47 protein-coding genes, 1 tRNA gene and 4 pseudogenes (2 of these 52 only partly in view) are annotated in these 57671 nt (G+C 68.2%); 32 read left to right on the top strand and 20 right to left on the bottom strand.

Going from position 1 to position 57671, the window contains the following annotated elements; all coding sequences use genetic code 11:
• Positions 1-2482 carry the 5' portion of a BTAD domain-containing putative transcriptional regulator gene (locus AB0F52_RS26165; RefSeq protein WP_360176187.1) on the bottom strand. 263 nt of this gene lie to the left of the window's left edge, so 2482 of the gene's 2745 nt are visible here — the first part of the coding sequence; it begins with the start codon at positions 2480-2482; its stop codon lies off the left edge, out of view.
• Between the two features lie 233 nt (positions 2483-2715).
• Between AB0F52_RS26165 and AB0F52_RS26160 the strand changes: the two genes are divergently transcribed.
• On the top strand, positions 2716-3138 hold the full coding sequence (locus AB0F52_RS26160) for a DUF2690 domain-containing protein (protein WP_360176184.1): 423 nt from the start codon (positions 2716-2718) through the stop codon (positions 3136-3138).
• A 17-nt stretch (positions 3139-3155) separates the two neighbouring features.
• Positions 3156-3593 carry a hypothetical protein gene (locus AB0F52_RS26155; RefSeq protein WP_360176181.1) on the top strand — a complete coding sequence of 146 codons (438 nt, stop codon included), beginning with the start codon at positions 3156-3158 and terminating at the stop codon, positions 3591-3593.
• On the opposite strand, the gene AB0F52_RS26150 is transcribed toward AB0F52_RS26155, so the two are convergent.
• Together AB0F52_RS26150 and AB0F52_RS26145 are read right to left on the bottom strand one after the other, a co-directional pair.
• The gene (locus AB0F52_RS26150) at positions 3590-4711 is read right to left on the bottom strand and encodes a hypothetical protein (protein WP_360176178.1); all 1122 of its coding nucleotides are present in this window, start codon (positions 4709-4711) and stop codon (positions 3590-3592) included. The genes AB0F52_RS26155 and AB0F52_RS26150 overlap by 4 nt on opposite strands.
• 207 nt (positions 4712-4918) lie before the next feature.
• A complete protein-coding gene (locus AB0F52_RS26145) occupies positions 4919-5278 on the bottom strand; it encodes a hypothetical protein (protein WP_360176176.1) in 360 nt (119 codons plus the stop codon).
• 443 nt (positions 5279-5721) lie between these two features.
• Here AB0F52_RS26145 and AB0F52_RS26140 point away from each other — a divergent pair, with 443 nt between their 5' ends.
• From AB0F52_RS26140 to AB0F52_RS26120, 5 genes are read left to right on the top strand one after another with little or no spacing between them, the layout of a single operon-like run.
• A complete protein-coding gene (locus AB0F52_RS26140) occupies positions 5722-7089 on the top strand; it encodes an ATP-binding protein (RefSeq protein WP_360176173.1) in 1368 nt (455 codons plus the stop codon).
• Complete coding sequence (locus AB0F52_RS26135) at positions 7086-7508, top strand: roadblock/LC7 domain-containing protein (RefSeq protein WP_360176170.1); 423 nt, start codon at positions 7086-7088, stop codon at positions 7506-7508. Before AB0F52_RS26140 ends, AB0F52_RS26135 begins: the two co-directional genes overlap by 4 nt.
• A gap of 1 nt (position 7509) precedes the next feature.
• On the top strand, positions 7510-7869 hold the full coding sequence (locus AB0F52_RS26130; RefSeq protein ID WP_360176167.1) for a DUF742 domain-containing protein: 360 nt from the start codon (positions 7510-7512) through the stop codon (positions 7867-7869).
• Between the two features lie 52 nt (positions 7870-7921).
• Positions 7922-8455, top strand: a complete 534-nt coding sequence (locus AB0F52_RS26125; protein WP_360176716.1) for an ATP/GTP-binding protein — start codon at positions 7922-7924, stop codon at positions 8453-8455.
• Positions 8452-9660 (top strand): cytochrome P450, encoded by a 1209-nt coding sequence (locus AB0F52_RS26120; RefSeq protein ID WP_360176164.1) that lies wholly within the window; start codon positions 8452-8454, stop codon positions 9658-9660. Before AB0F52_RS26125 ends, AB0F52_RS26120 begins: the two co-directional genes overlap by 4 nt.
• 53 nt (positions 9661-9713) lie before the next feature.
• Here the strand turns inward: AB0F52_RS26120 and AB0F52_RS26115 are convergent, their stop codons facing one another.
• Positions 9714-10307, bottom strand: a complete 594-nt coding sequence (locus AB0F52_RS26115; RefSeq protein WP_360176161.1) for a septum formation family protein — start codon at positions 10305-10307, stop codon at positions 9714-9716.
• Between the two features lie 101 nt (positions 10308-10408).
• Positions 10409-11011 (bottom strand): TetR family transcriptional regulator, encoded by a 603-nt coding sequence (locus AB0F52_RS26110; RefSeq protein ID WP_360176158.1) that lies wholly within the window; start codon positions 11009-11011, stop codon positions 10409-10411.
• Between the two features lie 100 nt (positions 11012-11111).
• Here AB0F52_RS26110 and AB0F52_RS26105 point away from each other — a divergent pair, with 100 nt between their 5' ends.
• Both AB0F52_RS26105 and AB0F52_RS26100 read left to right on the top strand, forming a co-directional pair.
• Positions 11112-12245 (top strand): NAD(P)/FAD-dependent oxidoreductase, encoded by a 1134-nt coding sequence (locus tag AB0F52_RS26105; RefSeq protein WP_360176155.1) that lies wholly within the window; start codon positions 11112-11114, stop codon positions 12243-12245.
• Positions 12242-12925, top strand: coding sequence for a DUF3159 domain-containing protein (locus AB0F52_RS26100; protein ID WP_360176152.1), 684 nt, complete (start codon positions 12242-12244; stop codon positions 12923-12925). The genes AB0F52_RS26105 and AB0F52_RS26100 overlap by 4 nt, the downstream gene beginning before the upstream one ends.
• On the opposite strand, the pseudogene AB0F52_RS26095 reads toward AB0F52_RS26100, so the two are convergent.
• From AB0F52_RS26095 to AB0F52_RS26080, 4 genes and pseudogenes are all read right to left on the bottom strand, one after another.
• Positions 12890-13153, bottom strand: a pseudogene (locus tag AB0F52_RS26095) (dehydrogenase); the annotation flags it as partial. The gene AB0F52_RS26100 and the pseudogene AB0F52_RS26095 overlap by 36 nt on opposite strands.
• A 186-nt stretch (positions 13154-13339) precedes the next feature.
• Positions 13340-14233 (bottom strand): glycosyltransferase family 2 protein, encoded by an 894-nt coding sequence (locus AB0F52_RS26090; protein WP_360176149.1) that lies wholly within the window; start codon positions 14231-14233, stop codon positions 13340-13342.
• Between the two features lie 489 nt (positions 14234-14722).
• Positions 14723-15022 (bottom strand): hypothetical protein, encoded by a 300-nt coding sequence (locus AB0F52_RS26085; RefSeq protein WP_360176146.1) that lies wholly within the window; start codon positions 15020-15022, stop codon positions 14723-14725.
• 394 nt (positions 15023-15416) lie between these two features.
• The gene (locus AB0F52_RS26080) at positions 15417-15995 is read right to left on the bottom strand and encodes a helix-turn-helix domain-containing protein (RefSeq protein WP_360176143.1); all 579 of its coding nucleotides are present in this window, start codon (positions 15993-15995) and stop codon (positions 15417-15419) included.
• Between the two features lie 70 nt (positions 15996-16065).
• Here AB0F52_RS26080 and AB0F52_RS26075 point away from each other — a divergent pair, with 70 nt between their 5' ends.
• From AB0F52_RS26075 to AB0F52_RS26065, 3 genes are all read left to right on the top strand, one after another.
• Positions 16066-17610 (top strand): FAD-dependent monooxygenase, encoded by a 1545-nt coding sequence (locus tag AB0F52_RS26075; RefSeq protein ID WP_360176140.1) that lies wholly within the window; start codon positions 16066-16068, stop codon positions 17608-17610.
• 299 nt (positions 17611-17909) lie between these two features.
• The gene (locus AB0F52_RS26070) at positions 17910-18182 is read left to right on the top strand and encodes a hypothetical protein (protein ID WP_360176137.1); all 273 of its coding nucleotides are present in this window, start codon (positions 17910-17912) and stop codon (positions 18180-18182) included.
• Between the two features lie 397 nt (positions 18183-18579).
• Positions 18580-20697, top strand: a complete 2118-nt coding sequence (locus tag AB0F52_RS26065; RefSeq protein WP_360176134.1) for an acyltransferase family protein — start codon at positions 18580-18582, stop codon at positions 20695-20697.
• Between the two features lie 1081 nt (positions 20698-21778).
• On the opposite strand, the gene AB0F52_RS26060 is transcribed toward AB0F52_RS26065, so the two are convergent.
• The 3 genes and pseudogenes from AB0F52_RS26060 to AB0F52_RS26050 form a co-directional block, all read right to left on the bottom strand.
• Complete coding sequence (locus AB0F52_RS26060) at positions 21779-22963, bottom strand: GDSL-type esterase/lipase family protein (RefSeq protein ID WP_360176131.1); 1185 nt, start codon at positions 22961-22963, stop codon at positions 21779-21781.
• Positions 22964-23956: 993 nt separating this feature from the next.
• Positions 23957-24835, bottom strand: coding sequence for a hypothetical protein (locus tag AB0F52_RS26055; RefSeq protein WP_360176760.1), 879 nt, complete (start codon positions 24833-24835; stop codon positions 23957-23959).
• Positions 24836-25174: pseudogene (locus AB0F52_RS26050) on the bottom strand (trypsin-like serine protease); the annotation flags it as partial. It abuts the gene before it with no gap.
• 15 nt (positions 25175-25189) lie between these two features.
• Here AB0F52_RS26050 and AB0F52_RS26045 point away from each other — a divergent pair.
• Positions 25190-26758 (top strand): RHS repeat-associated core domain-containing protein, encoded by a 1569-nt coding sequence (locus tag AB0F52_RS26045; protein ID WP_360176129.1) that lies wholly within the window; start codon positions 25190-25192, stop codon positions 26756-26758.
• Positions 26759-27389: 631 nt separating this feature from the next.
• Positions 27390-27758, top strand: coding sequence for a hypothetical protein (locus AB0F52_RS26040; protein ID WP_360176126.1), 369 nt, complete (start codon positions 27390-27392; stop codon positions 27756-27758).
• Positions 27759-29227: 1469 nt separating this feature from the next.
• On the opposite strand, the gene AB0F52_RS26035 is transcribed toward AB0F52_RS26040, so the two are convergent.
• Positions 29228-29563 (bottom strand): hypothetical protein, encoded by a 336-nt coding sequence (locus AB0F52_RS26035; RefSeq protein ID WP_360176123.1) that lies wholly within the window; start codon positions 29561-29563, stop codon positions 29228-29230.
• A gap of 247 nt (positions 29564-29810) precedes the next feature.
• On the opposite strand from AB0F52_RS26035, the gene AB0F52_RS26030 reads away from it, so the two are divergent.
• Complete coding sequence (locus AB0F52_RS26030; RefSeq protein WP_360176120.1) at positions 29811-31079, top strand: site-specific integrase; 1269 nt, start codon at positions 29811-29813, stop codon at positions 31077-31079.
• 259 nt (positions 31080-31338) lie between these two features.
• Here the strand turns inward: AB0F52_RS26030 and AB0F52_RS26025 are convergent, their stop codons facing one another.
• Positions 31339-32022 carry a TetR/AcrR family transcriptional regulator gene (locus tag AB0F52_RS26025; protein WP_360176117.1) on the bottom strand — a complete coding sequence of 228 codons (684 nt, stop codon included), beginning with the start codon at positions 32020-32022 and terminating at the stop codon, positions 31339-31341.
• Between the two features lie 158 nt (positions 32023-32180).
• On the opposite strand from AB0F52_RS26025, the gene AB0F52_RS26020 reads away from it, so the two are divergent.
• The 3 genes from AB0F52_RS26020 to AB0F52_RS26010 all read left to right on the top strand — a co-directional run bounded on the left by AB0F52_RS26020 (position 32181) and on the right by AB0F52_RS26010 (position 35685).
• Entirely contained in the window at positions 32181-33353 is a 1173-nt protein-coding gene (locus AB0F52_RS26020) for an NAD(P)/FAD-dependent oxidoreductase (RefSeq protein ID WP_360176114.1), read from the top strand.
• Positions 33350-34231 (top strand): VOC family protein, encoded by an 882-nt coding sequence (locus AB0F52_RS26015; protein ID WP_360176111.1) that lies wholly within the window; start codon positions 33350-33352, stop codon positions 34229-34231. The genes AB0F52_RS26020 and AB0F52_RS26015 overlap by 4 nt, the downstream gene beginning before the upstream one ends.
• A 323-nt stretch (positions 34232-34554) precedes the next feature.
• Positions 34555-35685: a tyrosine-type recombinase/integrase gene (locus tag AB0F52_RS26010; protein WP_360176108.1), complete on the top strand. Its 1131-nt coding sequence runs from the start codon at positions 34555-34557 to the stop codon at positions 35683-35685.
• Between the two features lie 1209 nt (positions 35686-36894).
• Here the strand turns inward: AB0F52_RS26010 and AB0F52_RS26005 are convergent.
• Positions 36895-40572, bottom strand: a complete 3678-nt coding sequence (locus tag AB0F52_RS26005) for a CHAT domain-containing protein (protein ID WP_360176105.1) — start codon at positions 40570-40572, stop codon at positions 36895-36897.
• 88 nt (positions 40573-40660) lie between these two features.
• Between AB0F52_RS26005 and AB0F52_RS26000 the strand changes: the two genes are divergently transcribed.
• The 4 genes and pseudogenes from AB0F52_RS26000 to AB0F52_RS25985 all read left to right on the top strand — a co-directional run bounded on the left by AB0F52_RS26000 (position 40661) and on the right by AB0F52_RS25985 (position 43491).
• Complete coding sequence (locus AB0F52_RS26000; protein ID WP_360176102.1) at positions 40661-41002, top strand: hypothetical protein; 342 nt, start codon at positions 40661-40663, stop codon at positions 41000-41002.
• Positions 41003-41027: 25 nt separating this feature from the next.
• Positions 41028-41900 carry a hypothetical protein gene (locus AB0F52_RS25995; protein WP_360176099.1) on the top strand — a complete coding sequence of 291 codons (873 nt, stop codon included), beginning with the start codon at positions 41028-41030 and terminating at the stop codon, positions 41898-41900.
• Between the two features lie 276 nt (positions 41901-42176).
• A pseudogene (locus AB0F52_RS25990) lies at positions 42177-42995 on the top strand (IS481 family transposase); the annotation flags it as partial.
• Between the two features lie 202 nt (positions 42996-43197).
• Positions 43198-43491 (top strand): hypothetical protein, encoded by a 294-nt coding sequence (locus tag AB0F52_RS25985; RefSeq protein ID WP_360176096.1) that lies wholly within the window; start codon positions 43198-43200, stop codon positions 43489-43491.
• A gap of 625 nt (positions 43492-44116) precedes the next feature.
• On the opposite strand, the gene AB0F52_RS25980 is transcribed toward AB0F52_RS25985, so the two are convergent.
• Entirely contained in the window at positions 44117-44596 is a 480-nt protein-coding gene (locus tag AB0F52_RS25980; RefSeq protein WP_360176093.1) for a hypothetical protein, read from the bottom strand.
• Positions 44597-45498: 902 nt separating this feature from the next.
• On the opposite strand from AB0F52_RS25980, the gene AB0F52_RS25975 reads away from it, so the two are divergent.
• Positions 45499-46956 carry a pentapeptide repeat-containing protein gene (locus tag AB0F52_RS25975; protein WP_360176090.1) on the top strand — a complete coding sequence of 486 codons (1458 nt, stop codon included), beginning with the start codon at positions 45499-45501 and terminating at the stop codon, positions 46954-46956.
• 42 nt (positions 46957-46998) lie between these two features.
• The gene (locus tag AB0F52_RS25970) at positions 46999-47127 is read left to right on the top strand and encodes a hypothetical protein (protein WP_360176087.1); all 129 of its coding nucleotides are present in this window, start codon (positions 46999-47001) and stop codon (positions 47125-47127) included.
• A 946-nt stretch (positions 47128-48073) separates the two neighbouring features.
• Here AB0F52_RS25970 and AB0F52_RS25965 read toward each other — a convergent pair.
• Entirely contained in the window at positions 48074-48817 is a 744-nt protein-coding gene (locus AB0F52_RS25965; RefSeq protein WP_360176084.1) for a response regulator transcription factor, read from the bottom strand.
• A 56-nt stretch (positions 48818-48873) separates the two neighbouring features.
• Complete coding sequence (locus AB0F52_RS25960) at positions 48874-50103, bottom strand: ATP-binding protein (RefSeq protein ID WP_360176081.1); 1230 nt, start codon at positions 50101-50103, stop codon at positions 48874-48876.
• 108 nt (positions 50104-50211) lie between these two features.
• Between AB0F52_RS25960 and AB0F52_RS25955 the strand changes: the two genes are divergently transcribed.
• From AB0F52_RS25955 to AB0F52_RS25945, 3 genes are all read left to right on the top strand, one after another.
• Complete coding sequence (locus tag AB0F52_RS25955; RefSeq protein WP_360176078.1) at positions 50212-50529, top strand: hypothetical protein; 318 nt, start codon at positions 50212-50214, stop codon at positions 50527-50529.
• 133 nt (positions 50530-50662) lie between these two features.
• Positions 50663-51067, top strand: a complete 405-nt coding sequence (locus AB0F52_RS25950; protein WP_360176075.1) for a hypothetical protein — start codon at positions 50663-50665, stop codon at positions 51065-51067.
• A gap of 516 nt (positions 51068-51583) precedes the next feature.
• Complete coding sequence (locus AB0F52_RS25945; protein WP_360176072.1) at positions 51584-51691, top strand: hypothetical protein; 108 nt, start codon at positions 51584-51586, stop codon at positions 51689-51691.
• Here the strand turns inward: AB0F52_RS25945 and AB0F52_RS25940 are convergent.
• The gene (locus tag AB0F52_RS25940; RefSeq protein ID WP_360176757.1) at positions 51675-51950 is read right to left on the bottom strand and encodes a hypothetical protein; all 276 of its coding nucleotides are present in this window, start codon (positions 51948-51950) and stop codon (positions 51675-51677) included. The two genes, AB0F52_RS25945 and AB0F52_RS25940, sit on opposite strands and share 17 nt — an antisense overlap.
• Here AB0F52_RS25940 and AB0F52_RS25935 point away from each other — a divergent pair.
• Positions 51856-52386, top strand: a pseudogene (locus AB0F52_RS25935) (tyrosine-type recombinase/integrase); the annotation flags it as partial. The gene AB0F52_RS25940 and the pseudogene AB0F52_RS25935 sit on opposite strands and share 95 nt — an antisense overlap.
• A 389-nt stretch (positions 52387-52775) precedes the next feature.
• Here the strand turns inward: AB0F52_RS25935 and AB0F52_RS25930 are convergent.
• Positions 52776-52848, bottom strand: a tRNA-Ala gene (locus AB0F52_RS25930).
• Positions 52849-53117: 269 nt separating this feature from the next.
• Between AB0F52_RS25930 and AB0F52_RS25925 the strand changes: the two genes are divergently transcribed.
• From AB0F52_RS25925 to AB0F52_RS25910, 4 genes are all read left to right on the top strand, one after another.
• Entirely contained in the window at positions 53118-55286 is a 2169-nt protein-coding gene (locus AB0F52_RS25925; RefSeq protein WP_360176069.1) for an RICIN domain-containing protein, read from the top strand.
• Between the two features lie 133 nt (positions 55287-55419).
• Complete coding sequence (locus tag AB0F52_RS25920) at positions 55420-55992, top strand: HdeD family acid-resistance protein (protein WP_360176066.1); 573 nt, start codon at positions 55420-55422, stop codon at positions 55990-55992.
• 9 nt (positions 55993-56001) lie between these two features.
• Positions 56002-56916: a ribonuclease Z gene (locus AB0F52_RS25915; protein WP_360176063.1), complete on the top strand. Its 915-nt coding sequence runs from the start codon at positions 56002-56004 to the stop codon at positions 56914-56916.
• 22 nt (positions 56917-56938) lie between these two features.
• Positions 56939-57671: the start of an FAD-dependent oxidoreductase gene (locus tag AB0F52_RS25910; RefSeq protein ID WP_360176060.1), read on the top strand. Its footprint extends 920 nt past the window's final position; 733 of the gene's 1653 nt are visible here — the first part of the coding sequence; its start codon is at positions 56939-56941; its stop codon lies beyond the right edge, outside the window.

Genomic DNA, 57671 nt, shown 5'->3' with positions numbered 1-57671 from the left:
ACTCGCCGCAGCGGGTCAGCACGGCGGCCGTGCGGTGGTCGTCGCCCAGTGTCATGGCTCGTTCCAACGCTTCTTCCAGCAGCGTCCAGGCCCGCCCGGGCCTGCCCTCGGCCAGGTGCAGCGCCGCCGCGCCCGCGCGGAGCTGGATTTCGAGGTGGCGGGCGCCGGTTTCGGCCGCCAGCACGGTCGCGCGCGCGTTGAACTCCAGCGCCTCATCGGCTTGGCCCGTCACGCGGTAGGTGGTGGCCAGGCCGCCGAGCGCACGCGCGATCCCCGGCACGTCGCCGATCTCTTCGCTGATCGCCAACGACTCCCGCAGCGCGGCGAACGCCTCCGGGAACCGGTCCCAGTAGATGTGCAGCTGCCCGAGCCCGAGCAGCAGCGCGGCCCGGCCGCGGCCGCCGGGCACTCCGGTGAGCGCTTCGGTGGTGAACTGGAACCACACCTCGTTGCGGCCGCTGTGGTCGAAGTACTGCTGGCACATGATGGCCAGTTCCCAGCTGTGGTCGGTCATCCCCTCGGCCACGGCGATCTTGATGGCCGCGTGCAGCGCGGGCAGCTCGGCCTCGAACCACTCCGTGGCGTCGGTGATCGGCTCGCTGTCGGCCGGCCACCGGCTCGCGTCGCCGGGCAGCGCGGTCAGCACGCTGCGCGGCAGCCGGGCCGCCGCCTGCTCGCTGAGGTAGAGCCATCCGCCGAGGGCCCTGGTGATGGTCTGCCGGCGTTCGGGCTCCGGTTCCTCCTCGGCCTTCTCGGCCGCGAAGCACCGCAACAGGTCGTGCAGCCGGTAGCGGGCCGCGCCCGCCGCCCGGCCGGCGGGCTCCACGAGGTGGCAGCCGACGAGGTCCTCCAGCATCCGCTCGGCCGCGCGCGCATCGATCCCCAGCACGGCGGCGGCCAGCCACGCGCCGAAGGTCGGCACGGACAGCGAGCCCAGCCTGCGGAACAGGGTCTGGTGCGTGGCGGGCAGCTGGCGGTAGCTGATCGCGAAGCTGGCGCGGACGGCGAGGTCGCCGACCGCCAGCCAGTCCAGCCGGGTCCGCTCGGCCGTCAACCGGTCGGCCAGGTCCGCGGTGTTCCAATGGGGGCGCTCGGCGAGCAGGGCGCCCGCGACCCGCAGGGCCAGCGGCAGGCCGCCGCAGTGCGCCAGCAGCGCCTCGTCGGGCCCGTGCCGCACGCCGGTGATGGTGCTGAGCAGACTGGCCGCGTCCGCATCGCTGAGCAGGTCGAGCCGGACCCGCCTGCCGTGCTCCAGCCCGCTGAGCGTTTGCCTGCTGGTGACGAGCACCGCGCAGCCGGGCGCGGCGGGCAGCAAGGGCCGGACCTGGCTTTCGTGCTGGACGTTGTCCAGCACGATCAGCACCTTGCTGTCGACGAGCAGGTCACGCAGCAGCGCGGAGCATTCGTCCTGGTCGGAGGGCACCATGTCGACCGCGACGCCCAGCGCGCGCAGGAACCGGGGGAGCACCGTGTCGGCACCGGAGTCCCCCAGCGTCGCGAAGAGCTGGCCGTCCGGATACGCGTCGCGGACTTCGTGCGCCAGCCGCACCGCGAACGTCGTCTTGCCCAGCCCGCCGACACCGGAGATGGTCAGCACCAGCGGCTCGCGCCGGTCCGGCGTGCGCAGGTCGGCCGCCAGCTCGGCCAGCAGGCCGGCCCGGCCGGTGAAGTCGGCGAGATCCACCGGCAGCTGCCGTGGCCGGTTCACCTCGCGAGGGGCGGTGACCGCGGGCCGCAACGTCGGTTCGCCGCGCAGGACACCGGCGTGCAGTGCGCGCAGCGCCGGTGACGGCTCGACACCGAGTTCGGTCACCATGGTCCGGCGCAGGTCCAGGTAGACCTCCAGCGCCTCCGGGATCCGCCCGGACCGCGCCAGTACCGTCATCAGCTGAGCCCGCGGCCGTTCCCGCAGCGGATGTGCGGCGATCACCTCGGTCAGCTCGTCGACGAGCCCGTGGGTGCGGCCCAGCCGCAGGTCCGCCTCGACCCGGTCCTCGATCGCGGCCAGCCGCAGCTCGTCCCACCGGTCGGCGGCCACCCGCGCGGACGGCACGGGGACGTCGGGCAGTGCCGGGCCGCGCCACAGCCCGAGCGCGTCGTTCATCAGCCGGGTGCCCTGTTCGAGCTGCTCCTCCGCGATCAGCTCGCGGGCCGTCGCGGTGAGCGTCGTGAACCGCTCGACGTCCAGTGCTTCCGCGGGCAACTCGAGCACGTAGCCCGAGCGCCGGGTGGCGATCAACGGCCGCGGCAGGGCGCGGCGCACCCGCGAGATCAGGCCGTGGATTTGTGTCTTCGCCGTGGCCGGCGGGTGCTCGTCCCACAGCTCGTCAGCGATTCTTTCCCAGGTCACGGGCTGATTCGCGGACAGCAGCAGCACCGCGAACACGGCACGCGCCTGCGGGGAGCCGAGGTCTGTTTCGACGCCTTGCCAACCCACCCACAGCGGTCCGAGAACCTGGATGTCCCAGCAACCCTCCGGCATGTCGGAACCGTACCAGCCGGGTTTGGCCATACCAGAAAAAGCGGCCGAGTACAGGACCGTCTGGGTGAATCGGCGCTATGTGCGTCCGCTCCTGGTGCACAGCGTTCGAGAAGCGGTCACTGCGAGCATTCCCCTACCAGCAACAACGTGGGGAGGCGTTGACGATGGATGCGAACTGGTGCCGATCGGCAATGGCGAAGACCGGTGCGTGGGGAGTGGCTCGAGGTTTCGCCTTGGCTGCCGCGCTGGCGGTCTCGATGACCGTTCTCAGCGCGGTCGAGGCGCAGGCGGCCCCCGCGTGCACCTATGCGGCCTGCAACGGCAAGGACCCCGAGACGACCGGGTGCGGCCGGGACGCGGTCACGAAGAAGGAGCTGACCGCTTCGCTCATTCGCGGCGAGCTGCGCTGGTCGCCGAGCTGTCATTCTTTCTGGACCAGAATCTCCTGGTCCCCCCAAAACGGCGGTCTCGGGCAGTACCCGACGATCGCCGGCGGGGTCTGGGATGCGAACGGCAACCGGGTCCGCAAGGCCTACTTCGCCAAAAACCCGGTGACCAGGCACCCGGACTGGACGCCGATGATCTCGCAGGCCTACCCCTGGGAGCAGTTCTGCATCTACACGGCCACGGACGACGGCTGCGCTTACCACGCCTGAACGGACGAGGGCCGACCATGAAGAAGAACACGATCAAAGCATTACCGGTCGTCTTGGTCGCGTCCATGCTCGCGGCACTGGGGATGCTCACCGGCCCTGCGGCTGGTTACGCGAGCACGTCGGCAGCTTATCCGGTCACTCCGTTCCGCATGGAATACGGCGCCAGTGTTCTCGCGGGCTCCATTACCTGGTACGACCGCAGCATTCGCGCCACGGGCTCGGTCAAAGCAGTCGCCGCGAAAAAGACGGCCGTCTTCCAAGGCGAGTCCCCCCACTGCATATCGGGTGTGGAAACGCGGACGGCGTCAGTCGGCGACACCCGGGAATCCGTTGTCGACATACCCTGCGACGCTCCGGGCGGGATCACCATCGCCTACGTCGAGCTGTGGGACTTCGACAGCAGCTACTTGCACCGCGCCGTCTGCACCAGGAACGGTTGCACGATCAGGGACTAGCGTCGCTCGGCACAGGTACGTGAACCGGGTCGATCGAGAAGCGCGGAGGCGTCGGCCCGGGCCACGGCTCGCACCCGGTCGCCGGCCGTGCCGATGACGGCGAGGTGGTGCAGTGCCGCGGCGCCGGCCGGCGGGCAATCGCCTCGGGCGAGCGGCCCGGCCGGCCCGGTCAGCACGGCGGTGGCTTCCGCCGAGTCGCCGGTGACTCGCCACAGCGCCCACGCCACGGCCGGCTCTGCGGCGCTGTCCCGCAGCGTTGCCACCGCGTCCCGGGCGGTGAGCCCGATGGCCCCGAGCGCTCTCGCGGCCGACGGCCGGAGCTTCGGCTCCGCCGCGGCGTCGACGAGGACGGGCAGGGCGGCCGCTGCGGCCGCGACCACGGTGCACACGTTCGGCGCCAGGTCTCGTCGAGCGGCGAGCGGGCCGAGGAGAACGCCGCTGTGCTCGCGCAACGGAATCAGCACTTCGCAGATCGCCGGCTGAGCCGGCACGGGGTGCGTTCGTCCGAAATGGACGATTTCGGTGTCGAACCCGAGCCGGCCGCCGGACAGTCGGTCCGCCAGGCCCGGCAGGCAGCCCGGATGACCTTGCCGGGCCAGTGCCCACACCGCCGCGTCACCGACATAAACGCACCTCGGGGACATCGTCGTCCAGGCTGCCGCCCAGCAACGGCAGAAGGCCCTCGGTGGTGGTGCGCCACCGGGAGAGCACCTGCTGGGTGTGCCGGAGGGCGGCCACCCGCAGATCGGCGGGTGGCCGCGGCGGGCGACTCCGGTCGCGAACGCGGTGGCCGCGACCGGGTCGGCGGCCGGCAGCTCGCCGGTGGCGTGCACGAGAGTGGTGGAGGTGCCCCCGAGCCAGGCGGAGTCCCGCCACCGCGCGGCGTCCGGGTCCAGCACGGCTCGCACCGGCACGTCGACCCGCCGAGCCGCGACGCCGGAATCGGACCCGGCCAACGCGTGCACGGCGGCCAAGCGCACCTGGAGGTCCTCGGCGTCCAGCAGCGCCACCAGCAGGGTCGCTGCCCGGCGCACGCGCGGATCCGGGGCGTCCAGCAGCGCGAGCAACCGCGGTCTCGCGGCCTCGAGCGCAGGCTGCCAGCCGGGGGACCCCCCCACTCGCGGGTGCGGTCGAGGCCTCGACGGCCAAGAGCCGGATCAAGCCGACCACCTCGTGCCGGTGGTGCACGGCACGGCCGGAGGCGAGATCGGTCAGCACCGGCAGCGCGGCCGGTGCCGCCGAGCAGAGCCAACCGCCCTGGTGGTGGAGCTTGCTCGACAGGTCGTCGAGCGCGTCGGATGCGGTCCCCACACCCGGCGCACCGCTCATTGGCCGTAGGAGAAGCGGAGATCGGCGAACAGCAGCTGGTTGAGCCGCCGCCGGAGGTGTCCGGTCTTGCTCTGGTCGGGGGCTTCGCCGGGAGTGACCAAGGTGAACCTCAACAAGGTCCCTCCGTCGCGCGACGCCGTCAGCGCGAAATGGATCCGGTCATCGGGCCGGCTCGGCCACAGCGACGACCACACCGCCCGGCTGGGCTTCTCCGCGGCGAGGACCCGGGGTTCGACTTCGTCGGCCAGCAGGTGGAGCCACGGACGGGTGCCTGGCCGGTGCGGCTCCACGAGCGAGTCCCAGACGACCGGTGGCGGTGCCGGCAGCGTGCGCGCCCGCGAACCGATCTCGATCACCTGGGCAGAGTACGTCGAGCCGGCGAGGATCGCCGAAGCGAGTCGAGCACCCATTCCTCGCCATTTCCCGATACCCGGACAGATTCGTTGGAGATTGACTTTCCGGAAACATCGAAGACCGGCGAAAAAGGTGCCGTCGGAGATTGACTCTTACGAACGGGAAAGATCGGCGCTAGGGTCTTGCTCGCCGCCGGCGACGCTCGTCTTGATGCGCCGTACCGGGCACGCACCTTGCCGAGGCGACCGTCGCAGGGAATGAGGAGCCTGGATCGAAGCTTCCCCACCCGACCCCACGGCAGTCCGCCGGTCACCCCTTCAGTGAAATGCCGCGCGAGCCCGGGCACGTTTCCCGCGACCGCTCGATATCGGGTGCCGCTGCGTGGCGCGCTCCGGTTCCGCACCCCTGAAGTCCCTGTCTCCGAGCGCCCCCGAGGACCTGATCGATGTCAGTGCACTTACCCGCTCACCACCAGGCCGGCCGCCTGCCGGTGGGGCGAGCCCTGTTCGTCCTGCCGGCCGCGATCGTCGTCACCGGCGGGATCTGGTGGTGGATGACGGCCGGGGCGCCCGCGGCGGACCGGACGTTCGTGGCCTGGTACGGCGGGGTGGCGGCCGTGGTGGTGTGCGCCGCGGTCACGGTCGCCGCGTACTGCGTGCAGGCGGTGCGCCGGCTTCGGGGCCACGCCGCGGCACTGGACGCGGAGGTCACCCGGCTCGCCGACGACACGCTGCCCGCAGTGGTCCGGCGCGTGCGCGACGGAGCGTCGGTGGACACCGCGCTCGCCGAGGTGCCCGGGTCCGTCGACGGCGTGCACCGGCGGCTGCTGGGCACGGTCGCGCAGGAGATCGGCCGGGGAGAGCGCATGCGCGCGGCCACGATGGCGGCCTGCGCCAACGCCGCCGGCCGGGTTCAGGCACTGGCCACCAGCATGCTGGCCGACCTGCGGGAGATGGAAGGCCGGTACGACGAGAACGTGCTCGGCGACCTGCTCAAACTGGACCACAGCACCGCGCAGGCGGGCCGGCTGGCGGACAGCATCGCGGTGCTGACCGGGGCACGGTCCGGCCGGCGCTGGACCAAGCCGATCGTGATGGAAAGCATCCTGCGCGGCGCGATGGGGCGCATCAGCGCCTACCAGCGGGTGCAAACGCACTCGACGAGCACGGTCGCGGTCGCCGGGTACGCCGCCGAAGGCGTCATGCACGCACTGGCCGAACTGATGGACAACGCCGCCGCCTTTTCGCCTCCGTCGGAGAACGTGCACGTGTACGTGGAGGAAGTGCACGCGGGTGTCGTGGTCACCATCGAGGACAGCGGCCTCGTCATGAGCCCCGCGGCGCTGGAGCGCGCCGTGCGGGCGGTGTCCTCCGAGCCGCTGGACCTGACCACGCTTTCCGGCACCCGGCTGGGACTGGCGGTGGTGGGGTGCCTGGCGCGCAAACACGGCCTGACCGTGCACTTCCGGCCGTCCGCGCGGGGCGGCACCGGAGTGGTGGTCATGATCCCGCGGCAACTGATCACGCAGCCCGAACCGGACGTCCGGCCGGCCGCGCCGAGCCCACCGGCCGCGCCGTCCGCACCCGCCGCCGTGCCCGCCGCGCCCACCGCGGAGGAGTCCAAAGTGGAGAGTGCATCGTCCGGGCTGCCGCAGCGACGTCGCGGGCAGACGCTGGCGGCCGCGCCCAAGACGGGCTCGCCGCCGGCGGCGAGCCCCGCCCCGGCTCGTGCCGACGCCGGCGCGCGGTTCAGCGCCTTCCGCGCGGCCGGCCGGGGAACCCGCCCTTCTGCTCCTTCGGAGGACAGCCGATGAACACCACGGATCACGACCTGGACTGGTTGCTGGAGAACCTCCTGAGCAAGACGCCGGGCACCCGGCACGCCCTGGTGCTGTCCAAGGACGGGCTCAAGCTCTGCCACACCCGGGGGCTCACGATGGACCAGGCCGACCAGCTGGCCGCCATCGCTTCGGGCATCCAGAGCCTGGCGTACGGCACGTCGATCGAGTTCGGCGACGGTACCGGTGGCGTCCGGCAGTCCATGACGGAGTTCCACGGCGGGATGCTGTTCATCGTGGAAGCCGGCGAGGGAGCGCATCTCGCCGTGATCGCCGGCGATGACGCGGACGTGGGCGTCATCGGCCACAACATGAACGAGCTCGTCGAGCAGATCGGCGAGCACCTGACCGCCCCGCCCCGCCCCGATCCCAGCCGCGGCACCGCGGCCGGATGACATGAGCCGGGAAGACCTGCACCGCGAGGACCCGGACCGGTTGTACACCGTCACCGGCGGGCGCAGCCGCGCGAACGAGACCGCTCTGGACCTCGTGACGCTGATCGTGAGCGAGGGCGATCCGGTCCCGGGCATGCAGTCCGAGCACGTCAAGATCCTGCGGATGTGCCGGCACCCGACGGCGATGGTGGAGGTCTCCTCGGAGCTCGGCCTTCCGGTGAGCGTCGTGAAGATCCTGCTGTGCGACTTGCTCGACACCGGCCGGATCACCGCCCGCCACCCGTCCTCGGCTCCCGTCGACACCCGTCTGCCCGATCTCGAAACCCTGAAGCAGGTGCTTGTTGGACTCAAGAAGCTCTGAGCAAGACGCCCGTACTCCGCTGCCGAGCACCGCCAGGGACGGGCTGAAGATCGTGATCGTCGGCGGGTTCGGGGTGGGCAAGACGACCATGGTCCGTTCGGTCAGCGAAATCCGCCCGCTGAGCACGGAGGAAACCATGACGCAGGCGGGCGTCGGGATCGACGACGGCGCCTCGCACGGCAAGACCACCACCACGGTCGCGTTCGACTTCGGGCGGATCACCCTCAACGAGCACATGGTGCTGTACCTGTTCGGCGCGCCGGGACAAGAGCGGTTCTGGTTCCTCTGGGACCGCCTGTTCGCCGGCACCCTGGGCGCCGTGGTGCTGGTGGACACCCGCCGGCTGGCCGACTCGTGGTACTCCATCGACCGCCTCGAACACCACGGGACGCCCTTCATCGTGGCACGCAACAACTTCGGCCGGCCGGAACACACCCTGGACCAGGTGCGGCAGGCACTCGACCTGTCCCCGCACGTCCCGCTGATCGACTGCGACGCCCGGCGGCGCGACTCCGGCAAGACCGTCCTGCTCACCCTCGTCGACCACCTCTTCGCCCTGTCCTCCGCCCGGGAGACCGCGTCATGACCACCCCCCAGCCCGCACCCGCCACGCCGTTGTACGGGCCGCGATTCCAGCAGAAGTCCGCCGACCTCTACGCGGAGCTGCGGCGGGCGCACGGGCCGGTGGCCCCGGTCCTGCTCGACGGCGACCTGCCGGCGTGGCTGGTACTGGGCTACCGCGAGGTGCAGCACGTCGTGAGCAATCCGGAGGTCTTCGGGCGCGACTCCCGGCGCTGGAACGCCTGGGACCGGGTGCCGCCGGACTGGCCGTTGCTCCCGCTCATCGGCTACCAGCCGACGATGATGTTCGCCGAGGGCGCCGAGCACCGGCGGCGGGCCGAGGCGCTCGACGAAGCGCTCGGCGCCGTCGACCAGTTCGACCTGGGCGCGCGTGCCCAGCAGGTGGCCGACGAGCTCATCGACGCCTTCGCCGGCTCCGGCGAGGCGGACCTGATCACGCAGTACGCCGACGGGATACCGCTGCCCGTCGTCGCCCGGATGATCGGCGTGCCGGCCGCGGAAACCGGCGACCTGGTCCGTGACGTCTACCAGACGCACGCCGCCGGCGAGGGCGCGAACGAGGCTTACGCGCGCGTCCGGGAGAAGGTGCGGCGAATGGTCGAGTCCAAGCGGCGCGATCCCGGGCCGGACGTCACGTCGCGGCTGCTGGCCCACCCGGCCGCGCTCGCCGACGAGGAGATCACCGAGGACCTGCTCCACCTGATGAACGCGGGACAGTTGCCCACCGCCTACTGGATCGGCAACACCCTGCGGCTGATGCTCACCGACGACCGCTTCGCGATGACGTTGTCCGGCGGCCGCCGCAGTGTCGGCCAGGCGCTGAACGAGGTGCTCTGGGAGGACACCCCCACCCAGAACTTCCCGGGCCGGTTCGCCGTCCACGACCTCCGGCTGGGCGGCCGGCAGATCCGCCAGGGCGACCTGCTCATCCTCGGCCTCGCCGCGGCCAACCAGGACCCGCTCGTCCGGCCGGTCCCGCAGGCGTCGACCGGCAACCAGGCGTACATGTCGTTCAGCCACGGCGAACACCGGTGTCCGTACGCGGCCCAGGAGATCGCCAAGGTCATCGCCGAGGCCGCGATCGAAGTCCTGCTCGACCGCCTCCCGGACGTGGTGCTGGCGGTGCCGGCCGACACGCTGGAGTGGCGGCCGTCGCCGCTGTTCCGCGGCCTGGCGGCGTTGCCGGTGAAGTTCACGCTGGCCTGGTGACCCCGGACGGCCCGCCACGCTTTCGATCGCATGCCGAACCGGGCCGAACCCGGTCAGGGCTGCACGAATGCGGTGAGCTTCGCGCCCGGTCGCCCGAAGGTGCAGGTCGCCGCGCGTACGCCGCCGATCCAGGATTCGCGGGTCGGGAGGTGCACGAAGAACTCGAGCCCGGACGGCGGGGTGCCCGTGGCGAAGTAGGCCGCCGCCGCGATCCGGCAGGTGGTCAGCGCCGGTTCGCGAATCGCTTCGAGGCCCGGGTAGGCGTCAGCGGTCTCGCCCACGTCGATGCGGTGGAAAATCTGCTCGTCGTGCGGTTCCTCGCAAGGGATCCGGGTGACGTGTTCGCCGTCGGCGCCGGAGTCGAAGCAGTCGCCCGTCCCCAGCGCGTGGATGGAGTCCTTGCCGTCGGAGGTCAGCTGCGCGAGCGTGGCAACCGGGTGCGCGAACAGCACGGGGACGACCTTCACCACGCCGACGCCCAGCCAGAGCACGCTGAGCGCGAGGCCGGCCACCGCCAGCCCGCGCCCGGATCGGTTGGTGCGGACGAGCGCACGGATGCCGAACAGCGCGGCGAGCGGCACAAGACCGACGAGGCCGCAGAGGAACGACGCGATCGCGAACCCGTCGGTCCCCTCGGTGGAGTCCACGGGGCCGTGGACTCCTCGTCTGGTCGTGGCTGGACAGCGTCGACCGCGTTTCGTCGAGCAAGGTTCCCCCTCCGGCGTCCCCCGACCCGGCGGAGAAGATCCTAGCGAGCCCCTGCCGTCAGGCAGTGCTGCACCAGCGGACCGAACCTTTCGGCCAGTTCGTCGACGGAGGCGGACGCGATCGGTTCGATCCGCACGATGTACCTCGCCACCGTGAGACCGAGGATCTGGACGTTGACCATGGCGGCCCGCAGCGCGGCGTCGGGCGTGCCGAGCAGCGCCGCCAGCCGGTCGGTGATTTCGCGGTCGATGAACTCGCGCAGCAGCTCTTGGGACTGGGCGTCGGTCGGTGCCGATCTGGTCAGCATCACGAGCGGGGTGCGGCCGGACTTGTCGAGGTTCTCCACCAGGGTCCGGATGATGCGTTCGCCGATGGTGTCGAGGCCGCCGGCGAAGATCGACTCGATGGCCGGGGGGACGTTCTCGGACATCTCGACAGCGGCGCCGAAGAGGCCCTGCTTGGTGCCGAAGAAGTAGAAAACCATCGCCGGGTCGACCCCCGCCGCGGTGGCGATCGCGCGCACGGTCGTGGCGCGGTAACCGTGCTCGCCGAACAGTTCACGCGCGGTCCGCAGGATCCGCTGCTTGCTCTCCGCGCCGGACCGCCAGCGTCCGGGGCGGCCGTGGGTGCCGTCTTCCGTCATGACCACCGAAGCCTAGCACTCTTTCTTCATCGGCCGGTGGAGTTTTGCCCGAACTCGCCGTAGCGTGTTCTTCATCAGGTGGTGAAGAAAGGGTGCGGACATGAGGGTGATCGTGATCGGCGCCGGTCTCGGTGGGCTGACGCTGGCCCACGGGCTCCGCCGGGCGGGCATCGACGTCGCGGTGTACGAGCGGGATGGCGCGCAAGGACGTCGTCAGGGGGTGAGCCTGCACCTCGACGACCGGGGCGCGGCGGCGCTGCGGGGGTGCCTGCCCCCGGCACACGCCGCGATGGCGGAAGCCACCACGGGAGGGCCGCGCGACCAGACCCTCACACTGTCCGAAGTGGAGGGAGAGCTGACTGTCGTGGCTACCCGGCCGTCCGATGGTTCGGGCGGGCGGGCGCGGCCCGGCCGGCAGGTCCACCGGCCGTTGCTCCGGGCGGTGCTGCTGACGGGACTGGACGACGTGGTCCGGTTCGGAGCCGAGTTCACGCGGTTCGAGCGGCGTGCTGACGGCACCGTCCGGGCTTTCTTCGCCGACGGCGGCACGGATACCGGGGACGTCCTGGTCGGCGCGGACGGAATCGGTTCGGCGGTGCGCCGCCGGTACTTGCCGGACGTGCGGGTGGCGGACACGGGACGACGCATGGTCATGGGGGCGACTCCGCTGCGAGCGGTGGCCGGCACCGGGCTGCCGGCGCTGGTCGGCGACAGCCCGGCCGCCGCGCGGGCAGGCGACACGATGATGGCGCTGGGCGTGCTGCGGTTCACCCGGCGGCCGGTGGCCGCGCGGGAGGAGTTGCTGCCCGCGTTGGGTTCCCGCGCGGTCGTGGACGTCGAGGACTACGTGATGTGGGCGCTGCCCTGCGTGCGAGAGCGGCTCGGCTCACCGGCCACGGTGTGGCACCAGGCCCAGGAGCTGGCCGCGGACCTGCACCCGACGCTGCGGCTGATCGTCGCCGAGGCTTGGCCGGACGTCACGGCCGCACTCCGGATCGGGACGATCCCGCCGATGCCCGCCTGGCCCGCCAGTCCGGTGACGGTCCTCGGCGACGCCATCCACCTGGCCCCGGGGTTCGGTGGCAACCTGGCGATGCGGGACGCGCACCGCCTCGGCGAGGCGCTGGCCGAGGCGGACCGTGGCCGGCTCGGCCTGCTCGAGGCGATCGGCGCCTACGAGGACACCATGCGCCGCACCAGCTTCACCCCCGTCGCGGCGAAGGCGAGCGCATGAGCCTCGATGTGCTGACGCGGAAGTCCCTGTCGGTGTTCGACGCGGTGGGCGGTTGGCGCACGGTCGCCGAGGGCCTCGCGTCCCGGGTGGTGTTCCTGGTCGCCTCCCTGCTGACCGGCCGGGTGTGGACCTCCGCGCTGATCGCCGTCGGCGCGGTGGCGGTGCTCGCGGTCGTGCGCGTGTGGACCGACCGGCGCTTCTGGTCGGCGGCGATCGGGCTGGCCATCGTCGGGGGCTCCGCCTTGCTGGCCGGAGCCACCGGGCAGGCGATCAACTTCTACCTTCCCGCCGTGGTGATCCAGGCGGCCCAGGGAGCGGTTTTCCTGCTGTCGATGCTGGTGCGGTGGCCGGTGGTCGGGGTGGTGCTGAGGGTGGTGCGCCGCGACCGGTTCGGCTGGCGGCGCGACCCGGCAGCACGGCGGCGCTACCAGCTGTGCACGGCGGTGTTCGTGGTGAAGTGCGCCATCGCGACGGCGGTGCAGATGCCGCTGTACGTGGCCGGGCAGACCACCGCGCTCGGCGTCGCCGCCACGCTGCTGGGAGGTGCGCCCTCGGCGGGCGCGTGCCTGTACCTGTGCTGGCGGATACTCCGCGAAGACCCGCACGGGCAGCCCGATTTCGTCGCTCGCGGGCAGGACCGGACGTCACCAGGGGACGGCGCCGTCGTCGTCGACGAATGAGCCGGCCGGTCCGCCGTCGGGCAGGATGGCGAGCCGGATCGCGGCCAGGCCCGGGCAGACGGCGTTGAGGTACGACTTCGTCGGCGCGTAGGCCGCCATGATCGGGCCGACTTCGAAGTCCGGGTCCGCCGGCAAGGTCACGGACCCGACGCTGCTGGAGACGTTGACGATGCGCGGCGACGCCGCGCGCCGCACGAACGGCAGCATCGCGTTGGTCACCCGGATCACTGGGGCGCCAATCTCGAGGATCCGCTTCTACGCGTCAAGAGTCTTGAAGGACCCTTACTGCGCCGCGCGCATGTCGAAGGATCAGCCCGGCCGCCGTGCGGCCGGATCAGCGTCATGAGCGACCTTGGCCAACGAGCGCCCGTGAAGGCCTGCGCGTCAGGATGTTTCATCGTCTCTACCCTGGCGCTACGCTCCGCGGAGAACGTCTTTCAGCGCGTCGGGGATGACCGCGGTCGGCAGCAAGGCGGTCAACCGGTCCGTGAGTCGGCTGTCGCGGACGAGGGTTCCCTTGGCGAGGCCGGCGCCGGCGGCCGCCGCGTCCGGCTGCCGCCGAGCCCAGGTTCGCGCCAGTTCACCGTCCAGCAGGAGCTGGTAGTCGTCGCGCATGTGCCAGCCGATGCCCGGGTCGAGGCGAGTGTTGGCGGCGAACGCGGCTCCCGCGTTGGCGACCTTGCGGGTGAACTGCGCCAGTCCGCGGTCGGGTACGTGCAGGATCCCCAGGGGCCGCTCGGCGGCGAGTCCGCCGAGCGCGGCGCCGGTCGCGCTGTGGTTGCCGACGCCGACCGTCACCCCGGGATCGGCGCGGTGGCACACTTTGTTCCCGATCCGCGTGCCGCGCGCCGACAGTGACAGGGTGTCGCGCAGGACGTGCGTCGAGGGCCACGGGCCGCTGCGAGCGGGATCGGCCACCAGGTTGTCGCGGACCATCTCCACGGTGCCGCACCGGCTGTCGACGGCGGCCAGCGCGTCCGGGATCGCTGTCCGGTCCACGTCGGTCGCCGCGCCGGGCCAGAGGAACTCGTCGGCGTCACCGTTGATCACCCAGTCGGCGCCGTGCGACTCCGCGGCGCGCCGGGCCATCGCGGTGACCCACCGGGCCTGCTCGTAGTCGCGGCCTGGCTCGTGCCGCAGCTCGAGGACCCCGGCGTCGCGGTAGCGTTCGAGGGTTTCGGTGGTGCCGTCGACGGACCCGTTGTCCGTCGCCACGACGAAATCCACCCCCGCGGCGAGGTGGTGCTCCACAGTGGCCGCCACGATGTCGGCCTCGTCGCGCACCAGCAACGTCATCACGATCCGCACTCGCCAACCCCCAGTCGATTCGAACGGAGATCAGCATACAAGGGGGAAATCGATCGCCGAGGTCCAAGCACAACGCCTCCGCGCCGGCTGACATCCGCAGTAGCGTGAAGGCTGTAGCCAGCAGACCAGCGTGGCGATGGTGACGCTGAGGAAGATTTTGCGTTGTCGCCTATCCGTTGAACTCCGCGCCCACACCGGCAAGGCACGCCACGCCAGCGACAAGGGATACCCGATGGCTTTCGCGAGTTCCGCGATACCACCCAGGACGGTCGAGCCGGCGGGATCGCTGTCGTTGACGGGGTCGCCCTGACCTTAGGTGTAGGAGTTGGGCTCCTGGCCGGTGGGTCGGCCTGGGTCTTGCCGGTCACGAAGCTGGTGCGAGCGGGCCGGGCTGTCAGGCGGTGAACCCTCCGTTGCTCTTCAGCAATTGCCCGTTGACCCACTGGCCCTGCGGGAGCACAGGAACGCCACGAGGTGAGCGGTGGCACATCACCAATGTGGTGACGCAGCCGAGACGTCGTTCGACTTCGTCGAAGACGCGCTCCGGAATCTCCGGGTCGGCGAGGTCCGCCTCGATGCCACCGTCTTGGAGCCCTGTGCCGCCAGGGTTTCGGCGATCGAATCCGCCGCATCGGATTCGATGCCCCAGGCCATGCGCGCGTCGTACGGTGTCCAGTAGGTGAAAGCGACGTCCCAGCCTGCCTGGGCCGGCTGGCGGGCGATGCCGGCCCCGATCCCGAGCGGCCGACGCCGGTCAGCAACGCCACCGGCCTGGCGCGGGCGGGGCATGGTTTCTCGCCTGTAGTCGTCACAAGGTGTCATCGTTCGACGGCGGTGCAGGCTTGGCAATCGATATTCCGGCCGTCGGCTTGCGTGACATCGCTGCGGAGTGCGTCAGGTTGGTGGCGACCCAGTTCGGCCGCTAGCCGTGCTTGTCTCGAACATCTGTCCAGCTGGCAGACGACACGGGCTTGGCTCCACCCGGGCGGGTCAGGTCGGGCTGTGTCGTGTGGCGGGCGGCTGTCATGAGCTGCGTTGCTTATGGGGTCGGTCCGGTGTCGAGGTGTCGCTGGGAGTGGCTCACCGGGACGCGCGCTCCGCGGCAGAAGAGGATGTGCACCCGGCACGCTGTCGAGCCACCCATACCGTCCGGGACGAGTGGTGGGGTCCCCTGAGGAGCAGCTCAGCGTGGTGCGGCGCGCCAGCCGTGTTCGAGGATGGCGAACGCGGCTTCGACGGTGCGGGCCGGATCTTCGGCGCGGACGGCGAGTGCCGAGGTTTCCAGGGCGAAGTGGGCCAATGCGGCGCATCCGGGATCGGTTTCGGGTGCGCCGGTTTCGGCGGCGAGGACGTGGCTGAGCGCGTCCTTGTGCCGCATCCACATCCGGCGCCAGTACTCGCAGAGCGCCGGCGTGCTGCGCACCAGGGTCATGAATTCCGACGCCCCGTCGGCGGCGGCGCCGTGTTCGACGCGGGCCAGTGTGTGGTCCCGCAGCGCGGCGAGCACTGAAGTGCCCGGCGCGCGGTCGCGCACAGCGGCGATCAGGGCCTCCTCGATGTCGGCGTCCCGGTCGAACACGAGGGATTCCTTGCTGGGGAAGTGTTTCTGCAGAGTCGTGGTGGACACGTCGGCGGCGTCGGCGATCTCGCGAACGCCCACGTTGTCGTAGCCGCGCTCGAGGAACAGCCGCAGGGCCGCATCGGCCAGCGCCTGGTGGGTAGCCGCCTTCTTGCGCTCCCGCCTGCCCATCCCGGTAGTCATGGATTGACAATATCACTAGTTGTACGGTGTACTCAGTTGTACCGTGCCACTTTTACTTCAAGGGGTTCTCATGACCACACGCGTTCCGATCCTGATCAGCGGTGGCGGCATCGCCGGACTGACCGCCGCCCTGCTGCTGCGCCGCGAAGGGGTGTATCCGGTGCTGGCCGAGAAGCACGCCGGTGTGTCGCCGCAGCCGAAGGCGCGCCGGTTCAACCCGCGCAGCACCGAGGTGTTCCGCCTGCTGGGCCTGGCCGCCGAGGTCGCCGAGGCGAGTGCGCCGCTGGCGTCGTTCACCGAGGTTCTGGCCGGTCCGACACTGGCCGACGCCCGGGTACGGGAAATGAGCGGCACCATGCGGCAACGGCGGCTGCAGCAGGCGAGGATTCCCGAGCTGAGCCCGGGACCGAACGTCTTGTGCCCGCAGGTCGTGCTGGAGCCGATCCTGCGCCGGGCCGCCGAAGAACGGGGCGTGTCCGTGCGGCTCGGCACCGAACTGGTGTCCTTCACCCAAGACGACGGCGGGGTGACCGCGCTGCTGAAGCCGGCGGACGGCGAGCCGTACGAGCTGAGCGCGGACTACCTGATCGCCGCCGACGGCGCCCGCAGTCCCATCCGCACGGCACTGGGCATCCCGCGCAGCGGCCACGGTCATCTCGCCGACAACCTCGACCTCTACTTCCGCGCCGATCTCACCGAGCTCGCGCGAGAAAAGCCGTTCAACCTGTGCGAGATCGACAACCCGGTGGCTTCGGGCGCCTTCCTCTCGGTCAACGGCACGGACCGGTGGCTGTTCTCGACGGCCGACTTCCCCGAGGCGCATACGCTCGGCGACGGCGACTGGCACGACCTCCTGCGCATCGTGACCGGCATCCCGGATCTCGACGTCGAACTGCTCAGCCGGTCGCCCTGGGAGTCGGCGATGCGCGTGGCCGACCGGTTCCGCGACGGCCGCGTGTTCCTGGTGGGCGACGCCGCGCACATGATGCCCCCGATGGCCGCGGCCGGCGCCAACACCGCCATCGCCGACGCGGCCAACCTCGCCTGGAAGCTCGCGGCCGTACTGGCCGGACAGGCGGCGCCCGCCATCCTCGACACCTACCACGCCGAACGCCGTCCGGCCGGCTACGCGATCGCCGAAGCCTCCAGCACGGTCCGCGGGCACGTCGGCGACATGCTGGCCGCCTTCACCAAGCCCGACAGCCGGCACGACGACCTGCCGGCCACGATGTTCGGCACCCAGTACACCGAAGGCGCATTCGTGCCCGACGGCCGCGACCCCGCGCCCGTCGACCACTACGCCCCGGCGGGCCGTCCCGGCACGCGCGTGCCCCACGCCTGGCTCGACGCCAAGACGTCCACTGTGGACCTCGCCGGGCCCGGCCTGACCCTGCTCGCCGGCCCGGACAACGGACGCTGGATCGCCGAAGCGGATCGTCTCGGGTTGCGCCTGGCCACGGTGTCGCACCAGCACTGGCTCGAAGAGGTCTGCCTGCCCGCCGACGGCGCTCTGCTGCTGCGCCCGGACGTCATCGTCGCCTGGCACTCGGCATGCGGCACGCCACTCGCCGAGGCAGTGACCCGAGTGCTCGGCACCGCGGCCATCCCCGCATAACGGGCAAATCAGCGCCAGCGGAATCAGCCGCCGGCTTCGACGTGCGGTGCGGTCAGGATCCAGTCGCGCAAGTACCACCTCTCGATGGGCCGCGGCGCGAATTCCCGCTCATCGGCATGCCCACCCATGCTGTCGGAACTGCTTCCGGGCGGGGCGAAGAAGTTTCTGTCCGCTGCTCAGGCCCGCGCTTTGCTGGCGTCGGTGCGGCCGCGTGATGTCGTGGGCAGGACCCGCCGACGGCTGGCCGCGGACCTGGTCACGGAGCTGGACCGTATCGACTACATCTGCCGGACCGGAATGTGCCGCGACGGAACGCCCGGCCGCTGGCGATCCAAGATGCCGAGCGGCTCCACCACGACGAAGACGAACTCGTCGCGGATTTGGAGACCGAGCTACCGGCCTCGCGATCTGACTACAACTGGGACACCCTGCAGGACGTTCTGTTCCAGGACGAGGACTACGAGGGGCTGCTCAGCTACCGCATCCCGCTCGAACGGGACGAGGCCGAGCGTTGGTTCGACGAGTTCGGCAATGTCCCACCGCGCGACCGTCATCGTGGCTTCCGCCGATAGCTGTCCCCCTGTTCGCCGTCCGGCACGCCTTCTGGCGAATGACCTTGTCTTGAGATCGCTGAACGAACCGGTGAGGCCGGCCGGCCGCGGACTGGAGGAAGCCGAGATTCGACGCGGTGCTCTGCCGTATCGCCCGCGTCGCTGCGGCTCTCGTTCGCGAAATCGGCGTCACTGGTCTCGGCTGGTGGCTCGTCGTCGAGCCTCCCGGCAGGCGGCAGGTTCAGGCGTCGGGTTGGGGTGGGGTAGCTTCAACGGCGCTTGTAACGCCCGTCGGGCGCAGGCGGATAGTTCGCGTGGGCCCTGTTGGGACGCGCGCGGGGGATCTTGCGGCGCTCATACCGGACGGCAGTCGCCGGGGGGCACTGGGGAAACAGAGCCACGGAGGGCTTCGAGCATCATGACGTCTACGGTCACCGCCCGCCCGTCCGTACCCACCGCACCCGCGAGCACCGGCCACAAACAGCGCGACGACATCCAGGGTCTGCGCGCGCTCGCCGTCGGCCTCGTGCTCGTCTACCACCTCAGGCCAGGGTGGCTGCCCGGCGGATTCGTCGGCGTCGACGTCTTCTTCGTGATCTCCGGCTACCTGATCATCGGCACCCTCACGGGTGAGCTGCGCCGCACCGGGCGGGTCGGGCTGCTCAACTTCTACGCCCGGCGCATCCGGCGGCTGCTGCCCGCGGCGACCGTCGTGCTGCTGGCCACGGTCGCGGCGACGGTGCTGCTGGTGCCGGTGTCGCGCTGGCCGGAGATCCTGCGCGAGGTGGTGGCGTCCGCGCTGAACGTGCAGAACTGGGTGCTCGCCCTGTTCTCGTCGGACTACGCGACAGCCACCGCCTCCGCCTCGCCCGTGCAGCACTTCTGGTCGTTGAGCGTCGAAGAGCAGTTCTACCTGGTCATCCCGCTGTTGCTGCTGCTCAGCGCGGCGATCGCGCGGCGGTCCGGTTCACGTCCCGTGGCGGTGGCGTTCGGCGCGATCACGGTGCTGACGGTGGCGTCGCTGGTGTTCTCCGCGGTCTATACGCAGATCAACCACGGTCAGGCGTACTTCATCACCCCCACCCGCATGTGGGAGCTGGGCATCGGCGGCCTGACCGCGATGGTCGTCCGCCAGGTGCGCGTGCGCTTCGCCGCGCGGCTGGCGCTGGGGTGGCTGGGCCTGGGCGTGGTGCTGGTCAGCGCTTTCACCTTCGGCACGCACATGGCGTTCCCCGGCTGGATCGCCCTGCTGCCCACGCTGGGCACGGCCGCGCTGCTGGTCGCGGGCACCGCCGAGCGTCCCCGGGTCGGCGAACTGTCGCCGCTGCTGGGCCTGCCGCCGCTGCGCTACGTGGGCGACATCTCCTACAGCCTGTACCTGTGGCACTGGCCGGTGGTGGTCTTCCTGTTGGAGGAGGCGGGTGCCGCCAAGCTCAGCAAGCGTCAGGTGCTGGTCGCCGCAGTGTCGAGCCTGGTGCTCGCGGCGCTGTCGAAGCACCTGGTCGAGGACCCGCTGCGGCGACCGCGGCCCCGTCGCGGGGATGCGCGCCCGAGGCGCCGTGCCGCTTACGCGCTGGGTGCCTGCATGGCGGTGGTCACCACGGTGGCCGCGACGGTGCCGTGGCAGATCGCGCAGCACCGCCTCGACGCGCTGCGCGCCGACATCGCGTTGGACGCCGACCACCCTGGCGCGCTCGCGCTGGACCCGGCGCACGCACTCACCGTGCGCGAGGACGTGCCGGTCGTGCCCGATCCGTCGGTGGCAGCCAAGGACATCGCTTCGGTGTGGCACGACGGCTGCGGCCAGTACGACCCGGTGGCCTTCCCGATGAAAAGTGACAAGTGCGCCTACGGCCGCGCCGGCGCGACGAAGACGATGGTCGTCATCGGCGACTCGCACATGACCCAGTTCGCCACGGCCCTGATCGACATCGCCAACCGCGCTGGCTGGCGCGTCAAGTTCATGCTCCACGACGGCTGCCCCTTCAGCGCCGCGGCCCCAACCAAGACCCGAGACGCCGACCCGAGCCGGGCCGAGCCGTTCGCCGAGTGCCCCGCCCAGGACAAACTGAAGATCGACTCGATGCTGGCGGACAAGCCCGACCTCCTGGTCACCGCGGCCATGTCCCCCGAGTCCTACCTCAACGACCTCAGTTGGGCGTGGAAGTCCCCGGAGGCACTCACCGCGGGCTACCGCTCGTACCTCGAAAAGATCACCGCCGCGGGCATCCCCGTCGCCGTCATCAGGGACACCCCCCGCGCCGACGACAACGTCCTCAACTGCCTGCAACGCAACCCAGCCCCCCACTCCTGCGACAAGCCAAGGTCCAAGGCGGTAGACGCCTTCACCGACCCCTTGGCCACCACCGCGGCCACCATCCCTGGCGTGCGGGTCGTGGACTTGACGAACTGGATCTGCACGGCGGACCTGTGCCCGGCGGTCGTGGGCAACGTGGTCGTCTACCGCGACAACCACCTCACGGACACCTACATCCGCACCTTGGCGACCCCCCTCCGCCAGGCCCTGGGAATCTAGCCCCCGCCCACTGACCGACACGAGCCCCCATCGCGGCCGATCCGCCTGGCACGGGTCAGCTCCACAGCCCGCGGACCACACCAAGGTGATCAGCGCCGACGGGATCGCCACGACCACGCCCGGGATCGCGCGGACCGGCTTGACCAGGTGACCGGCCGCCCAGTGCTGCGATCGGTCGGCCCACCTGACGATCGCGGCCGGCGAGTCGCTGAACACGTACGCGAACGCGGACGGCGGCAGCCAGCGCAGGGCGGCGGTGCGGCGCGGCGACGAATCGGCGGCGCGCCTGGCCGTCGTTGACCCCGAGCTCGGGAAGGAGCGCGAGCCATAAGTCGTCGTCGATCGCACGTGCGCTGGGATGCTCGATGAGTTCCGCCACGTCGTAGGCGGCGTCGGAGTGTCCTGCGAATTCCCAGTCCAGGGGCGTAGATGGTGCTGATGAAGTCGTCCCAGGCTGGCGAACGGTCCGAGCGGAACCTGGCGGATCTGGTCCAGGGCGGTGCTCGGCCTGTCCAGCGCGGTCATGGGCCGTCCGGGTACGAACCTCAAGCCGACGGCGGGCAGTTCCGGATGCGAGTCGTGCCACAACGCCGTGGACGCGGCGTTGACGCCGTGGTCGGCGAGGTGCCGGAGGCTGTCCATTCGCAGCGGGCGCGGTCGCGCTTGTCGGTGCGGTAGAGCTTGAGGCACACCGGGCCGCGCGGGCTGCTCCAGCGGTAGACGCGGTTGTTCCGGCCGCCGGTGATCGGGATCAATCCGTACTCCGGCAGGTCCGTGTCCAGAGCCTCCGGTCGCTCTCGGTGCAGAACGCGCAGCTCGGTCAGCAGGGCGTGTATCGACTCAGCCGGAGACCGCTGTTGACGCGGACAGGCCCGTGCGGGCGGTCGCGGCGCGGGAGCGGAACAGCCCGATCGGCAACGCCGCCACGCCCGAGGTGGACCTCGCCGGCCTGACCGCCCGCGAAGACGGCCGCCATCGGCGCACCAGCCCCGACCGCCACCGCGCCCGACGCGGCGGCAACGGCGAAGCGTCAACGAACCCGGCCCACGGCGCCGACAGAGGCGCGCAGTCCGCAATCCGTTCAGTTCAAGGTGGACAGGTCGATTGAGTTGGCCATCACGGCGTAGCCGCTGTTGTTGGGGTGGATGCGGTCGCCGCTGTCCCACGTGGGGTTGAGCCAGTTCTGGTAGTCGGGTGCGCCGGAGTTGGGGTAGTTCGGGTCGTTGTTGCGCATGATCGCATCGAAGTCGATGATCGCGTCGAAGTGGTTGTCGGTGCGGATGAACTGGTTGACCTGGACACGGTTCGCGTCCTTGGCGTCGTCGTTGCCGAACCACCCACCGCGACGCGGGGTCACAGTGGCACCGACGACCCGTAAGCCGGCGGCGTGTGCCCGGTCGGCCAGCTGTTTGAGTCCGTCGATCAGGGTGGCGGCGTCCGTGCCCAGGTAGAGGTCGTTGGAGCCTTCGGCGATGATCACCGTTCGAGCGCCGTTGTGGCCGAGTACGTCCCGGTCGAACCGTTGTGCCCCGGTCGGGCCGACTCCTCCGGGGGTGATCAGGGCGTTCCCCGCGACCCCTTCGTTGACGACCGACAGCGGCGTGCCCACGGCCTGCAACCTGCGCGATAGCACGTCCGGCCAAGTGCTGAAGGTGTTGACAGTGGCGTGTGCTCCGTCAGCGATCGAGTCACCGAGGACGGCTACGGCGCCGGTGGTGTGACCACCAGCCACCTCGATGCTGGAAACCCAGGCCACGTTGATCCCGCGGCCCGGATACGGGCCGGGATCACCTGTGTGGTCTCCGGCGCCGCCGCCGAAGTCGGTGCAGTACTCACCGATCAGCCCGAGTTCGTGGTTGGGGTACTCGGTGACGGATCCGGCGGAGTACACGCTGACCGCGAGTTGCTCGCCCGCGGTGACCGGCATGGGTACCGGGTCGCTGAACACCTCGCCGCCGGCCGGGATCGTGACCACGGATTGGCCGCCGAAGGTGACCTCGTGCAGGGTGGCGGGGACGATGGTGCTGTCGGTGTCGCGTTGCGCGACAGTGACGCGGTTGAACGTGGTGGGCGTGCGGACGAACTGGTTGGTCAGTCGGATGCGGATCTGTGTGCCGTCCGCGCTGACGCGTTCAGCGTTGCGGCAACTGAAGTTCGAGGCGTTCAGCGGCATCGCCTCGTGCATGGCAGTGCCCCAGGCGGCGATCCACTTGGTGTCGGTGGTTCCCGAGGATGCCGACCCGGCCGCGCACGCGACGGCGGTCAACGCAGCCAGGCTGACGCCGATACTTCTGCTCCACGGGTTCAACAACTGCTCCCAGTTCGTAACGGTATAGGTGCGGTTCGTTCGGGTTCACCATTGGTGCGCAAGCACTTTCGGTGAATGAGAACGCGGTGTGATCAACAACACTGGGCTTACCGCCGCCGCCGGGCACATCGGATCCAACGAATGGCAGCGATCCGTGACCGCTTGCGCATCAACGTTGCCGTGGCGGCAAGCTGTACGCGTCGCCTGGGCCAGCCCCAGTCTGGGCTGGCCCCACAGGCCTAGAGGGTCACGCTTCGGCGACCCACCCACCGTTCAGGACCAATCCATCGCGCGGGCCGGCGAGGCTGTCGTCATTGGCCGCGATGGCGACGATGACAAAGATGTCCGATGAAGCAAATGCACTTGCTCGTCCTCTTCGATTCCCCCAGCTATGTCGCAATTGCGACAAATCGCCACGACCGGCCCTGGCAGGATGCATGGCCAGTCGCGCGTGGCACCGACAGACTAAAACATCACTCCGCGAAACAGTGTTGTGATATCGGCCATAGTGCAAATGGCGGTTGACGGGTCTTGATGCGCCCGGTATGAGGCTTATATCGATGCGAAATCTTCGCGCCGGTCGATCGAGACCACGACCTTTCCGCTACCGGCTCGGATCGGGCGAAAGTGGCACTGCTGCGGCGAGTCGGCGGGCCGGCCCCGGTCCTGCTGGGAGATGCTGATGGCGCTGGGACGGTGCTCCACCAGACCGCCGACGAGGTCAACGGCCGCATCGACTCGTTCGCGCACTCACGCGCTAACCGATCTTCCTTGTAAGCCGACAATTGCCGCCTTCTGCATCGCTGCGGATGATGTCGTGCCGGGCGAGGTAGGGCAGTGGTGTGGACCGTTGGGACCGACTCGCCTGGTCACCTTGTCGCCGTTCAGCTCATGTTGGGTGCGCCATGGGCGGTGTCGTCGTGGGCACGACGACACCGCCCAGTGTCTCGGCTATTGACCGAGGTCTGTCCACGCTCCCTGAAGGTTGCCGCTCTGGACGCGGCATTGCCCTGTCCGGACGATTCCGATGCGGTTGCCGGCCAGGTCGAAGGCAGTTGTCTTGTCGGACTCGGCGAGCCAGCCGAGGTTGGGGAGAGTGTCGTCTTCGACCCAAACTTCGTTGTTGGTCCGGAGGACACCGATCCGGGTGCCGTCGAGACGGACGGCGGCGACCGTACCTCGCTGGGTGTCCCACGGGGTGGTCCAGCCGCCTTGGAGGTCGCCGTCCTTGATGTAAACGTTTCCGTTCTTAACGGCGGCGAAGCGTTGACCGGAGAGAGCGAAGTCGGTGGTTGCGTCGATCTCGGCGAGCCAGCCGAGATTGGGGAGAGTGTCGTCTTTGACCCAGACTTCGCTGTTGGTCAGGAGAACGCCGATTCGGGTGCCGTCGACGTGAACTGTGGCGACCGTACCTCGCTGGGTGTCCCATGGAGTGGTCCAGCTGCCTTGGAGGTTTCCGTCCTTGATGTAGACGTTTCCGTTGTGGACGGCGGCGAGGCGTTGGCCCGAAAGGCCGAAGTCGGTGATGTCGGTGGATTCATGGAGCCAGCTCAGGTTGGGCAGCGCGTCGTCCTTGACCCAGAGGTCGCCGTTGGCCAGGAGAACACCGACGCGAGTGCCGTCGACCCGGACCTTGGTCACCGGGTTGTTGTGGCCGTCCCACTGCAGGCTCCAGGCGCCGTCACCGTCTTTGAGGTAGGCGGAGCCGTTCTGCAGCCGCGCCACCCAGGCACCGGTCAGGACGATATCGGTGGAGTAGGTGATCTGCCGGATCCAGTCCGCGAGATCGTCGACGCGGGTTTCGGTGCTGCCCTGCCGGGTCTCCGTCACAGTCGTGCAACCGTGTTGCCACGAGGTGCTGCTGATCCCCAGGAGCTGAGGCTGGCCGCCGGTCTCGGTGAAGGCCGGGCCCCCGGCGTCGCCCTTGCACGTATCGACTCCGTTAACGCGGTCGGCAACACCACCAAGATCGCCGACACCCCACCCGGAGACCCGGCGGACACCCAGTGCTTCCGGCAGGACTACCTGCAACGCCTCACCGAAGCATGGACCCCTTCGTCCGGTGACTGCGCGGCCCAGCCCACCAAGGCCGGTATCGGTGGCTCGGCACCGTACTGGACGTCCTGGGCCCTCGACGACACCGGAAACCGCAAGACGCAGGTCCAGCACACCGCCGCCGGGGACGTGACGACCAACTCGACCTATCCCGCCCCCGGGGAGAAGCGCCCGCACGCGGTCCAGGCCGTCACCACCGACGGCCCGAACGGCAAGACACAAACCAACTACAGCTACACGGACACGGGCAGCACCGAGACCCGTGGCCCCACCGGATCCGCGCAGACGTTCACCTACGACGCCGAAGGCCACGTCGCCACCGCAAAAGAAGCCAACGGCGCCGAAAGCAAATACCTTTACGACGCCGACGGAAACCTCCTCATCACCAAGGACCCGTCCGGGACGACCCTGTCAATCGGCGACACGGAATTGTGGGTTCCCACCGGTGGCTTTTTCGCATCCGGTACCCGGTTCTACAGCTACAACGGCCAGGTCATTGCGACGCGGACGAGTTCGGGCGGGTTGAGCTGGAAGCTGGGCGATCACCACGGAACCCCCTACGCCACGGTCGACGCGGCGAACCTGGCGGTGAGCAAGCGCTGGCAGGACCCCTACGGTGGTGACCGTGGGACGACGGCGTCGACGTGGCCGGACAAGCATGGGTTCCTCGGCGGCTACCAGAACACCACGGGCGTGACACACATCGGCGCCCGTGACTACGACCCGCTCACCGGGCGGTTCATGACCGCAGACCCGGTACTCGACACGAGCGATCCGCAGGCGCTGAACGCCTACAGTTACGGCAACAACAGTCCGGTGTCGTTCAGCGACCCGACCGGCATGGTCCTGCAGATCGACGGCCGACCAGCCTATATCGGTTCGGACGCGATGAGCTCGATGAGCCCGGCGAAATGGGCGCGTGCTTGCCAGTACAACTACGGTGTCGCCCGAAACTGGGCAGTCGCCGTGACGCACAAAACTCCTCCCACGTATCCCGCTTTTGTCGGCAAAGAGAATCATGAGTTGACGCCGAAGCAACGACGAGCGCGCTGGGAGACCCAGTTCGCCAACTGGTCGCTCGAGCCACCGGACCGGCGTCCGCCGGACTATGACCAATTTAGAGCGGCGTTCTGCTCTGAATTTTCCGACTTGAGCGAATGTGAAACACGTCCTGAGCACGATGGGCCGCCCTCGGTCGAAGGAGCGATCATGGCGTTGACGCTCCTCATCCCGTGGGGGGCGGTGTTCCGCCTCGGTGGCGAGTTCGTCGCCGGGGCGGTCGCGGGTATCGAAGGATCGGTCGCGGCGGGTGGTGCCATTGCTGGCGGTGTCGGCGCCGGCGCTCTCGGGGACCTCGGAGCATCGGCTACCGCAGCGAAGATCGCAGCCGCGGCGGCCCGCGGTGAGGGCGCTGCAGCACGGTGTATGAACAGCTTCACCGGCGACACACCGGTCCTGATGGCCGACGGCACCAGTAAGCCCATCGCCAAGGTCAAGGTCGGCGACGAAGTCGCCAACGCCGAACCCGCGGACCGCCTCGTTCAACGACATGTCGTGACTGCGCTGCACATCACCGACGACGACCACGACTTCGTCGACATCACGGTGCAAATATCAGCCGAACCCGCGGACCGTCGGTACGGCAGCCCACTACCCCTTCTGGAACGCATCGCACCACGCCTGGACCGACGCGGCTGACCTCGAGGTCGGTGACCTGCTCTCCACGCCGGGCGCTGGCCTCGTCACTGTCGGATCCGTGCGTCGTTAGACTGGGCAAATCGCACCTTCAACCTTATTGTCGAGACAGTTCACACGTACTATGTACTCGCTGGTCATACGCCAGTTCTCGTTCACAACTGCGGCGGTCTGGGAGATCCGTGGCAGGTAGCAGATCGGGTCTCCGGCGCAAAGGATGGCCACATATGGAGGCTTCACGGCTCCGGTACCCCCGCAAGATCTGCAAACGGTACGGCGAGTAAGTTCGGAGTTGGCACCTCGCCAGAGGATGTCATTGACCAAGTGATGGCTGGTGTGAATAAGGATACGCTAGTGGGCCCCGGAAGGATTCCGGGGATGCATATTCACGAGTACGACACGGGAATTCCTGGATTTGGTACTGTGGACGGAGTGCCGACCTCGTGGATTCGCGTATTTGTTGATAATGCCGGTAACCTGGGCACGGCATTTCCGATTTTGAGATAGGAGAACTGGCGGCATGGTTGGGACTAGTGCGGCCTATCTACTGTCAACTAATCCTGGGTTTGAGGGTCCGGAGTTGGGGCTGGACTTGTCGACGGCTCCAGGCTACCAACTGTTCTTCTCCTGCTTCATGGGTGACCTCGACCTCTCGCTGAATGGGGTTAGCTTCAGGACTAATTTTGGTTGGATCGCAACGCTTGGGTACGCTATCGCGTTCTATCGGACTGTTCGAGAGTTGCCTGTCAATGGAGAATCGACGGTTGACTTCCAGGATGATAGTGATTGGATCAAGCTTCAGCCAAGAGACGATCTAGTGCAAGTTTCCTGCTCATATTCATCGAACGAGCAGGAGGTTTCTTATCGAGATCTGCTAGCTATATCTTTGACCAGTTTGCAGGATCTTCTCTGCTCGCTTTTGGTGAGATTTCCGGAATTGGGAGATAATGATTCGCTGGGTAAAGCAATGACCGAGATAGGCTTGACTTTCCCCGATCATTAATCGACTGGTTGGCGCGCCGGCGCGGTGTCGGAAGTGGTGGAGATACAGGGCTGAGGCAAAGTCGGATATCGGCGGGTTAACCTACGGTCATGTCATTGCGACGCGGACGAGTTCGGGTGGCCTGAGTTGGAAGCTGGCTGATCACCACGGCGCGGCTTACGCCACGGTGAAGGCGGCGGACTGACGCCGTGCAAGCGCTGGCGGGAGCCCTAAGGCAGTGACCGTGGGACACTGCCGTCGGCTTGACCGGACAAGAACAGGTTCCTCGGCGGTTGCCAGAACGCCACGGGTGTGACACATCGGCGCTCGTGACTACGACCCGCTGACCGGGCGGTTCATGACCGCGGACCCGGTGCTGGATACGGGCGACCCGCAGGCGTGAACGCTTACAGTTGCGGCAGCAACAGTCCGGTGTCGTTAATCGACCCGACCGGCATGGTGCTACAAATCAACGGCCGTCCGGCATATATCGGATCGGAGAGGATCGGCGCGGCAGCGGCTGCTCAGTGGCCACCTTTCGGCATGACCGGAAGTCCCGGCGGACGACCGCTCTGCCGCACAAGTGAAAATATTTACGGACGGTGATCGGTTGTAACGGTGCCGAAGTCTGACCCGCCTAGTTCACCAAATTCAGCGGCGCGGACGGAAGCAGCCGAGGCGATCACCAGGGATTCGCGGAACGCGATGCATTGCCAAGAGGGGCATGACCACTGCCATGGAGCACCAGTGCCCACACTTGGAATGTTGCCCGTGGTCATGATCTCGGCTCGGTGGTGCAGGCCGGAACGATTCAGCAGTTGTCCGTGGCAGAGGCGAACCGGTGGTGGTCGACCCTGCCGTGCCCCGGCAGCTCCCACCGGTCATGCCCGACTTCACTGGGCGGCGGAACGAACTGGCGTTGTTGAGCGAGCAGTTACCTGCTGGCGACCAGGACGACAGGGTACAGACTGTGGTTATAACTGCGGTCAACGGAACCTGCGGCGTCGGCAAGACGATGCTTGCGCTGCACTGGGCGCACACGGTCGAGCGTCGCTTTCCCGCCGGAACCCTCTTCGTCAACCTCCGCGGTTACGGACCGGTGATCCGCTGTCCCCAGGCGAGGCCCTGGAAGGATTCCTCCAGGCGCTCGGCGTGCCGGCCGAGATAATCCCCGCCGGGATCGAGAGCCAAGCCGGCCTGTACCGGTCGCTGCTCGCCGGTAAGCGCTTCTGATCGTCTTGGACAATGCGAACACACCCGGCCAGGTCCGCCTGCTGCTTCCGGGCCACCCTATGTGCCTGGCCCTTGTGACCAGCCGGACGTCGCTTACTGGGCTGGTCGTCAGGACTACCACCACCGCTGGCCCCGCCCCGGAGGGCGCGGGCGGCGCGGCTGTGCCTCCGCCGGCCGCCATGGCGGCCGCCGAGACAGCGAGCACGGCCGCATTCACCGACGCGGCCGGCGGCCTGGCCCGAACAACGGCGGCCTCCTCAACTGCCGGCGAACCCGCCGGGCCCGAGTCCACCAGCCGGATTGAACACCGCGGCACCGGCCTCGAGCAGGCTCGCTGCGGCACCCGTGAGCGCGGCGGCGCGCAGCACGTTCACGACGACCTTTTGCCGCTCGCACCACTCGGCGAGGCGCCTGAGGATGGGATCGAGGTTGGACATCATGGCGGTCCGTTCCTCGACGACCGAGATCGCCTGGGCACCTTGCGGAGCGAACAGGAGGCAGTTGCAGGACGCAGCCGAGCCCGTCCGCTCGTCGGCCTGAGAGTGCGTGCGGACCGGTCCTCGCGGTCTGTGCATCTGGATGCCGGTCGGCACCTGCGTCGTTGTTGAGGGCGGAGGCTGGAGATGTCTGCGCCGGGGAACTCCACTGTTGGGGCCGACGCCTCGTTGGTCTCATCCAGGTGTGGAGGTCGTTGTGGCGTGGGTGGAGCAGTGTGGGAGCAGGTCGTGGCGGGTGAGGTATCGGCGGCAAGGTTTCGGTGTTCGGTCGGTTTCCGGGTTCGGTTCGCGGCGTGATGCTGCGGCTTATGCCGCGGGGCTGGAGGTGGATCGGCGTCGGCGGGTGTGGATCGATCCGGTCGACAGTGCGGTCACAGTGGCGGATTGGGTGGTGCGATGGTTTCGATCGCTGGATCTGGATCCGCGGACGATCGAGAGTTACCGGAGTCGGCTGCGGTGTCACATCCTGCCGAAGTTCGGGGACATGCCATTGGGTGCGATCACGGCGCTGGGTGTGACCGAGTGGGCTCGGGAGCTGGAACGGGACGGGTACGCCCCGTCGACGGTGAGCTCGCAGCTCAACCTGTTGTCGATGCTGCTGACCGATGCCGCTGACGAGCGGCTGATTCCGTTCAATCCGGTGCGGCGGCGGAGGCGTCGGGGTCGGCGGTCGCGGCGGGCGGTGCCGGAGCGGGTCTGGGCGACACCGGAGCAGGTGGTGCGGATCGCCAAGCAGGCCGGTGTCCTCGGTGGGCCGATCGCGCGGCTGCTGATCATCACCGCGACGTGGACCGGCTGCCGGTGGGGTGAACTGGCCGGCCTGCACCGGGACAACGTCGATCTCGGACGCGGCGTGATCGTGATCGATCCGCTGGTAGGTGCGCTGCACAAGTCGGGGTCGATGCGCTGGCTCGGGCCACCGAAGACCCGGGCCTCGGCCCGGACGATCGCGCTGCCGCCGTTCCTGGTCGCGCTGCTACGCGAGCACCTCTCGCGGCACCGGTATGAGTTCGTGTTCACGACGCCGAGCGGGACGTGGTTGTGGCGCTCGACGTTCCTGCGGCGGATCTTCCGCCCCGCGGTCGACGGCAGCGACGCGTCTGGAATGAAGGCGGGCTGCGAGGCGGTCCGGCGAGGGTTGACCTTCCACGGGCTGCGGCACAGTCACAAGACCTGGCTGATCGCGGGCGGCGCGCCGGAGATCGCCCAGGCTCGGCGGCTTGGCCATCATCTGGACAACCGGGTCATCGAGACCTATTCCCACGTCGCGCCGGAGGTCGAGCAGCGGCTGCTGGATGATCTCGAGCGCCGCTGGCACACGGCGGCCCCGCCACCGCCGACACCGTCACCGGGTGTGGTCGACGGGGGGGCGGGTAGGGCCGGTTGTCCCCCTCTTCGCCACGGTGGGGGTCACCCGACGGCCGGACCCGGGAGCAGCGGGAACACCGCGCCGACGCCGGATCGAGAGTGGGGCGGTGCTCCAGTTCTGCCCCACCAGGAGCACAAGATCGCACCGCAATCCGATCACCGAAGATCGAACTGGGAATGCAGAAAACCCCTCCGACCAGCCCGGAAGACTGAAACGAAGGGGTTCCTTACGATGTGGAGCTAAGGGGACTCGAACCCCTGACCCCCTCCCTGCCAGGGTCGATCATGGCCCTGACCTGCGGCGATAGAGAATCGCCTAGTGGAATGGTGCGCTTGATCGCCGTTTTTTGCAACTGTGTGTTCTACCATGCTGGGGCTTGACCGACTTGTGTCTCGGGACAGTGAGCGCGTACCGGTCATCAGCCGCACCGGGAAACGGTCTGGCTTGCACTTCGTGACATGAAGTGAGCTGTCGCTAGTGGTCGTTGGATCGTTCGGGCTGCTCAGGGCTGCGCGCGCGAGAGGATGCCGCGGATGAGGACGTCGAGCGACCATGCGAACCTCTGCTCGCCGGTGCCGGACATGATCTCGTTCCGTGCGGCGTGGACGCGGGGGTACTCGTTCGCCGGAGCGCGGTTGATCGCCTGGGCGACGGGGCCGTCCGGTGCTGCCGGGTCCGAGCCGTGTGCGTGTTCTGCCGCGACCGCGGTGACGAACATGGTCAGCATGTCGATGGCCCAGGCCGCATTCGCCTGGTCGACGCCGGCTTCCGCGAGGATTTCGAGAAGGGCTTCGGCGATGCGCAGCGCGTTGGGTCCCACGGCGGTGGTCCGGAAGGCCATCAGGGCGACAGCCGGGCTGCCCACCAGGAGTTCGGCGTAGGAGCGGAGGAGTTCTTCGAGCCGGTCGCGCCATGAGCCCGTTGCCCCGTCGACCTTGACGGCTTCCAGCGCGCGGTCGAGCACGAGCGCCTGGAGTTCAGTCAGGTCGTTGACGTAGGCGTAGAGCGAGGCCGGGCCCGTGTCGAGGGCCTTCGCGATCTTGCGGAGGCTCATGGCGCCGCCGTCTTCCGCAGTGATCTGGCGCAGCGCCTCCTCGACGATCGCGTCGCGGCTCAGCGGCGGTTTCGCCGGTCGGGTGCGGCGGCTCTGGACCTCGGGGGCGCCGAAGGGATCACGCGGGGGCACCGGCAAACGCTATTCGCCGCGCACTCTGTTCGTCAACTTGACGAACAGAGTTCGTCACGAATACTGTTCGTCGGGTGACCGTCGCGGTGCCGGCCACGGAAACGTTCTCTCCACAAGGAAAGGGGTGAACCAGCATGTCCACACGCACTATCGCCATAGTGGGCGCGGGCCTGAGCGGTCTCGTCTGCGCCCGGATCCTCCAGCGGAACGGAATACCCGTCACCGTCTACGAAGCGGACGCCACACCGGATTCTCGTCAGCAGGGCGGCTCGCTCGACATTCACGAGGACAGCGGGCAGATCGCGCTCGAGGAAGCCGGCCTTTACGAGGAGTTTCGCGCTCGTACGCACGTCGGCGGCGAGGACGTGCGCCTGCTCGACAAGACCGGGCGTGTGCATGTCGACAGGCGCGAACCGGCGGGTGGCGGTGGCCGGCCGGAAATCGATCGGACGGAACTGCGGCAGTTGCTCGTCGAGTCGCTGAAGCCGGGGACGATCGACTGGGGGCGCAAGGTCGTCGCCGCGCGGCCCGTCGCGGTGGGGCATGCGCTGGAGTTCGCGGACGGCTCCGCGATCCGCGCCGATCTCGTCGTCGGTGCGGACGGCGCGTGGTCGAGGATCCGGCCCCTGCTGACTCCGGCGAAGCCCGGCTACACCGGAATCACCCTGGTCGAGATGCGCCTGGCCGACGCGGTGGCCGAACATCCGGACGCGCTCGCACTCACCGGGCGGGGGAACTTCTTCGCGCTGTCGGACAACAGGTACATCGGCGGGCACGGCGGGAACACCATCGCGTTCGGCTGCGGGCTGCGCGTCCCCGAGAACTGGGTCGCCGACTGCGGTATCGATTGGCGCGAACCGGAATCCGTTCGTGCGGGGCTGCTGCGCGAGTACTCCGACTGGGTCCCGGCTCTGACCGACCTGATCCGCGAGTGCGACGACGGCGCGATCTGGCCCCGGCCGATCTACGCGCTGCCGACCGGTCTCACCTGGGAGCGGGTGCCTGGCGTGACCCTGGTCGGCGACGCCGCGCACCTGATGTCCCCGTTCGCGGGCGAAGGCGCCAACATCGCGCTGATCGACGGCGCCGACCTGGCACGGGAGATCCTCGGCAGTTCCGACGTCGAAACCGCCCTCACCCGTTACGAGAACACGATGTTCCCGCGTGGCGCCAAATCGGCCGCGGGGTCGCAGAGAGGTCTCGACCTGATGTTCGTCGACGGCCGACCGATGAAGATGATCATGTTCTTCAAGGGTATGTCCGTCTTGTCGACCCTGACCAAACCGTTCGAGCGCCTTTTCGCCGGCACGAACAAGGAGAACAAGAAATGACGACCAACGGGACGACCAGTCGGCTGGACGCGAACCTGACGCTGGGCGCCGTCGAACTGACGGTCGCCGACCTGGACCGCAGCCTGGACTACTACACGCGGTCCATCGGCCTGAAGGTCCTTGACCACGAGGCGGGCAGTGCGTGGATGGGGGTCCCTGGACGGGTGCTCGCCGTCCTGCGGGAGCTGCCTGGCGCGGGCCTTCCCCCGGCCTCGAGCCCGGGGCTCAGCCACTTCGCACCCCAGGTGCCGACGCCCGCCGACCTGGCCCGGTTCGTGAAGCACTACACGGCCGAGCACTCCGAGTTCGAGCTGGCGGATCACAGCGTCGCGCATTCCTGCTACGTCGTGGACCCGGACGGTCATTGCGTGGAGGTCACCTGCGCCCGCCCGCGCGAGGAGTGGCGCTGGCAGGGCGACCAGCCGGCAGTCGTCGCGGATCCGATGAAGCTCGAGGACTTCACCAACGAACCCGGCGCGGACGAGCCGTTCACGGGACTGCCCGCGGGGACCGAGATGGGGCACGTCCAGCTCAAGGTGACCGACGCCGAACTCGAGGCCACCGAGCCCTTCTACACCGACCTGCTCGGCTTCGAGGTCCAGGGCAGGCTGGGGAACATGTTCCTCGCGATCGGGGTGACCGACCACCGAGCCCTGCTCGTCCTCACCAACCGGTTCAGCCCCGACGGAGGAAAACCCGTCCCCGAGGACACCGCGCACCTCGTCGGCGTCGACATGCTGCTGCCTACGGCGAAGGACGTGCGCGCACTGGCCGAGCGGCTCTCCGCGGCCGACTATCCCCATGCTCTCTCGGCGGACGTGCTGAAAGTGCACGACCCGTCGGGAAACCTGTTGCGCTTCAACGCGAACGCCATCTGATCGGACGCCGCCCGCGGGTGACCTGCCGTGGTCTAACCACGGCGGCAGTCGATTCTCATGCTCGTCGCGACCATCGACGACCGGTGAGGTCCCCTCGGTGGTGCCGCCCGAGAACGCATTCTCATCGGCAGAAGAGGACGTTTGAGTGGCGGTGTGAGTCGTGCAAGCGCTGCGGCGGGAGGCACATCGCGGCCGCTTGTCAGAAACCTGTGACTTGTTCGAATGGCTGGATGGAAGATCACGGGATCTGATTGTCGGCTTCGGGCGCGTCTGGGGTGATGCTGGGACGGCCTTATCGGGGATCTGGTGGTGTGGAGGTCGTCATGGCGTGGGTCGAGCAGACGGGTCAGGCTTCGTGGCGGGTCCGGTACCGCCGTGCGGATAGGACTGTGGGGTCGGTGCCGGGGTTCGCGAGTCGCCGGAATGCGGAGGTGCATGCCGCTGACGTGGAGTCCGATCAACGGCGGCAGATGTGGATCGACCCGGCGGGTGGCCGGCTGGAGTTGCGGTCGTGGGTGGCGCGGTGGTTGCCGGTTCAGGATCTGGATCCGCGGACGGTGGACAACTACGAGAGTTACCTGCGGTGTCATGTTCTCGTCCGGTTCGGCGCGACGCCGCTGGAGGAGATCACGGCGCTGGATGTGGATGCGTGGGTGAAGGAGTCGCGGGAGGCTGGCTACGCGACGGCGACGGTGGGGAGCCGGGTGAAGCTGTTGTCGATGATCTTGGGCGATGCGGTGCGGCAGCGGCTGATCCCGGTCAATCCGGTGCGGCAGCGCCGTCGGCGTGGCCGCCGGTCCCGGGCGATGGTGGCGGAGCGGGTGTGGGCGAGCCCGGAGCAGGTGCTGCGCATCGCGAACCAGGCCGGTGTGCTCGGGGGACCGGTGGCACGCCTGCTGGTGATCACCGCGGCGTGGACGGGGTGTCGGTGGGGTGAGCTCGTGGCCCTGCACCGGGACAACCTGGACTTGGACGCAGGCCGGCTGGTCGTCGACGCCGAGGTCGGCTCCCTGCACGAGTCGCGGGGCAGGCGGTGGTTGGGGCCGCCGAAGACGCCGTCGTCGGCCCGCACGATCGTGTTGCCGTCGTTCCTGGTCCGGCTGCTGCGTCGGCATCTGGAGACGCATCCGTTCGAGTTCGTGTTCACCAACGCCTGTGGCACCTGGCTGTGGCGCTCGAGTTTCGACCGGCGGGTGCTGCGGCCGGCGATCGACGGTGGCGGCAGGGCAGGGGTGCGGCTGTATGCGGTCCGGCCCGGGTTGACGTTCCACGGGCTGCGACACAGCCACAAGACGTGGCTGATCGCCGGGGGTGCGCCGGAGATCGCGCAGGCTCGCCGGTTGGGGCATCATCTGCCGAATCGGGTGGTGGAGGTGTATTCGCATGTGGCGCCGGAGGTGGAGACGCGACTGTTGGCTGATCTGCAGCGTCGTTGGCAGAAGGCCGACCCGTAGCCCGTACCCGAAGGGGCCGAGGTCGAAGTCGGCAGGGCAAGGTCGGCCGCAGACGGCTCCGCCGACAAAACGCATCCGAGCAGGTTCGGCTGCCCCCATCGCCGCTGGCGGGAGGGGCAGCGTCAGTGGCACCGCCCACGGGCAGCAGCAACGTGGCGCCAGACGTCCTGCGGCCCGGAGCGAGGTGCTCCAGAAACGCCCTAGGAGGGACACTGGTGCACCTGCCGAAGTGGATCACTCAAGATCGGCCCGGGACACGAAGAAACCCCTCCGACCGGCCGAAACAACCTGATCGAAGGGGTTCTACAAGAGTGTGGAGCTAAGGGGACTCGAACCCCTGACCCCCTCACTGCCAGTGAGGTTCGATCATGATTCTGACCTGCGGCAATAGAGAATCGCCTAGTCAGATGATGCGCTTGATCGCCGTTGCTTGCAACTATGTGTTGTTGGGTGCAGTTGTAACAGGGGGTTTGCCCCAGTTGTGCCCCGGTGAAATTGGTGAGAGGACCGCCCGCGTTCGTTTCGAACAACCATGCGGTCGGCACATGACGGTGGGCTGGAGCCAGCCAAGCGGGGATCAAATCGAGCAGCGCCGTGTAGACGGAACCCGCACTGACGAGCTATGTCAGTGGTGCGGCCGGTCCCCGCGTTGAGCTACCGAGCGCCGCTTGCCGAGGCGCACGCTCTGCGGCACGAGCGGACGTCCGTGGACGCACGGGGGTGTCGGAGGGAGTGCGAGCACGGAATCGCGTTTGGTCAGCCTCATGACGTGTCCATTCGGGTTGCTGGTTATGCGGATGGGTGTGGGCGTGGTGGTCCGGCTAGCGTGACCGAGTCGAACATCCGCGCTTCTGAGGGATGGCCTAGCCGATCACGAGTACGTCCTACGTCTATCGGATCACCAAGTGCGACCCAGCCGATCGCGACGACCGAAACGTCTATCGCGTGGTGAGCGACCACGGTCCGGTGGAGGCCGCGTACCTCGCCGCCGTGACCGCGTTCGCCGAGGACACCGGCGTAGCCTTACTGACCGTCCGCGACCCCCGCGGTCAGCAGGTTCGTCCACTCGGAGCAGAGTTGCCCCGTCGACGGCCACGGACTGATCACGCACGTGCCGCGGCTGGAACCCGTGCCGCTATGGGGCTTTGCGTGCGCACCGCGACGTGCAAGACCCGTCCCGCCTGCGCGCCTACGCCAGCCTGCTGTAGCTCATCGTCCGGTGTGGACGTGCGCGATCCACTGGGTCGGTTGCTCGTGCGCGTTCCGTCGGTGCAGTCGCACGGCGTGGTGCAGCGCCTCGGCGGCGAGTGCCGGATCGGGAGCGGCCGTACCATCGTCGGTGAGCCGGGCGTAGACGTGCCGGGTGATGGCGGTGGCCGCGGCGTCGCCGACAGGCCAAAGGGTGCCGACAACCGCTCGGAATCCGGCGAGCAGGCACGCCCCGGTTAGGTGTGTCGCCTCGTCGGCGTGCTCTGGGCTCGTGTCGGCCGTGCTGCAGGCGGACAGGTAGGCGAGCAATCCGCTGGGCAATCGCAAGCCGGCGATGTCCGCTACGGTCAGTGGACGCGTGGCGTGGTCGTGCAGTAATAGCTGGCTGCGGTTCGGGTCCGTCCAGTCGGCGGACCCATGGCAGGAGAAGTGCGCGATCCCGTGTTCAGGCAGCAGGCGTATCACGTCCGCGTGCTCGGCGTCGAGCAGCAGCGTGGCTCCAGGAATGAGATCGCGCAGGTGCTCGGCTTCCTCGGTGACGCCGGGCAGCGGCGTGAAACCGGGCGGCGCGGGCGCGGCGACGATTAACGTCGACGGCTCGTACACTACGTCCGTACGCGCGTGGGCGAGCGCGCGGATCGTGGGCGTGTAGGACGAGATCACCCGGTCCATAACGGTGTCGTCAGTCGCGTGGTTTCCCGCTGCGTGCAGGGGGAAGAACGTCATAATGCCGACCGGGCACCACCACAGCCGCGGCCACTCGGCCGGCTTACCGGTGTGTCCGAGATGCCGCAACACCGGCTCGGTGACGGTGTGCCACAGGCGTTCCAGCGCGGCGAGCACCTCCTGTTGGGCGTCCGCGCGAACCTGCGCCAGCTTGGCGTTGATTGTCTGCGCGATCGCCCCGCGTAGCACGTTGATCTCGTTGTAGGCCCAGTCCTGGGTGAGTCCGTCGAGTGCGACGAGCTCCACGGTGTCCGTGACGACGAGCGCGTGACCGCTGGTTCCGTGCACGGTCACGTAGACGATCGGCCCCTGCGCGGTCTGCCGGATGATCTCCGCGATCGGTGGCGGCCGCAGAAACCCGGCGAACCCGTCCATCGCGCGGATGCGGCCGAGCAGATCCTCCCAGCGCTCGTGCAGCGCGACCCGCTGCGCCACGGTGGTCGGAGTCCGGTCCGCCTGCTCGATCTCCTGCCCGAGCGCGTCGAACTCTTCCGCCAGCCGGGCTTCCTGGTCGCGCAACGATGTGAGGTCGCTGCGGATGTCCAGCGCGTCGGCGAAGAGCAGCCCCCGCGTCTGCTCCAGCAACTCCACTGCATAGGCCGGCCGACCCGCCGCGATCGCCGCGGCCGCGACGAGATCGGCGAGCCCACGGAAGTCCGTCACCTGACGGGCGCGGTCTGCCGACGAGCGTTCGCGCGTGGTCACCAGCGGAATGAGCCTGACGACGTTCTCGGCCATTTCGAGCGCGTGCTGTGGATCGCCCGCCCTGAGATCGCGCTCCGCGGCCTGTCGCGCTGCCCGCAGGCGGTGTTGCAGCGGTGCGGAGATAGCGAAGGCAGCGTCCGCGTAGCAGTGCCGTTCCTCGTTGAGATGAGCTTTGTCCCCGGTGAGTTTGTAGAGCGAGTTGAGGCTGCTGCCGAGGTTCATCAATCTGGTCGCGCGATCCGGGTGGTGATCGGGTGTCCAGTCGAGAACCTGGTGCTGTGCCCGCAAAGCCTCGTGTAGGTAGGTGTCGTCTTCGGTCAGCTCGAACAGCTGGTGCAACAGGGCTGCCTGATTCGTGAGGTAGCGCGTTTGGTTGGCATGCGTCGCTGGCGCCGCCTGCCCGGCCGCACGACTGAACTCCAGCGCTTCGGACAGCTTCGACGCATCGCGTTCTAACCAGGCCAGGTCGCCGAGCGAGATGCTGAGGTTCGTGAGGTAGTTCGGGTAGCGCGGATCGTTGGTGTTGGCCAGCTCCACCGCCGAACGGCACACCTGCACGGCATCCCGCAGGGCATCGACGTCTGCGCGGTGCCGGTAGGCCGACTGCAGCACCAGTCCCAGGTTCGAGAATTGGTGGGCTCTGCCCTCGGCCGCTTCCAGCTCGACGGCGCGGCGACCGGCTTCGACCGCCTCGTGTAACGACTGGGCGTCGCCGGTGCGTTCGAAGTGACTGTGCAGAGCCGCGCAGAGAACGGTATACGGCTCCAACCTGTTGTCGTCCGACGACAGCGAGATGCTCTCTCTCGCCCGTTCGACGGCTTCCCGCAGCAGGTCCGGCTTCCCGGTTTGTTTGTACAGCGTCAACACCGCGTTGCTGAGGCTGAGCCGAGCCGAAAGGGCGTTCGGGTGCTCGGTCCCGACGACCGAACACGCCTCCCGGCCCGCCTCGACGGCTTCCTGCAGTACGGCGGCATCGCCGCCCACCTCGAACTCCGCCGTGAGCAGCGAGGTCAGCGTGATCAGACCGGCTTGCCAGTTCTCGTCGTCGTGATCGAACTCCGCCCGATTGTGTCTGGCCACCTTTACCGCCTCGGCCAGCGCGGACCGATCACCGTATTCCTCGTACAGGGTCTGCAACGCACTGGCGAGATCGGCGTGGAACATGGCGTGCAGCGGGGCTTCCTCTGCGGACAACCGAACCGCCCGCCGAACGAAGGTCATGCGTCGCCGCAGCTCTGGTTCCGCCTTATGGTCGAGCAGCTCGCTCAAGGTGTCCGCGAGCACGCTCAACCGCTGCCTCCGCCTCGGGTGGTCCGGGGGAGTGGCTTCGACAGCGGCGAGCGCGGCCTCGACGGCCTCCGGGAGCAGCGCCTTATCGCCGTTCCAGGAGAACACCATCGTCAACGCGCCGCTGAGGTTCGCCAGATATTTCACCTTTTGCGACTGAGTCACCGCTGCTCGGCTGACTTGTAGCAGTTCCTTCGCGGTGCCGGCGGTCGGGTCGATGTCGAACAGCATCTTGAGTGCTCCGCCGAGGTTCGACAGACAGGTGGCCTGGTCGGCGGTGGCGTAGCTCGCCTCGACCGCGGCACGCCCGACCCGCACCGCTTCATCGAGCAGCGCTCTGTCGCGGGTGAGGAGGACCTTCTTTTGCAGAGCCAGGCTGAGCTCGTCGAGCGCGATGGCCCGGTTCGGATGACCGGCGGGACAAGCCTCGACCGCGGCTCGACCCGTGCGCAGCAGGAGGTCGATCGTGTCGACGTCCGGGGCGAGGTCCAGCACCCCGTGCAACGCCATCGCGAGATTGCACAGGTAGGTGCCGCGGTGAGGGTCGTCCGCCGGAATTTCATCGAGGATGCGCTGATATAGGAACGTGGTGTGCCGGATTTGGTCGATCGATCCGGTGTGCAGTCCTTCCGCGCGGATCTTGAGAGCGACGTTGTTCAGCCGTGGTGCGAGAAAGGCCAGAACGGGGCCGGGAACGAGTTCAGGCTTGTTGACCGCGATGGGCCACAGCCACTGGAGCGCCAGCTGGATCGGTTGTTGTTGTTCTTCCTGAGGGAGCGCGGCCGCCCGAAGCCAGTGGTACCAGCCGACGACGTGGTGCACCGCGGGGTCCGGTTCGCCCGCGCCGACGAGTTCCTCGACGAGTTGCGCTAGGTCAGGTGCCAGAGCGCCACTGGGATCGTGTGAGTCGACCACCTCCCCGATGCGTCGCTGTACCGTTTCCAGAAGTTGCTCCCGCACCTTACAGTAATCGCGCTGGCCTGCGGTTCGTTACGCAGCGCTGAACCGTGGCGATGTTCTGGTGATCGGGTGTGGAACGGAGTTTGGTGTGGAACAGGCGGAGCGGATTGCGTTGGCGGGACTGTGCGAGGAACTGCCCGAGCTGCGGGAGGAATGCCGTTCCCAGCCCGAGCGCACCAGATCACTGCTGGCCCGGATTGAGGAGGAAGCACGCGCGCGCAGGCCGTTCCTCCCGCTGCTGAGCCAGCTCCTTGGCACATCAGAAGCGGCGCGCGGACTCGGCGGTGGTTTCCCCGGCGCCGGGCCGGGGCAGGCTGACGAAGAGGTGTTCGGCTGTCCCGACGGCGCGTGCGACCGGAAGGCCCAGTCTGTTCCCGCCGGGGCACCGCCGCGCTGTGTGGTGCTCGGCCGCGACATGAGGCGCGTGTAGTCCGGTGACTGGATTCTTCCAGGAGTTGGCGAAGAAACTTGCCGAACGCTGGGTCGCGCTGCTGGTGCTGCCCGGCGTCCTGTTCGTGGCCGGCGCGGTCGTCGGTCTGCATCTGCGTCACGCTCACGCGCTCGACACGGCGACGGCCGCGGCGTTCGTCACGGCCAGGACCACCGCGATCACGAAGTGGCCAGGGGGCGCCCAAGCCGCGCTGGTCGTGGGCCTGCTGATAGCCGCAAGTACGACCGGTCTGCTGGTGCAGGGCACAGCGGGCGCCACCCGGCGGTTATTCCTGGGCAGGTGGCCAGCCCGCCTGTTGACCCGACGCCGAGCGGACCGCTGGACCGCGCTGCTGGCCAGACGACGAGAGCTGGTAGCGGCGCATCCGGCCGAAGCGCGGAAACCCGAGCAGCAGCGGCAGATCGACGCCGTCGCCGCGAAGATGAACGCGATCGCCTTGGCCGCGCCCGGCAGGCCGACGTGGATGGGTGACCGCATCCATGCGGTCGAGTCGGTGGCGCAGCACCGCTACGGCCTGGACCTGACCTTCGCATGGCCACGCCTGTGGCTGGTGCTGCCGGACACCGCCCGCACGGAGATCACCGCGGCGCATGCTTCCTTCGCGGCGGCCGTCGCCGTGGCCAGCTGGGCCTGGCCGCTGCTCGTGCTGGGTTTCTGGTGGTGGCCCGCGACCGTGATTGGACTGGTGGTCGGCGCCACCGGCCGGGCCCGTGCCCGTGACGCGATCGGCGACCTGACCTCGCTCACCGAGTCCGCGCTGGACCTGCACGGCCGAGCACTCGCCGAAGCGCTGGGAGCGGCGGCCGACGGTGTCAGCGGTCCGTTGACGCGCGAGGAAGGGCTGAAGATCACCAGCTTGGTCCGCAAAGGCCGCTGACGTTGATGCTTGCGCTGGCGCGCAAGAAAGTGGACGGGGAAATCCCGATAAGGGCTGATCATACTGGCAGGCGCCGGCCGCCCTCAATGGCACTGTCTCACCCTCGACGCCACTGGGTGTCAAATGTATGGGCTCAGGAGATCCTTGACGTTTCGTACTCGAGACATACTTGGCGATCACTCGTCGTCCTGATCTTGTGGTCCCGTTGGATCAAGAAGCACTGGCGGAGTTTCGGTAACAGGCGGTGTGAGGTACTCGGTGGCTCCCCGATCGGGGGAAGTCGCCGCGCGCTACGGCACTTCCCGTCAGTCGCTGCACACCTGGCGGCAGCGATTCCAGCAGGGAGGCATGTCCGGTCCGGCCGACCGCTCCCGCCGGCCCGAACCGGATCATGGCCGAGATCGAGGCGTTGACCTGTCAGTTACGCCGGCAGCATCCTCGTTGGGCCCGCCGGATTAGCCACGAACTGGGCCGGCGTGTCGTCGATCCCACGCCGTCGCGGGCGACGGTGCACCGCATCCTGGTCCGCAATGGACTCATCGATCCTCATGCCCAGCAACACAAGCGCAAGTACAAGCGGTGGCAGCAGGCTGAGCCCATGCACCTGTGGCAGATGGATATCGTCGGCGGTGTCCCGCTGGCTGATGGCCGTCCTGCAAGCTGGTGACGGGTATCGACGACCACTCCAGGTTCGTCGTGGTTGCGGCGGTGGTCGCGGTGCCGTCCGGGCGGGCGATCTGCGCGGCGTTCACTGCGGCGATGCGCCGTTACGGCGTTCCGTCGGAGGTGTTGACCGACAACGGCGGGCAGTTCACCGGCCGGTTCATCAAGCCGCAGCCGGTCGAGGTGATGTTCAAGCGGATCTGCCGGGACAACGGGATCAAACAACGGCTGACCAAGCCGAGTTCGCCCACTACCACCGGGAAGGTCGAACGGCTGCACAAGACGTTGCGGGAGGAGTTCCTTGACCACGTCGCCCCGTTCGAGTCTGTTGCCGCCGCGCAGGCCACGATCGACGGGTGGGTCGAGAGCTACAACCGCCAGCGCCCGCACCAGGCCCTGGATATGGCCACCCCAGCCAGCCTGTTCCGGCCCAACGGCCCCACCCGTCTCGACATCGGCACGGACCCTGGCTGCATCACCGACACCGGCGACACATCCCCGGACCCGCACCCGACACGCCGGGACAGCAGCCGGCGGCGTCGACGTTGCCGGTGGACGTGATCGAACTGCCCGCCTTGCTCACAGACGGCTGTCGAGGGCGCCGCGGTGGAGTTTCAGGCACGGGTTCCGCCCAGTGGCCAACTCGCCGTCTGCTCTGGCCGTCAATCGATCGGGCTCCAAGGACCTGCGGCATCTGGCGATGCGCGGCGCTCGCCCCGCCGGTGCGCCGCTGGCCAAGCCCGCGCTACGCCGCCGCAATGGCATCCCGGCGCTGCCCGAGGGCGGCGCGGTCGAGATCGAGCGATCGGTGACCAAGGACGGCCAGGTCACCACCGCTGGCAGCCCGCATCTGGTCGGGTTTGTCTGGGCCGACCGCAAGGTCACCCTGCGCTTGGACGGGCATCTCATGCACGCCATCGCCGAATAACGCCCTGATCGGCACCTGGCACTGCCCGGTCAGCACTGACCGCCTGGCCGGCGTTCACGGCGCGCGAACCCCGTCCACGCCGCTGCCACCTCCGCCGCTGCCCACGAAGGCCGAGTAGGCCGAGCGTCGCCACCAGCGCGAAGTCGAACGGGTTGACTGATTCCCGGGCCGTGGTCAGTAGGGCCTCGAACTGCAGGTGTGACAGGCCGAGGGTCGGTGATTCGCTGGGTACCGTCGGGCGTACTCCGCTGGCGAGTGCTCGAGCATGGTGTCGATGACGCAGGTGCGGTAGAAGCCGATGACCACGGACATCCTGCGTGACACCGTAGAGGGGTTGAATCGTCGCACCTCTTGCATCCAGCGCACGTACAGCTCGATCTGTGCCCGGCGCGCTGACAGCGGAGCGAGGTCGCGTTCGCCGCATCAGGTGAAGAAGATCTGCAGGTCTGACTCCGAATGCGTCCGCGAAGCACCCGAGTAGCGTCCGAGGTACGCCGCAGCCGCCAGTCGTAACACCGTTTCGTCTAGGTCTGTGGGCTCCATAGCCTCCGATGTTGGGTGAGAAGGCTCGATGCACAAGGCCAGGAGAAGCGCGCCCTAGCGGCATGATAGTGCGTCGTACTGATCAACTCGTGGGCGGAAGCCAGTCGCCTGTCTCACGGTGGCGGCCAAGGCCGACGGCATCGAACTCATCGAAGTACTTGCCCTTGATCACGCCAAGCCGCCGAAGCGCCCGGGAGATGGGGCTGCCCTCGGCTGGTATCGGCTTTCCCGTTGCCAGGTGCAGGGGGCCGAGCGCTACCTGACCGCCGTCCCATACCTGTGCGGACTGGGTTCCGCTCCCACCGAAGTAGTCAGCCTCGACGTAGGTGATGGGACCGCCTGCCGAACAAGCAGCCAAGGCGCGGCCGAACCCGGTGGGTGCCTTCCAGAACGCATCGAGCGTGGGTGCTCCGGCGACGGTGACCGCGTCGAACAAGGCGTCGGTCATCGGTAGTAAGCAGAGGCGCTGGGTGAGCGGAACGATGCATCCCTCCTCCGCCGTGCCCGCCAACTTCCGGAGGACAGGGTCGGTAGCGATGGCTCCCTGCAGCTGATACCCCATGCCCTTATTCTCGTTCCCATCTCAGCACTCGAGCCGGCGGGCGTCGGATCTCCGCCGGGATCCGGCATACCAGTCGGTCACCCGGGCACGTGTTCATCGGCAGGAGCGAGCACCGACAACGCTCGACCAGCGGCATGAGAGTACGTTAACGTAGGGTGATCAATGCGTAAGGCCGCTCGAACCTGGACACGCCCAGGAACCGGCTGCCGAATCACCACCGTCGAGAAACACCTCACCGCCATCACCGGCAAACTCGGCCTCACCCAAGCGACGGACGGCGCAGCGTCAACGTCCGCGTGCTGGCCACCCTGAAATACTTGCGCAACACCGAGTGAGCGGCGAAAACCACCGGTGGATGACGAATTGCGCACGGGCGATCGCTCCCACGTCGGCCGGGTGGGGTGGCGTCGTCGTCCGCGCCTCAGCATAATCGGACGAACCGCACGATCAGCGGCATGACATCCGGCCGCCCGGCGGGTGCCGGGGTTCAGAGGTTGTTGATGCCGGCCAGCTGCTCGGCCGCTGCGCAGAGCCGTGGGCCGATGGCTGGGGGTCGGCCGCGTCCCGGTTGAGCCGGGCCTCGGTGACGCTGCCGCGTGTCTCCCCGAGCTCGGTCGGCCCGAAGAATTGGTCACCGCGCGCTCGCCATCGGCGCCGTCACCGGCGGCAACGCAACGACATCACGGACCCTTTGCGCCTACCTCGAGGCTATCCACAACCAGAGCCTCGATACGCAGATCATCGACCGCCTCATTGCTGATCTTGATGCGGTCAAGGCGTACTCCGAGAACAGCAACATCACGCTCGACTTCTCTACGGAGCAGCCCGGAACCTGGTCCAAGTTGTCATCGACTACGCGTAGATAAGCAACATCTTGGTGGGTTTCGACGACGTTAGTGGTCATGACCGATGACGACACGCCACCGCCCCCTGCCGCCTCCGTACCGGTTCCTCCGCCTCTTGTTGAGGCGGTGCGGGTGGTCCGGTTGCGGGAGCTGTCGCCGAAGTCAATGTGGTGGACCGCGGCCGTGATCGCGGTACTGACTGCGGGCGCGGTGGTGGTGCTGTGGTGGCCGGCGACCGCTGGGCTGACCGGGGCCGATCTGGTGACCGCGCGGCTGGACGCGTTGAAGATCGGGCTGAGCATCGGGGTGGGCGGCGGCGGCGTGGTTGCGTTGTATCTCGCGTGGCGGCGCCAGAACTCAACCGAAGCCGACCTCGACAACCGCGAACGCACCCTCGCCCATCAACAGGAAGTCGCCGCGGCCACTATGGCCCATCAGGACCGGGTTGCTCGAGCGACCGAGCATGATGCGGCTGAGCGGCGGCTGACTGAACTGTATCTGAAGGCGGTCGAGCAGCTCGGCTCATCGCAGGCCGCGGTCCGTCACGGCGGGCTCTACGCCCTCGAGCGCGTCGCGCAAGACAATTCGTCCCAACGGCAGACGGTGGTCGACGTGATCTGCGCCTATCTGCGCAACCCGTACTCCACCACAACACCCGATACCGTTAGGCCCCGCTCGCTAGGGGTACGACGCCCGTTGCTGCGATCGGCCACGGTGCATAGCGTGCCCAGGTCGCCCCGGCACGCAGGCCACGATCGAGAATATTGGCAGCAGGAGCGCGAAGTGCGACTTACTGCCCAACACGTCCTGCGTCGCCATTTGCAACCGGGCGACGCCCCGGACCAGATGCTTCACACCTTTTGGCCCGATATTACCCTCAATCTCACCGGCGCCACCCTTATCGACGTGGACCTCACCGGCTGCCGCGTTGATGTAGCTACCTTCGACAAAGCGACGTTTACTGGCGACGCCTTATTCGATAGATCGACCGTCACCGGCCGTGCTTCGTTCGGCGGAGCGACCTTCGCCGGCCACGCCTCGTTCGACGAGTCGAACATCGAGCGCGCGTTGTTCCACGAGGCAATCTTCGCCGTCGGGGCGTGGTTCCTCAGGACGACTATTGGCTACGCCGTGTTCGACGGCGCGACCTTCGGCTACGCCGCGTTCGACCTGGCGACGGTCACTGACAATATCTCGTTCGACGGAGCGATGTTCAGCGGCGATGCCTCGTTCGATAGAGCGACGGTCACTGGCGATGTCTCGTTTGGCGGGGCGACGTTCACCGGCGCCGTCTCGTTCGATAGGGCGGCGGTCACTGGCGATGTCTCGTTTGGCGGGGCGACGTTCACCGGCGCCGTCTCGTTCGACGACGTAACGGTTACTGGCGATGCCTGGTTCGACGGGGCGACGTTCGTCGACGACGCCTCGTTCGACAGGGTGACCTTGACCGGGAACGTTTCGTTTCGCAGGGCGACCAGCAAGGGCATTGACTTCGACCCGGTCGAGCGTGGATAGCAGCAGCACTCCGATCTGGGGTGGCGACCGCAAGGAGCACTCATGTCCACCATCACCACGGTCGCCAACTGGACGATCACCGCGTCCGGCGACACCGCCAGCTTCACACACGCCTCGGCCGGCGGCGCGTACTGGGCGCCCCGGGTGTGGAGCGGGCGCGGACGACGGTGACCTTGCAGCTTTCGACAAGGTGCTCGGCGAGGTGATGAAGCTGCCGGTCTACTGGCTGGTCCGGTGCCGTCGTCGGGACGCCGACGCCGGCGAACCTGCGGTCTGGTCGCAGCAGCGGTATGATGCGGACGACGAGTTCGTCTACCTGAGCGAACCCTGTCGGGCTGGGCAGTAGACGGCGGGCTACCGGACGCATCCCCTTCGTCATCGACCTGGTCCACCTCCGCGGCCTGCGGATCAGGATCGCCGCTTACCTGGCGACGTCCAGTCGCCGCTGACCGTGCCACGACGAATGAAACGTCGGTCGCGGGGTATGCCCCGTGTGTGACGACTTCGCCGGGCCGATGTGGCGGTCCTCGCGGCACAGCACGGCCGGGTGCTGGTGGAGGAGCAGTTCGTCGGCAACCACTCTCGTTGGCTTCGACTCACAGCCGACGCCACGGTGCCCTACTTAGTTCCGCGCGCCCTCGTGTCCGTGTGGCCGGACCTGTCGACCGATGTTCCGGCAGTGCTGCGCACGATGTCACCGGCTGCGCCATCGCGGAGCACGCGGACGGCCGCATGCACAGCTTCCACGCCGACGCGATGACCGGGCCGACCTGACCGAGGCGTTGGCAGGCGTCCGTGCGGCCACCCTCCTGCCGCGCACCACCGACGGCCAAAACCCGCTGCTCGTGGCCGTGCAACCGGATGACGACGGAATCGTCCGCGCTCGCTGGCAGATCTGAACCGCGCAGACAAGCCGGTGGCGCCCGCCCAGTTCTCGTCGCGCCAGCGGCCCACAACACCCGGACGTCCTGTCCTCGGCAGGAGAGGATGTCGAAGCGGTAGTGTGAGTTCCGCGAGGCGCCGCAGCGCGTCGACACCTGGATGAGCTTCCGACGGTTGTCCGGACACCCTGGCGTTGCCCCGGTTCTCCGGACCCTGACGTGAGGTGGTCGGAACTTCAGGCACGTCGGTTGCTCTTGTTTTCGCTCGGGGTCAGCCAGGACAACGCTCGTCTGAGCAGTCCCCTCGCGGGCCGGTGGCCGGGTTTGTCGTTGACAATATCACCGGGTCCGACGCCGTACTCGCGGCGCAGGTCGCCGAAGCCGCGTTGGCGGTTTTCCATTTGTTCGCCGAACAACTCGAGGATTTTGCGTTTGTGTTCCTCGATCGTCCGCTTCGACTTGTGCAGGCGGTCGGCGACCTCCTGGTCGGACAGACCTCGGTCGAGCAGGGCCAGTGTCTCCTCGAGTGGCAAGGATAGGCGGACGTCGCGGCATTGTCTGATTAACTGGCGTAGGGCGTCGTGTAGGGCGGAGGTCACGATGGTGCCATTGCGGCCGATCTCGGTCACCGCTTGCGCCAGTGCGGCGTCGTCGCCGATGTATTTGCTGATGTACCCCGCTGCGCCGGCGGCCACGCAGCGTGCGATGGGTTCAGGTCGCGCTTCGGCGGTGTAGATGAGGACACGCTGGCCGTGTTCGTGCACGAGTTTGTTGATGGCTTGCATGCCTTGTAGGACCGCCGTATCGCCGGTTTGCCGGTTCAGGCACAGATCCAACACGACGACGTGGCAACCGTGCTGTTGGAGATGGACAAAGTCGTCGACGGTCCCCCAACTGCCCACCTGAGTCAGCGGAAAGTCGCTGCCTTGTCCCAGTCCTTGCCGGTAGCGAGGCTCATCGTCGATGAGAACGTAGTGCACTGGTTCTTCCGGCGCTGCCAGTGGCAGAGCGGGAGGTGGTCCACCGGTCGCATCGCTCATTGCTTCCTCGGCACGGTGATGTGGACTTCGGTGCCACGACCGGGCGCCGACTCTATCCGGCTCACTCCGCCGACCAGGGCGAGCTGCCGGCCGAGGATCTCGGCGATGCCGAACCCGGATGGAGTTGTCGACATGTCGAAGCCTGGGCCATTGTCACGAACAGTCACCACGACCTTGGTGTCGTCCGCGTGGGCGGTGACGTCGATGGCCGCGCCCGGCGCGTGCTGTTCTACGTTGGATAATGCGGTATCCAGAGCACGATGCAAGTGGTCTAGCACGTCCTCCGGCAGTTCGATCGAGGGCTCGAGGTCGATGGCGGCCTGCACGGTGGGACGCGGCCGAAGGTCCAGCACTGCCTGGATCCGGTCTCTCACGCGCAACGGGTGCTGCGTGCCGTCGACAAACGAACGCATATGTCCATACGCATGGCCGGCCTGCGCAACCATCGCCAGCCGTGCGTCGAGGTCTGCGTCTGCGAACCTGTCCAGCCGCAAATACGGTAGGAGATCGTGGACGATGGCCCTGCTCCGGTCGCGTTCCAGCTCGGCCACCTGCGCTTTGGCGCTGTCGGCCGTATCGGCAAGCCGCCGCATGTAGCTCATGAACAGGTACGACACCATCGCGAACCCTGGATAGGCCAGCGCGTTGGCGATCGAGGTGCCCTGCCCCGCGGGGGCGCCCCTCAACGGCAATGCAACGACCCCGGCGTAGGTCGCCGCGATAAGCACCGACGTGACGAGCGCGTGTTGCCAGCGAGTCAAAGCTGCACCGATCAGGACCGTGGTGGAGAGCGTCACCGGGTAGGACCACATCACCCAGACGTTCGTGCGGTCTTCGGGAGCGACGTAGATCAGTGATGAGCAGAGCACGAGCAGGGCGACACCGAAATCCGCGGCGGCCGGCCACTGCAATGGCCGTACGGATCGGCGCCGCACCAACCAGGAACAGAGCGTGAGAGATTCGATGAGCACGAGGCTGAGGACGGCGAGATCAACTCCGGGTGCGGTCGATGTTCGCAGGGAGCCGCTGCTCATGGCGACCGCTGCCTGCGCCAGATCGAAGGCTCGGATGCCGGCGAATCCCCAGACGATGGTCATTTCCACGCCCGCCCTCGTTTCGGCGAGGCGTGAGATCGACAGCGACGTCATGCCGTCCACCATGCGGAAGACCACGAGATCAACAACCGGCAAATACCGTGTTTTCCCGGTGGAAACCGAGGTGCGCAAAGCAGATGCTTGTCGAACATTCCCATCACCATCCAGATCCGCGAAAGGATCGCTATGAACACCACTATCGGGACAGCCGCTCCTCCTGTTACGTGCGGCCGACGGCGAGTGCGAAGTCTGTTACTGATCGGCGCCGCCCTGGCGGGCACGTTCCTGCCGATCGTCGCCGCGCCGGCGTCGGCGGCCACCGTCCTGGGCGGCGTGGACATGCAGGCGGCGTGCAACAACCAGTACCCCGGCCAGGGGCGGCTGGCGAAGATCAGAACCATGAACGTCTACGGCTGGAAATGCGTGTCCGGCGCGGTCCCGGTCGCGGACGGCGACATCGACGTGTGGAAACAATGCCGTACGCAGTACAACAGGGCGAATGCCTACGGCGGCTTCAGGAGCTACTCCGATCCGTACAGCTGGTACTGCTCCTACTGACCTCGTCGTCCATCGAACGAACCTGCTTCGTCTCTTCTCCCGCGAAGACGGTGACTCCCCGATGCGGTCTAAATCTGCAGGCGCATGCTCGATGGGCTCATTCGGAATTATTGTGTATCGAGAGGTGAGAGCGATGTCCTTATTCAGCAAGCGCAAGGTGGATCAGCCGCAGGCGGTCAGTGTCAACGCCATGCAGGCAGTGGAATCGGACTTCACCGAGAGGTTCAAGGCGTGGTTGAGCGCTGTCGAGCGAGCCCAGGACAAATTGGATGCGGACGCTCTGACCCCCGATATCCTTTCCAGTGCCGAGGCGATTCCCGTGCCGCAAGCGGGTGCCGGGCTGCTGAACCGCACGCAGCAGATCTACATCTGGTCATATGCGCGCAGTTTCACTGAACGGATGCTGGAGAACAAGATGATCGAGGCTTCGGCGGCCGCGTATCGACTGGAGGAGTCAGGAGCCGATGCCACGCGTGCGCGCCGGGCGGCCGACTACTGGACCAGCGTGGCAGCCCATGTGGCGCAGTCGTTGGCCTGACGGGAGTCAGTCGCCGAACGGGACTGTAAGACGATCGACCGGCTGCCTCCCCCGGCGACCCGCATCGGCACGAGACGGCGTATCAACTAGTGCGTCTCCGCTGCGAAGAGTTTGTCGACCAGTTAGCGACCGGTATGCCCGTCGTCGGGTCCCCTGCAACGCCTTTTGCTAAGTGCACTCAACATCCCGGCTGTTGGTCGCCGACTATGTCGTCGTGACTGGGGTCGTTGGTGACGTCTGTGCCGGGGAACTACACCGTTGCGGGTCAACGCCGGGTTGGCCTCACCCGGTGTGGAGGTCGTTGTGGCATGGGGGGAGCAGTGCGGCAGCAAGTCGTGGCGAGTGCGGTATCGGCAGCTGGGCTCCGGCGTTCATTCGGTCTCGGGGTTTGGCTCGCGGCGTGATGCTGCGGCTTACGCCGCGGGTTGGAGGTGGATCGGCGTCGGCGGGTGTGGATCGATCCGGCCGACAGCGCGGTCACGGTGGCCGAGCGGGGTGGCGCGGTGGTTCCGCTCGATGGATCTGGATCCGCGGACGATCGAGAGCTACCGCAGCCGGCTGCGGTGTCACATCCTGCCAAAGTTCGGCCACCTGCCGCTGGGTACGATCACGGCGCTGGGGTGACCGAGTGGGCTCGGGAGCTGGAGCGAGCCGGGTACGCCCCGGCGACGGTGAGCTCGCAGCTCAACCTGCTGTCGATGCTGTTGACCGACGCGGCCGATGATCGGCTGATCCCGTTCAATCCGGTGCGCTGGCGGAGGCGCCGGGGCCGGCGATCACGACGCGCCGTGCCGGAGCGGATCTGGGCGACGCCGGAGCAGGCGGTGCGGATCGCCGAGCGAGCCGGTCTGCTCGGCGGGCCGATCGCGCGGCTGCTGATCATCACGGCAGCTTGGACCGGCTGCCGGTGGGGCGAGCTGGCCGGCCTGCACCGGGACAATGTCGATCTCCGACGTGGTCAGCTGGTGATCGATCCGCTGGTGGGTGCGTTGCACGAGTCGGGGTCGATGCGGTGGCTCGGGCCGCCGAAGACCCGAGCCTTCGCGCGGACGATCGCGCTGCCGCCGTTCCTGGTCGCGCTGCTGCACGAGCACCTCGCGCGGCACCGGAGTGAGTTCGTGTTCACCACGCCGAGCGGGACGTGGCTGTGGCGCTCGACGTTCTTGCGGCGGGTCTTCCGTCCCGCGGTCGACGGCAGCGACGCGTCCGAGACGAAGGCGGCCTGCGCGGCGGTTCGGCCCGGGTTGACCTTCCACGGGCTGCGGCACAGCCACAAGACCTGGCTGATCGCCGGCGGCGCGCCGGAGATCGCCCAGGCCCGCAGGCTCGGGCACCACCTGGACAACCGGGTCATCGAGACCTACTCCCACGTCGCTCCGGAGGTCGAGCAGCGGCTGCTCGACGATCTCGAGCGCCGCTGGCAGACGACGGCGCCACTACCGCCGACGCCGTCACCGAGTGTGGCCGACGGTGGGCGGGTGGCGCCGGTTGTCCCCCTCTTCGCCACGGTGGGGGTCACCCGACGGCCGGACCCGGGAGCAGCGGGAACACCGCGCCGACGCAGGAACGGGGGTGGGGCAGTGCTCCAGTTCTGCCCCACCAGGAGCACAAGATCACGCCGCACAACGATCACCGAAGATCGAAGCCGGAACGCAGAAAACCCCTCCGACCAGCCCGGGAGGCTGAAACGAAGGGGTTCGTTGCGATGTGGAGCTAAGGGGACTCGAACCCCTGACCCCCTCACTGCCAGTGAGGTGCGCTACCAGCTGCGCCATAGCCCCGAGGCGAAGGTGAACTCCGCATCTCGTATGCCCATACATTACACCCCGCCCAGGCCCCCTCCACGCGGGGGTCCCCGCAACCCCTCGAAGTGATCCACAACCCCCTGACCAGCACGTTCACACCTTATTTTTAGTCCTGTATTGACGTCTCACTGTGGCCGCCGTTACATTTTGCGCGGTTGTGACGCCGAGGTCCCCGCCCGTTACGCCGCGTCTTCAAACCGGGCACACCTCTCGATGACGCCGCGTACGCGGCAGAGGAGGCTTCGATGACGAGACGGCGGGTGATGACGCTGCTCGCGGCAGCGTCGGTCCTGGTGGGAAGCATGACGACGGCGGCCGAAGCCGCCGTGACCCCGGATGGGTGGTACACCGTCGCCGCCGGGAGCAGTGGGAAGTGTGTTGATGCCCGGGCCGCGGGGACGGCCGATGGGACCGTTGTCCAGCAGTACACCTGCAACCAGACCGCCTTGCAGCAGTGGCAGTTCCAGTCCACCGGGGACGGTTACTTCCGGATCAACGCCCGCGCCAACCCGGCCGCCGCCTGGGATGTCACGGATGTCTCGACCGCCGACGGTGGCCTGCTCCAGCTCTGGACCTACTCGAGCGGCGCCAACCAGCAGTGGCAAGCCGTCGACGAAGGGAACAACCGGTACCACTTCGTCAGCCGCAACAGCGGGAAGTGCCTCGACGTACCCGGCGCCTCCGCCGCCGATTCCGTGCAGCTCCAGCAGTACACCTGCAACGGCACCGCCGCCCAGTCCTTCATGCTGAGCCCCGTGAACACGAGCCAGCCCGACTTCGGCCCGAACGTGGTGATCTTCGACCCGTCCATGCCGAGCTCGACCATCCAGAGCCGGCTCAACAGCATCTTCAGCCAGCAGGAACGCAACCAGTTCGGCAGCCAGCGCTACGCCGTCATGTTCAAGCCCGGCACCTACGCCAACGACGTCAACGTCGGCTTCTACACGCAGGTGCTGGGTCTCGGCCTGAGCCCCGACGCCGTCACGATCAACGGCGCCGTGCACGTCGAGGCCGACTGGTTCCCGCCGCAGAACGCCACGCAGAACTTCTGGCGCGGCGCGGAGAACCTGTCCGTGAACCCGAACGGGGGCGCCGACCGGTGGGCGGTCAGCCAGGCCGCGCCCTACCGCCGCATGCACGTCCGCGGTGACCTGCAGCTCGACGACGGCGGCTGGGCCAGCGGCGGCTGGATCTCCGACACGAAGATCGACGGCCAGGTCCGCTCCGGCTCGCAGCAGCAGTGGATCTCCCGCAACTCGCAGTTCGGCAGCTGGAACGGCTCGAACTGGAACATGGTCTTCGCCGGGGTCCAGGGCGCGCCCGCCAACACCTTCCCGACGCCGCCCTACACCACCGTCGGCCAGACGCCGGTCGTGCGCGAAAAGCCCTTCCTCTACGTCGACGGCGCCGGTAACTACCAGGTGTTCGTCCCGGGCGTGAAGACCAACGCGTCCGGCACGACCTGGGCGAACGGCACCGCGCCGGGCACGTCGGTCCCGATCGGCCAGTTCTACATCGCCAAGCCCGGTGCCACCGCCGCGGACATGAACGCCGCGCTCGCCGCCGGCAAGAACCTGCTGGTCACCCCCGGGGTCTACCACCTGAACCAGACGCTGCGCGTCACCCGTCCGGACACCGTCGTGCTCGGCCTCGGCATCGCCACGCTGATCCCGGACAACGGCATCACCGCGATGACCGTCGACGACGTCGACGGCGTCAAGGTCGCCGGCCTGCTCATCGACGCCGGCACGACCAGTTCGAACACGCTGATGCAGGTCGGCCCGGCCGGCTCGGCCGCGAACCACGCGGCGAACCCGACGTCGCTGCACGACGTCTTCTTCCGCATCGGTGGCGCCGCCGTCGGCAAGGCGACGAACAGCCTGGTCGTCAACAGCAGCAACGTCATCGGCGACCACATGTGGATCTGGCGCGCCGACCACGCCGAGCGCAACGAGTACGTCGGCTGGACCACCAACACCGCCGACACCGGCCTCATCGTCAACGGCGACGACGTCACGATGTACGGCCTCTTCGTCGAGCACTACCAGAAGACGCAGGTGGTCTGGAACGGCGACGGCGGCCGGACCTACTTCTTCCAGAACGAAATGCCCTACGACGTGCCGAACCAGGCGAGCTGGATGAACGGCTCGACGCCGGGCTTCTCCGCCTACAAGGTCGGTCCGAACGTCACCAGCCACGAAGCCTGGGGCCTGGGCAGCTACTGCTACTTCAGCACCAACCCGTCCGTCGCCAGCGCGCACGCGTACGAGGCGCCGAACACCCCGGGTGTCCGGTTCCACGACATGGTGACCGTCTCGCTCAACTACCAGGGCACGATCACGCACGTGATCAACAACACCGGCCCGGCGACGCCGTCCGGGACCAAGGCCGTCAACCTGGTGAGCTACCCCTGAGCACCGGCGTGCGCCGTGGTGGCGGCCGCGGCGCACGCCGGTCCTTTACCGCTACCCCCGAACGGGGTGTTCCGGGAGCCGGACGGGGTAACCGTCGCGATACTGAGGTCCCCAACCGATCCGGGAGCGGCAGATGACCTCTTTCGCAGCGTTCACCGTCGTCGAACCCCGCAAAGCCTGGCCGCTGGTCGCCGTCCGCGGTGTGCTCGCCGTGCTCTTCGGGCTCTTCGCCCTGATCTGGCCCGGCGCCACCGTGCTCGTCCTGGCGATCCTCTACGGCGTGTACGCGATCGTCGACGGCGTCGGCGGCCTGTTGCAGGCGTTCCGGCCGGGTGACACCGCCCACCGCGTGGCCTACGGCGTCCTCGGCGCGCTCGGCATCGTCGCCGGGATCCTCGTCCTGGTCTGGCCCGGCATCACCGTCCTGCTGCTGGCCCTGCTGGTCGGCTTCTGGGCGATCATCACCGGCATCGCCGAGATCGCCGCGGCGATCCGGTTGCGCAAGCAGATCCGCGGCGAGGCGTTCCTCATCGCGGCCGGCGCGATCTCCGTCCTCGCCGGTGTCCTCATCGTGATCAACCCGATCGCCGGCGCGTACGGCATCGCGCTGCTCGTCGGCATCTACGCCCTCATCTACGGCATCGTGCTGCTGGTACTGGCCTTCCGGCTGCGCAAGCTGGGAACGGGAGACGCGCGAACTGAGTAACGTGCGGGAGTGTCGACCCGCGAACTGGTGGTGCTGGGCACCGCGAGCCAGGTACCCACGCGCCACCGCAACCAGAACGGTTACCTCCTGCGCTGGGACGGCGAGGGCATCCTCTTCGACCCCGGCGAAGGCACCCAGCGGCAGATGCTGCGGGCCGGCGTGGCCGCCACGGACATCACGCGGATCTGCGTCACGCACTTCCACGGCGACCACAGCCTCGGCCTGCCCGGCGTGATCCAGCGGCTGTCGCTGGACAAGGTCGGCCACCCGGTCGACGCCCACTTCCCGGCGTCCGGCGCGCACTACTTCGAACGCATGCGGCACGCGACAGCCTTCTACGAGCAGGCCGACCTGCGGGAACACCCGATCGCCGGTGACGGCCCGATCGCGACCGGCAAGCTCACCCTCGAGGCCAGGCGCCTCAGCCATCCCGTCGAGGCGTTCGGCTACCGGCTGACCGAGCCCGACGGCCGCACCATGCTCCCCGAGCGGCTGCGCGAGCACGGCATCGCGGGTCCGGACGTCGGCCGGCTGCAGCGGGAGGGCCACCTCCGCGGCGTGAGCCTCGAGGACGTCAGCACGCCGAGGCACGGTCAGCGGTTCGCGTTCGTGATGGACACCCGCCTGTGCGACGCGGTGTACGCCCTCAGCGAAAACGCGGACATGCTCGTGATCGAGTCGACGTTCCTGGCCGAGGACACTTCCCTGGCGGAAGACTTCGGCCACCTGACCGCGCGGCAGGCGGCGCGCGTCGCCGCCGAGTCCGGTGTCCGGCAGCTCGTCCTGACGCACTTCTCGCAGCGCTACCCCGATCCGGAGCGCTTCGCGGCGGAGGCGCGAGCCGAGTTCGACGGCGAGATCGTCGTGGCGCAGGACCTGGAGCGGGTCCAGGTGCCGAAACGGCGGTCTTTCCCAACGGTGTGAGAAGCGCCGTAGGCTGCATCTCGTGAGCCAGCCGATCCTGATGACCGTCGACGACGATCCCGCCGTGTCCCGCTCGGTCGCCCGTGACCTGCGCCGGCGCTACGGGAAGGACTACCGCGTCATCCGCGCCGACTCCGGCCCGGACGCCCTCGACGCGCTGCGCGAGATCAAGCTGCGCGGCGACGCCGTCGCGGCGATCCTCGCCGACTACCGGATGCCGCAGATGGACGGGATCGCCTTCCTCGAGAAGGCGATGGACCTGTTCCCGCACGCCCGCCGCGCCCTGCTGACCGCCTACGCCGACACCGACGCCGCGATCCAGGCGATCAACGTCGTCGACGTCGACCACTACCTGCTCAAGCCGTGGGACCCGCCGGAGGAGAAGCTCTACCCGGTGATCGACGCGCTGGTCGAGACCTGGAAGGCGGTCGGCGACAAGCCCGTCGAAGAGGTCAAGCTCATCGGCCACCGCTACAACTCGCCCTCGTTCCACCTGCGGGACTTCCTCGCGCGCAACGCGGTCCCGTACCGCTGGTACTCGGTCGACGACGACGAGGGCTGCCGGATCCTGCAGGCCGCGGAGGCGACCGACAAGGACATCCCGGTGGTCGTCACGCCGGACGGCACCGTCCTCAAGAACCCGACCGGCAGCGAGATCGCCGACGCGGTCGGTTTGTCGACCCGGCCGGCCCAGGAGTTCTACGACCTCGTGGTGATCGGCGGCGGCCCGGCCGGCCTCGGCGCCGCGGTGTACG

The organism is Amycolatopsis sp. NPDC024027 (assembly GCF_040638975.1).
Taxonomy (GTDB): domain Bacteria; phylum Actinomycetota; class Actinomycetes; order Mycobacteriales; family Pseudonocardiaceae; genus Amycolatopsis.
Note: the sequence above shows the minus strand (reverse complement) of the source record. Positions and strands in the feature narration are given on the sequence as shown.

Bases quoted from the DNA above. Each gene is read 5' to 3' on its own strand.
- AB0F52_RS25925 (WP_360176069.1), top strand. From the start codon at position 53,118: ATGACGAGACGGCGGGTGATGACGCTGCTCGCGGCAGCGTCGGTCCTG.
- AB0F52_RS25950 (WP_360176075.1), top strand. From the start codon at position 50,663: ATGTCCTTATTCAGCAAGCGCAAGGTGGATCAGCCGCAGGCGGTCAGT.
- AB0F52_RS25940 (WP_360176757.1), bottom strand. From the start codon at position 51,950: ATGATCAGCAGCCGCGCGATCGGCCCGCCGAGCAGACCGGCTCGCTCG.
- AB0F52_RS26040 (WP_360176126.1), top strand. From the start codon at position 27,390: ATGGGTGACCTCGACCTCTCGCTGAATGGGGTTAGCTTCAGGACTAAT.
- AB0F52_RS26140 (WP_360176173.1), top strand. From the start codon at position 5,722: ATGTCAGTGCACTTACCCGCTCACCACCAGGCCGGCCGCCTGCCGGTG.
- AB0F52_RS26105 (WP_360176155.1), top strand. From the start codon at position 11,112: ATGAGGGTGATCGTGATCGGCGCCGGTCTCGGTGGGCTGACGCTGGCC.
- AB0F52_RS25975 (WP_360176090.1), top strand. From the start codon at position 45,499: ATGACCGATGACGACACGCCACCGCCCCCTGCCGCCTCCGTACCGGTT.
- AB0F52_RS25945 (WP_360176072.1), top strand. From the start codon at position 51,584: ATGGATCTGGATCCGCGGACGATCGAGAGCTACCGCAGCCGGCTGCGG.
- AB0F52_RS25920 (WP_360176066.1), top strand. From the start codon at position 55,420: ATGACCTCTTTCGCAGCGTTCACCGTCGTCGAACCCCGCAAAGCCTGG.
- AB0F52_RS26155 (WP_360176181.1), top strand. From the start codon at position 3,156: ATGAAGAAGAACACGATCAAAGCATTACCGGTCGTCTTGGTCGCGTCC.
- AB0F52_RS26010 (WP_360176108.1), top strand. From the start codon at position 34,555: ATGGCGTGGGTCGAGCAGACGGGTCAGGCTTCGTGGCGGGTCCGGTAC.
- AB0F52_RS26135 (WP_360176170.1), top strand. From the start codon at position 7,086: ATGAACACCACGGATCACGACCTGGACTGGTTGCTGGAGAACCTCCTG.
- AB0F52_RS25980 (WP_360176093.1), bottom strand. From the start codon at position 44,596: ATGGGGTATCAGCTGCAGGGAGCCATCGCTACCGACCCTGTCCTCCGG.
- AB0F52_RS26100 (WP_360176152.1), top strand. From the start codon at position 12,242: ATGAGCCTCGATGTGCTGACGCGGAAGTCCCTGTCGGTGTTCGACGCG.
- AB0F52_RS26065 (WP_360176134.1), top strand. From the start codon at position 18,580: ATGACGTCTACGGTCACCGCCCGCCCGTCCGTACCCACCGCACCCGCG.
- AB0F52_RS26080 (WP_360176143.1), bottom strand. From the start codon at position 15,995: ATGACTACCGGGATGGGCAGGCGGGAGCGCAAGAAGGCGGCTACCCAC.
- AB0F52_RS26015 (WP_360176111.1), top strand. From the start codon at position 33,350: ATGACGACCAACGGGACGACCAGTCGGCTGGACGCGAACCTGACGCTG.
- AB0F52_RS26085 (WP_360176146.1), bottom strand. From the start codon at position 15,022: ATGCCCCGCCCGCGCCAGGCCGGTGGCGTTGCTGACCGGCGTCGGCCG.
- AB0F52_RS25970 (WP_360176087.1), top strand. From the start codon at position 46,999: ATGTCCACCATCACCACGGTCGCCAACTGGACGATCACCGCGTCCGGC.
- AB0F52_RS26120 (WP_360176164.1), top strand. From the start codon at position 8,452: ATGACCACCCCCCAGCCCGCACCCGCCACGCCGTTGTACGGGCCGCGA.
- AB0F52_RS26130 (WP_360176167.1), top strand. From the start codon at position 7,510: ATGAGCCGGGAAGACCTGCACCGCGAGGACCCGGACCGGTTGTACACC.
- AB0F52_RS26075 (WP_360176140.1), top strand. From the start codon at position 16,066: ATGACCACACGCGTTCCGATCCTGATCAGCGGTGGCGGCATCGCCGGA.
- AB0F52_RS26110 (WP_360176158.1), bottom strand. From the start codon at position 11,011: ATGACGGAAGACGGCACCCACGGCCGCCCCGGACGCTGGCGGTCCGGC.